This window comes from Kitasatospora sp. NPDC091207 (assembly GCF_044768625.1).
GTDB lineage: Bacteria > Actinomycetota > Actinomycetes > Streptomycetales > Streptomycetaceae > Kitasatospora.
In genome coordinates this window covers 1-56,110 of the sequence record NZ_JBIVVS010000034.1, presented here as the reverse complement: position 1 = coordinate 56,110, position 56,110 = coordinate 1, and the positions used below count along the sequence as shown (strand labels likewise).

The 56,110-nt window shown below is 73.8% G+C and carries 48 protein-coding genes and 3 pseudogenes (1 of these 51 cut by a window edge); 24 read left to right on the top strand and 27 right to left on the bottom strand.

The window, feature by feature from the left end:
* Positions 1-938, top strand: partial view of a SigE family RNA polymerase sigma factor gene (locus ACIQTO_RS34690; protein WP_402396734.1) — the 3' portion only. It extends 46 nt beyond the left edge of the window; only the last 938 of its 984 coding nucleotides appear in the window; the start codon falls outside the window, past its left edge; it ends in the stop codon at positions 936-938.
* Between the two features lie 218 nt (positions 939-1,156).
* Here ACIQTO_RS34690 and ACIQTO_RS34685 read toward each other — a convergent pair whose 3' ends face one another.
* The 4 genes from ACIQTO_RS34685 to deoC form a co-directional block, all read right to left on the bottom strand.
* On the bottom strand, positions 1,157-1,792 hold the full coding sequence (locus ACIQTO_RS34685) for an ATP-binding protein (RefSeq protein ID WP_402396732.1): 636 nt from the start codon (positions 1,790-1,792) through the stop codon (positions 1,157-1,159).
* 408 nt (positions 1,793-2,200) lie between these two features.
* A complete protein-coding gene (locus tag ACIQTO_RS34680; protein WP_402396729.1) occupies positions 2,201-3,103 on the bottom strand; it encodes an aldehyde dehydrogenase family protein in 903 nt (300 codons plus the stop codon).
* On the bottom strand, positions 3,096-4,592 hold the full coding sequence (locus tag ACIQTO_RS34675; RefSeq protein ID WP_402396726.1) for an aldehyde dehydrogenase family protein: 1,497 nt from the start codon (positions 4,590-4,592) through the stop codon (positions 3,096-3,098). The genes ACIQTO_RS34680 and ACIQTO_RS34675 overlap by 8 nt, the downstream gene beginning before the upstream one ends.
* 5 nt (positions 4,593-4,597) lie before the next feature.
* Positions 4,598-5,584 carry a deoxyribose-phosphate aldolase gene (gene deoC / locus ACIQTO_RS34670; RefSeq protein ID WP_402396723.1) on the bottom strand — a complete coding sequence of 329 codons (987 nt, stop codon included), beginning with the start codon at positions 5,582-5,584 and terminating at the stop codon, positions 4,598-4,600.
* A 236-nt stretch (positions 5,585-5,820) separates the two neighbouring features.
* Between deoC and ACIQTO_RS34665 the strand changes: the two genes are divergently transcribed.
* A complete protein-coding gene (locus ACIQTO_RS34665; protein ID WP_402396720.1) occupies positions 5,821-6,498 on the top strand; it encodes a PH domain-containing protein in 678 nt (225 codons plus the stop codon).
* 116 nt (positions 6,499-6,614) lie between these two features.
* Here the strand turns inward: ACIQTO_RS34665 and ACIQTO_RS34660 are convergent, their stop codons facing one another.
* From ACIQTO_RS34660 to ACIQTO_RS34635, 6 genes are all read right to left on the bottom strand, one after another.
* Positions 6,615-8,333 carry a phospho-sugar mutase gene (locus ACIQTO_RS34660; RefSeq protein ID WP_402396717.1) on the bottom strand — a complete coding sequence of 573 codons (1,719 nt, stop codon included), beginning with the start codon at positions 8,331-8,333 and terminating at the stop codon, positions 6,615-6,617.
* Positions 8,334-8,487: 154 nt separating this feature from the next.
* Positions 8,488-9,309 (bottom strand): purine-nucleoside phosphorylase, encoded by an 822-nt coding sequence (locus tag ACIQTO_RS34655; RefSeq protein ID WP_402396714.1) that lies wholly within the window; start codon positions 9,307-9,309, stop codon positions 8,488-8,490.
* 127 nt (positions 9,310-9,436) lie between these two features.
* A complete protein-coding gene (locus ACIQTO_RS34650; protein WP_402396711.1) occupies positions 9,437-10,531 on the bottom strand; it encodes an NlpC/P60 family protein in 1,095 nt (364 codons plus the stop codon).
* A 61-nt stretch (positions 10,532-10,592) separates the two neighbouring features.
* A complete protein-coding gene (locus ACIQTO_RS34645) occupies positions 10,593-11,075 on the bottom strand; it encodes a poly-gamma-glutamate biosynthesis protein PgsC/CapC (protein WP_402396708.1) in 483 nt (160 codons plus the stop codon).
* Entirely contained in the window at positions 11,072-12,646 is a 1,575-nt protein-coding gene (gene pgsB / locus ACIQTO_RS34640) for a poly-gamma-glutamate synthase PgsB (protein WP_402396706.1), read from the bottom strand. Before pgsB ends, ACIQTO_RS34645 begins: the two co-directional genes overlap by 4 nt.
* Before the next feature lie 14 nt (positions 12,647-12,660).
* Positions 12,661-14,916, bottom strand: a complete 2,256-nt coding sequence (locus ACIQTO_RS34635) for a HAMP domain-containing protein (protein WP_402396703.1) — start codon at positions 14,914-14,916, stop codon at positions 12,661-12,663.
* Between the two features lie 230 nt (positions 14,917-15,146).
* Between ACIQTO_RS34635 and ACIQTO_RS34630 the strand changes: the two genes are divergently transcribed.
* Positions 15,147-16,130, top strand: a complete 984-nt coding sequence (locus tag ACIQTO_RS34630; RefSeq protein ID WP_402396700.1) for a hypothetical protein — start codon at positions 15,147-15,149, stop codon at positions 16,128-16,130.
* A gap of 6 nt (positions 16,131-16,136) precedes the next feature.
* On the opposite strand, the gene ACIQTO_RS34625 is transcribed toward ACIQTO_RS34630, so the two are convergent.
* The gene (locus ACIQTO_RS34625) at positions 16,137-16,574 is read right to left on the bottom strand and encodes a gamma-glutamylcyclotransferase (protein ID WP_380579904.1); all 438 of its coding nucleotides are present in this window, start codon (positions 16,572-16,574) and stop codon (positions 16,137-16,139) included.
* A 99-nt stretch (positions 16,575-16,673) separates the two neighbouring features.
* Here ACIQTO_RS34625 and ACIQTO_RS34620 point away from each other — a divergent pair, with 99 nt between their 5' ends.
* Positions 16,674-18,128, top strand: a complete 1,455-nt coding sequence (locus tag ACIQTO_RS34620) for an NAD(P)H-quinone dehydrogenase (RefSeq protein ID WP_402396697.1) — start codon at positions 16,674-16,676, stop codon at positions 18,126-18,128.
* Positions 18,129-18,364: 236 nt separating this feature from the next.
* Positions 18,365-19,327: a DeoR/GlpR family DNA-binding transcription regulator gene (locus ACIQTO_RS34615; protein ID WP_402396809.1), complete on the top strand. Its 963-nt coding sequence runs from the start codon at positions 18,365-18,367 to the stop codon at positions 19,325-19,327.
* Positions 19,328-19,464: 137 nt separating this feature from the next.
* Here ACIQTO_RS34615 and ACIQTO_RS34610 read toward each other — a convergent pair whose 3' ends face one another.
* The 6 genes from ACIQTO_RS34610 to ACIQTO_RS34585 all read right to left on the bottom strand — a co-directional run bounded on the left by ACIQTO_RS34610 (position 19,465) and on the right by ACIQTO_RS34585 (position 25,132).
* A complete protein-coding gene (locus ACIQTO_RS34610) occupies positions 19,465-21,240 on the bottom strand; it encodes an acetyl/propionyl/methylcrotonyl-CoA carboxylase subunit alpha (protein ID WP_402396694.1) in 1,776 nt (591 codons plus the stop codon).
* Between the two features lie 220 nt (positions 21,241-21,460).
* Entirely contained in the window at positions 21,461-22,198 is a 738-nt protein-coding gene (locus ACIQTO_RS34605; protein WP_402396691.1) for a hypothetical protein, read from the bottom strand.
* Between the two features lie 167 nt (positions 22,199-22,365).
* Positions 22,366-22,965, bottom strand: a complete 600-nt coding sequence (locus ACIQTO_RS34600) for a nucleoside triphosphate pyrophosphatase (RefSeq protein ID WP_402396688.1) — start codon at positions 22,963-22,965, stop codon at positions 22,366-22,368.
* 101 nt (positions 22,966-23,066) lie between these two features.
* On the bottom strand, positions 23,067-23,192 hold the full coding sequence (gene mmpB / locus ACIQTO_RS34595) for a morphogenic membrane protein MmpB (RefSeq protein WP_402396686.1): 126 nt from the start codon (positions 23,190-23,192) through the stop codon (positions 23,067-23,069).
* A gap of 112 nt (positions 23,193-23,304) precedes the next feature.
* Positions 23,305-23,526: an acyl-CoA carboxylase epsilon subunit gene (locus ACIQTO_RS34590; RefSeq protein WP_380579892.1), complete on the bottom strand. Its 222-nt coding sequence runs from the start codon at positions 23,524-23,526 to the stop codon at positions 23,305-23,307.
* 25 nt (positions 23,527-23,551) lie between these two features.
* Entirely contained in the window at positions 23,552-25,132 is a 1,581-nt protein-coding gene (locus tag ACIQTO_RS34585) for an acyl-CoA carboxylase subunit beta (RefSeq protein WP_402396682.1), read from the bottom strand.
* A 231-nt stretch (positions 25,133-25,363) separates the two neighbouring features.
* Here ACIQTO_RS34585 and ACIQTO_RS34580 point away from each other — a divergent pair, with 231 nt between their 5' ends.
* The 4 genes and pseudogenes from ACIQTO_RS34580 (at position 25,364) to ACIQTO_RS34565 (ending at position 30,310) form a co-directional block, all read left to right on the top strand.
* The gene (locus ACIQTO_RS34580; protein WP_402396680.1) at positions 25,364-26,257 is read left to right on the top strand and encodes a biotin--[acetyl-CoA-carboxylase] ligase; all 894 of its coding nucleotides are present in this window, start codon (positions 25,364-25,366) and stop codon (positions 26,255-26,257) included.
* A gap of 172 nt (positions 26,258-26,429) precedes the next feature.
* Positions 26,430-27,554 (top strand): adenylate/guanylate cyclase domain-containing protein, encoded by a 1,125-nt coding sequence (locus tag ACIQTO_RS34575; RefSeq protein ID WP_380579886.1) that lies wholly within the window; start codon positions 26,430-26,432, stop codon positions 27,552-27,554.
* Between the two features lie 433 nt (positions 27,555-27,987).
* Positions 27,988-29,124: pseudogene (locus tag ACIQTO_RS34570) on the top strand (diguanylate cyclase domain-containing protein); the annotation flags it as partial.
* Between the two features lie 820 nt (positions 29,125-29,944).
* Entirely contained in the window at positions 29,945-30,310 is a 366-nt protein-coding gene (locus tag ACIQTO_RS34565) for a hypothetical protein (RefSeq protein WP_402396677.1), read from the top strand.
* A gap of 53 nt (positions 30,311-30,363) precedes the next feature.
* Here the strand turns inward: ACIQTO_RS34565 and ACIQTO_RS34560 are convergent, their stop codons facing one another.
* The 3 genes from ACIQTO_RS34560 to ACIQTO_RS34550 form a co-directional block, all read right to left on the bottom strand.
* Complete coding sequence (locus ACIQTO_RS34560) at positions 30,364-30,960, bottom strand: TetR/AcrR family transcriptional regulator (RefSeq protein WP_402396675.1); 597 nt, start codon at positions 30,958-30,960, stop codon at positions 30,364-30,366.
* Positions 30,961-31,210: 250 nt separating this feature from the next.
* Positions 31,211-32,035, bottom strand: a complete 825-nt coding sequence (fdhD, locus tag ACIQTO_RS34555) for a formate dehydrogenase accessory sulfurtransferase FdhD (protein WP_402396672.1) — start codon at positions 32,033-32,035, stop codon at positions 31,211-31,213.
* Positions 32,032-32,331, bottom strand: coding sequence for a hypothetical protein (locus ACIQTO_RS34550; RefSeq protein ID WP_402396669.1), 300 nt, complete (start codon positions 32,329-32,331; stop codon positions 32,032-32,034). The genes fdhD and ACIQTO_RS34550 overlap by 4 nt, the downstream gene beginning before the upstream one ends.
* 29 nt (positions 32,332-32,360) lie before the next feature.
* On the opposite strand from ACIQTO_RS34550, the gene hutH reads away from it, so the two are divergent.
* The gene (gene hutH, locus ACIQTO_RS34545) at positions 32,361-33,944 is read left to right on the top strand and encodes a histidine ammonia-lyase (protein ID WP_402396666.1); all 1,584 of its coding nucleotides are present in this window, start codon (positions 32,361-32,363) and stop codon (positions 33,942-33,944) included.
* A 102-nt stretch (positions 33,945-34,046) separates the two neighbouring features.
* Here hutH and ACIQTO_RS34540 read toward each other — a convergent pair whose 3' ends face one another.
* Positions 34,047-34,472, bottom strand: coding sequence for a hypothetical protein (locus tag ACIQTO_RS34540; protein ID WP_402396663.1), 426 nt, complete (start codon positions 34,470-34,472; stop codon positions 34,047-34,049).
* A 210-nt stretch (positions 34,473-34,682) separates the two neighbouring features.
* Here ACIQTO_RS34540 and ACIQTO_RS34535 point away from each other — a divergent pair, with 210 nt between their 5' ends.
* Positions 34,683-35,552, top strand: a complete 870-nt coding sequence (locus ACIQTO_RS34535; protein WP_402396660.1) for a MurR/RpiR family transcriptional regulator — start codon at positions 34,683-34,685, stop codon at positions 35,550-35,552.
* Positions 35,553-35,621: 69 nt separating this feature from the next.
* Positions 35,622-35,951 carry a hypothetical protein gene (locus tag ACIQTO_RS34530; RefSeq protein WP_402396657.1) on the top strand — a complete coding sequence of 110 codons (330 nt, stop codon included), beginning with the start codon at positions 35,622-35,624 and terminating at the stop codon, positions 35,949-35,951.
* 20 nt (positions 35,952-35,971) lie between these two features.
* Here ACIQTO_RS34530 and ACIQTO_RS34525 read toward each other — a convergent pair whose 3' ends face one another.
* Complete coding sequence (locus ACIQTO_RS34525; RefSeq protein ID WP_402396654.1) at positions 35,972-36,544, bottom strand: Uma2 family endonuclease; 573 nt, start codon at positions 36,542-36,544, stop codon at positions 35,972-35,974.
* Positions 36,545-36,725: 181 nt separating this feature from the next.
* On the opposite strand from ACIQTO_RS34525, the gene hutU reads away from it, so the two are divergent.
* From hutU to hutI, 4 genes are all read left to right on the top strand, one after another.
* The gene (gene hutU / locus ACIQTO_RS34520; RefSeq protein WP_402396651.1) at positions 36,726-38,396 is read left to right on the top strand and encodes a urocanate hydratase; all 1,671 of its coding nucleotides are present in this window, start codon (positions 36,726-36,728) and stop codon (positions 38,394-38,396) included.
* Positions 38,397-38,407: 11 nt separating this feature from the next.
* Positions 38,408-39,592, top strand: a complete 1,185-nt coding sequence (locus ACIQTO_RS34515; RefSeq protein ID WP_402396807.1) for an allantoate amidohydrolase — start codon at positions 38,408-38,410, stop codon at positions 39,590-39,592.
* On the top strand, positions 39,583-40,959 hold the full coding sequence (locus ACIQTO_RS34510; protein ID WP_402396648.1) for a formimidoylglutamate deiminase: 1,377 nt from the start codon (positions 39,583-39,585) through the stop codon (positions 40,957-40,959). The genes ACIQTO_RS34515 and ACIQTO_RS34510 overlap by 10 nt, the downstream gene beginning before the upstream one ends.
* Before the next feature lie 105 nt (positions 40,960-41,064).
* Positions 41,065-42,234 (top strand): imidazolonepropionase, encoded by a 1,170-nt coding sequence (hutI, locus tag ACIQTO_RS34505; RefSeq protein WP_402396646.1) that lies wholly within the window; start codon positions 41,065-41,067, stop codon positions 42,232-42,234.
* 111 nt (positions 42,235-42,345) lie between these two features.
* On the opposite strand, the gene ACIQTO_RS34500 is transcribed toward hutI, so the two are convergent.
* Entirely contained in the window at positions 42,346-44,430 is a 2,085-nt protein-coding gene (locus ACIQTO_RS34500) for a prolyl oligopeptidase family serine peptidase (RefSeq protein ID WP_402396644.1), read from the bottom strand.
* A gap of 138 nt (positions 44,431-44,568) precedes the next feature.
* Positions 44,569-46,077 carry a peptide MFS transporter gene (locus ACIQTO_RS34495; protein WP_402396641.1) on the bottom strand — a complete coding sequence of 503 codons (1,509 nt, stop codon included), beginning with the start codon at positions 46,075-46,077 and terminating at the stop codon, positions 44,569-44,571.
* Positions 46,078-46,405: 328 nt separating this feature from the next.
* Between ACIQTO_RS34495 and ACIQTO_RS34490 the strand changes: the two genes are divergently transcribed.
* Complete coding sequence (locus ACIQTO_RS34490; protein WP_030290974.1) at positions 46,406-47,080, top strand: response regulator transcription factor; 675 nt, start codon at positions 46,406-46,408, stop codon at positions 47,078-47,080.
* A gap of 40 nt (positions 47,081-47,120) precedes the next feature.
* The gene (locus ACIQTO_RS34485; protein WP_402396638.1) at positions 47,121-48,368 is read left to right on the top strand and encodes an ATP-binding protein; all 1,248 of its coding nucleotides are present in this window, start codon (positions 47,121-47,123) and stop codon (positions 48,366-48,368) included.
* Positions 48,369-48,412: 44 nt separating this feature from the next.
* Here the strand turns inward: ACIQTO_RS34485 and ACIQTO_RS34480 are convergent.
* Together ACIQTO_RS34480 and ACIQTO_RS34475 are read right to left on the bottom strand one after the other, a co-directional pair.
* Positions 48,413-48,697: pseudogene (locus ACIQTO_RS34480) on the bottom strand (ester cyclase); the annotation flags it as partial.
* 104 nt (positions 48,698-48,801) lie between these two features.
* The gene (locus ACIQTO_RS34475) at positions 48,802-49,413 is read right to left on the bottom strand and encodes a GtrA family protein (RefSeq protein ID WP_402396635.1); all 612 of its coding nucleotides are present in this window, start codon (positions 49,411-49,413) and stop codon (positions 48,802-48,804) included.
* A 197-nt stretch (positions 49,414-49,610) separates the two neighbouring features.
* Between ACIQTO_RS34475 and ACIQTO_RS34470 the strand changes: the two genes are divergently transcribed.
* From ACIQTO_RS34470 to ACIQTO_RS34455, 4 genes are all read left to right on the top strand, one after another.
* Positions 49,611-50,801: a 5-(carboxyamino)imidazole ribonucleotide synthase gene (locus tag ACIQTO_RS34470; RefSeq protein WP_402396633.1), complete on the top strand. Its 1,191-nt coding sequence runs from the start codon at positions 49,611-49,613 to the stop codon at positions 50,799-50,801.
* Entirely contained in the window at positions 50,798-51,322 is a 525-nt protein-coding gene (gene purE, locus ACIQTO_RS34465; RefSeq protein WP_402396630.1) for a 5-(carboxyamino)imidazole ribonucleotide mutase, read from the top strand. The genes ACIQTO_RS34470 and purE overlap by 4 nt, the downstream gene beginning before the upstream one ends.
* Positions 51,323-51,345: 23 nt before the next feature.
* Positions 51,346-52,572, top strand: coding sequence for a dipeptidase (locus tag ACIQTO_RS34460; RefSeq protein ID WP_402396627.1), 1,227 nt, complete (start codon positions 51,346-51,348; stop codon positions 52,570-52,572).
* Between the two features lie 83 nt (positions 52,573-52,655).
* Positions 52,656-53,078 (top strand): CoA-binding protein, encoded by a 423-nt coding sequence (locus ACIQTO_RS34455; protein WP_402396624.1) that lies wholly within the window; start codon positions 52,656-52,658, stop codon positions 53,076-53,078.
* 56 nt (positions 53,079-53,134) lie between these two features.
* Here the strand turns inward: ACIQTO_RS34455 and ACIQTO_RS34450 are convergent, their stop codons facing one another.
* The gene (locus tag ACIQTO_RS34450) at positions 53,135-54,472 is read right to left on the bottom strand and encodes a UDP-glucose dehydrogenase family protein (RefSeq protein ID WP_402396622.1); all 1,338 of its coding nucleotides are present in this window, start codon (positions 54,470-54,472) and stop codon (positions 53,135-53,137) included.
* A gap of 213 nt (positions 54,473-54,685) precedes the next feature.
* Here ACIQTO_RS34450 and ACIQTO_RS34445 point away from each other — a divergent pair, with 213 nt between their 5' ends.
* Positions 54,686-55,918, top strand: a complete 1,233-nt coding sequence (locus tag ACIQTO_RS34445) for an LCP family protein (protein ID WP_402396620.1) — start codon at positions 54,686-54,688, stop codon at positions 55,916-55,918.
* Positions 55,919-55,992: 74 nt separating this feature from the next.
* A pseudogene (locus tag ACIQTO_RS34440) lies at positions 55,993-56,110 on the top strand (acyl-CoA dehydrogenase); the annotation flags it as partial.

The following is a 56,110-nucleotide window of genomic DNA, read 5'->3' as shown; positions in this document are numbered from 1 at the left end:
CGCGCTCCTCATCGGCCACCCACCGGACCCGGTACGAGGTCAGGACCGACGAGAACTCCGGAGCCGTGATCGTGCGGGGGTGCGCCCACAGCGCCGGTGGAAGTACGGTCGCCCGCCGGGTGAGCGGCGGCGGCAGGCAGGGGGAGCTGTACGGAATCGGCCACCGGGGGACGGTGGTCGACTCCGCCAACACCCTCACGCTGCGGGGGATCCTCCCCGTCCGCGTCGAGGGCAAGGACACCCCGGGGGGGAACGGGGAAATCGGGGGGAGCGGGCTGCGGAAGGTCGACTCGGGGGAGTCGGCCGGCCGCGGGACCGCCGGTGCGACGCTGCTGCGGCTGAACCCCGCGGCGGCCCGCACCACCGAGGCGGCACAGGGAGACGCGCAGGGGGAGCACCCGGCCGTCGCGGAGGACCACACCAAGGAGTTCACCGCGTACGTGCGCGAGCGCCGCGCCTCCCTGTACGCCACGGCGTACCACCTGACCGGTGACCGCTACGAGGCCGAGGACCTGCTGCAGAGCGCGCTCTTCAGCACCTACCGGGCCTGGGGCCGGATCACCGACAAGGCCGCGGTGGGGGGCTACCTCCGCCGCACCATGACCAACCTGCACATCTCCGCCTGGCGGCGCCGCAAGGTCAACGAGTACCCGACCGAGGAGCTGCCGGAGACGGTCGGCGACACCGACGCGATGGGCGGCACCGAGCTGCGCGCCGTGCTCTGGCAGGCGCTGGCGAAGCTGCCGGAGAACCAGCGGACCATGCTGGTGCTGCGCTACTACGAGGGCAAGACCGACCCGGAGATCGCCGACGTGCTCGGCATCAGCGTCGGCACGGTCAAGAGCAGCATCTGGCGCGCGCTGCGCCGGCTGCGTGACGACGAGCACCTGAACAAGTCGGGCGACACCGTCCGGGCGTTCGGCGAGCTGGTCGCCTGAGGAAGGACCCCGAGAGGGGTGGGAACTCCCGTCGGGGGACGGGTGAGGACGGTCAGGGAACTGGCGGCGCCGGCTCGGGGGAGCGGCGCCACCGGGGGAGCCCGGTGGCCGTCCGGGAAGGCGGCGGGCCCGGTGCGGGGGAGACGCACCGGGCCCGCCGTTGTCCTGTTCCAGGCTCTCGGACCGCGCCGGAGCCCGGCCCGTCCGGGGGCCGGGGCTCAGACCGCGGAGAGCTGCCGCCCGGCCGCCGCGCGGATCCGCCGGTCCGCCTCCGGCCCGGTGCAGGGGTGGGCGCCCAGCCCGACCTGCCGGCCGACGATCGAGCGCTCCGCGCGCATCAGCCGCCAGCCGCGGCGGACCAGGACGGGCAGCGACTTGCGGCTCTCCCGGACGTCCCGGCGCAGCCGGCGCCAGGCCGTGGTGAGCGCGCCGTTGCGCAGGCACAGGGCGTCGCCCAGCAGGCCCTCGGCGGCGCAGTCGCCCGCGATCTCGGCGGCGAAGATGCCCTCGGCGATGAACGCGGGCGCGCCGGCCAGGTCCAGCACCCGGGTGGAGACGCGGCCGTTGGCCGGGATCGAGTACACCGGGACCTCGGCGCGGCCGGTCCCGTGGAGGCTGCGGATCGCGGCCACGGCCTGCTCGCGGTGCCAGGCGAGCGGGGAGTCCCAGTCGACCGCGCCGTCGGGCAGCAGCGGCAGGGTGGGGTCGTCCCCGTCCTTGTAGAAGTCGTCGAGCTGCAGCACCGGCAGGCCGCTGCGCTCCGCGAGTGAGGACTTGCCCGATCCGGAGGGCCCGGACAGCAGGACCACTCGGGCGCGGGCTATCGGGGCGGCATTCAGCGGGGAGTCACTCACGGGACACCAGTCTGACGCATCGGGGCCCGATGCCGAAACCGGTCGGATCACATCTTCTGCGGAGACCGGGGCGCGGCGAGGGCGAGCCGCGGCGGCGGCAGGTACCGGCTGTCGACCTGGAGGAAGACCGGCGGCCCGGCGTCGGGCGCCCGGCGGGCGGTGGCGGCCCGGTCTGCGCGGGGGCGGGGCGCGGCCGGGAGCGCCGAAAGGATGGCGCGGCGGCGACGAAGGTCGACGGTCCGCGCCGCCGGAGAAGGCCGGGAAAGTCGACGGACCCGCGCCAGGGGGGGAGAGGCGCGGGTCCGTCCAATGACCGTCCGGGCCCTGGGGGGGTGAGGGCACTGGGGACGGCCAGTCTGTGGAGTTGTTACTCGGCGGGCCCACCGGGCCCACGGGTGACGGGGGAGGTCAGATCCCCATCGGGTGCCAGACCGTCTTCGTCTCCAGGAACGAGAGTAGCCGGTCGGTACCGGGAGCATTGGTCCAGTCCTGGGCGAACGGGTCCAGCTCCGGACGGACCACCCTCTTCAGGGTATCCGCGGCAGCCGCTTCCAGCGCACCCGCCGCGCCGGGACCGTCGGCGGCGATCGCCCCGGTGAGGTCCACCGCGTTGACGTCCTGGTGCGAGGCCAGGGTGGGCGCGATGTCGACGGTCCGGCCCGAGATGATGTTGACCACGCCGCCGGGGACGTCCGAGGTGGCCAGCACCTCGCCCAGCGACAGGGCCGGCAGCGGCGCGTCGGCGGCGGCCGCGACGACCACGGTGTTGCCGGTGGCGATGGCGGGCGCGATCACCGAGACCAGGCCGAGCAGCGAGTGCCCGTAGCCGGCCTGCGGGGCGACGATCCCGACCACACCGGTCGGCTCCGGGGTGGAGAGGTTGAAGAACGGCCCGGCGACCGGGTTGGCGCCGCCCGCGATCTGGGCGACCTTGTCGGTCCAGCCCGCGTACCAGACCCAGCGGTCGATGGCGGCGTCCACCAGGGCGGCGGCCTTCTTCGGGCCGACGCCCTCGGAGAGCGCCACCTCGGCGGCGAACTGCTCACGCCGGCCCTGGAGCATCTCGGCGACGCGGTACAGCACCTGGCCGCGGTTGTACGCGGTGGTGCCGGCCCAGCCCTTGACCGCCGCGCGGGCGGCCAGCACGGCGTCCCGGGCGTCCTTGCGGGTGCCGAGCGGGGCGTTGGCGAGCCACTCGCCGTTGGAGTCGGTCACCTCGTACACCCGCCCGCTCTCGGAGCGCGGGAACTTCCCGCCGACGTACAGCTTGTAGGTCTTGAGGACATCAAGACGGCTCACGACATCAGACATCTCGGGCCTCGACATTCAGGTAGGGCTCCAGACCGTGGCGGCCACCCTCGCGGCCGTAACCCGACTCCTTGTAGCCGCCGAACGGCGAGGTCGGGTCGAACTTGTTGAAGGTGTTGGCCCAGACCACGCCGGCCTTGAGCCGGTTGGCGGTCCAGAGGATGCGCGAGCCCTTCTCCGTCCAGATGCCGGCGGAGAGGCCGTACGGGGTGTTGTTGGCCTTCTCGACCGCCTCGGCGGGGGTGCGGAAGGTCAGCACCGACAGGACCGGCCCGAAGATCTCCTCCTGGGCGATCCGGTGGGCCTGGCTGACGCCGGTGAACAGGGTCGGCTTGAACCAGAAGCCGGTGCCCGGCAGCTCGCACGCGGGCGACCAGCGCTCGGCGCCCTCGGCCTCGCCGGCGTCGGTCAGCGCGGTGATCCGGGCCAGCTGGGCGGCCGAGTTGATGGCGCCGATGTCGGTGTTCTTGTCCAGCGGGTCGCCGACCCGCAGGGTGCCCATCCGACGCTTCAGGGCGTCCAGCAGCTCGTCGTGGATCGACTCCTGGACCAGCAGGCGCGAGCCCGCGCAGCAGACGTGGCCCTGGTTGAAGAAGATGCCGTTGACGATGCCCTCGACCGCCTGGTCGATCGGCGCGTCGTCGAAGACGATGTTCGCGGCCTTGCCGCCGAGCTCCAGCGAGAGCTTCTTGCGGGTGCCGGCGATCTGCTTGGCGATCGCCCGGCCGACCGGGGTGGAGCCGGTGAAGGCGACCTTGTTGACGTCCGGGTGCGAGGTGAGCGCGGCGCCGGTGCGGCCGTCACCGGTGACGATGTTGACGACGCCCTTCGGCAGACCCGCCTGGCGGCAGATCTCGGCGAAGCGCAGCGCGGTCAGCGGGGTGGTCTCGGCCGGCTTCAGCACCACGGTGTTGCCGGTGGCCAGCGCCGGGGCGATCTTCCACGCCAGCATCAGCAGCGGGAAGTTCCACGGGATGACCTGGCCGGCCACGCCCAGCGGGCGCGGGTTCGGGCCGTAGCCGGCGAAGTCCAGCTTGTCGGCCCAGCCCGCGTAGTAGAAGAAGTGCGCGGCGACCAGCGGCAGGTCGACGTCGCGGGTCTCGCGGATCGGCTTGCCGTTGTCGATCGACTCCAGCACGGCCAGCTCGCGGCTGCGCTCCTGGATGATCCGGGCGATCCGGAACAGGTACTTGGCGCGCTCACTGCCCGGCAGCGCCGACCAGTCGGTGAAGGCCTTGCGGGCGGCGGCGACCGCGCGGTCGACGTCCTCGTCGGTGCCCTGGGCGAACTCGGCGAGCACCTGCTCGGTGGCCGGGTTGACCGTCTTCAGGGCCTCGCTGCCGGAGGAGTCGACGAACTCGCCGCCGATGAAGTGGCCGTAGGAGGTGGCGATGTCACCCGCGGCGGCGGGGGACTCGGGCGCCGGGGCGTAGCTGAAGAGGCCGCCGGCCGGCTTGGCCGCGGGCTCCTCGATGTTCTTCTTCTTGGCCATGGTGATCAGTCCACCGTCACGTAGTCGGGGCCGGAGTACCGTCCGGTGGTCAGCTTCTGACGCTGCATCAGCAGATCGTTGAGCAGGCTGGACGCGCCGAAGCGGAACCAGTGCGGGGTCAGCCAGTCGTCGCCGAGGGTCTCGTTGACCATCACCAGGTACTTCATGGCGTCCTTGGTGGTCTTGATGCCACCGGCGGGCTTCACGCCGACCTGGACACCGGTCTGCGCCTTGAAGTCGCGGACGGCCTCCAGCATCAGCAGGGTGACCGGCGGGGTCGCGTTGACGGCGACCTTGCCGGTGGAGGTCTTGATGAAGTCGGCGCCGGCCAGCATCGCCAGCCACGAGACGCGGCGCACGTTGTCGTACGTCTGCAGCTCGCCGGTCTCGAAGATCACCTTGAGGTGGGCGGCGGTGCCGTCGGGGCGCTTGCACGCCTCCTTGACGGCGACGATCTCGTTGAAGACGTCCAGGTAACGGCCGGAGAGGAAGGCGCCCCGGTCGATCACCATGTCGATCTCGTCGGCGCCGGCCGCGACCGCGTCGGCGGTGTCGGCGAGCTTCACCGGGAGCGCGGCGCGCCCGGCGGGGAAGGCGGTGGCGACGGAGGCGACCTGGATGTCGGTGCCCCGCAGGGCGTCCTTCGCGGTGGCGACCATGTCCGGATAGACACAGATGGCGGCGACGCGCGGGGTGGTCGGGTCGGACGGATCCGGGGTCCGGCCCTTGGCGCACAGCGCGCGCACCTTGCCGGCGGTGTCCGCGCCTTCGAGCGTGGTCAGGTCGATCATCGAGATGGCCAGGTCGATGGCGTAGGCCTTCGACGTGGTCTTGATCGAGCGGGTACCGAGGGTGGCGGCACGCGCCTCCAGGCCGACCTGGTCGACGCCGGGCAGGCCGTGCAGGAAGCGGCGGAGCGAGGCTTCGGACGCCGCAACGTCCGCAAGACCGCTGCCCGCAGCGCCGGGGGCATTGGCTGCAAGAGTGGACATAGTCACCACACCAGCATATCTACGCGCGTAGTCAACCGCTAGGCCCCCCACCTTTCGATGCCGGACCGATATCTCGGCCGGGTGGGGACCGGTTCCGGAGGGACCATCGGCGGGTCGGGGGCGGCGCGGGGCGGAGGTGGGGGTGGACTCACCCGGGCGGGGAGGAGAACGGCCGAGGTCGCCACGGTGATCGCCGCCCCTGTAGATCAGGGGGAGCATGGGGCAGAATCGTCGGCATGACCGAATCCGACGGCAAGCCCCACCAGGGCTCGGCCGGCTCCGACGGGGAGCCCGTGTACGCGGACCGCGTGTACCGCTCCATTCCCGGTGTCATCTCCGGTGTGCTGCTGCTGGCCGTGGCCGGGTGGCTGATCGCGGACGCGGCGCTGAACGGGACGGGCAAGACCCCGTACGTGTCGCTGGCCGCGGTACCGGTGTTCGCCTTCCCGGTGATCGCCTACACGCTGCGGCCGGCGGTGCGGGTGAACGACCGGCGGCTGGTGGTGCGCAACCCGCTGCGGACGATCACCGCGCCCTGGGCGTCGGTGGACGCGCTGCGCGCGGGCTACTCGGTGGAGCTGCTGGCCGGGGGCAACAAGTACCAGGTGTGGGCCGTGCCGGTGTCGCTGCGCCAGCGCAAGCGGGCCAACCGGATCCAGCAGCGCGGCGGCCCCGAGCAGCACGCCTCCCGGCTGGGGGCGGCCTTCGGCCGGCCCACCCCGTCGGTGGTCGAGGGCGCGCCGGACCCGAACCGGGCCTGGTCCGACCAGGTGGTCGCGATCCTGCAGGACACGGCGGACCGGAACGCGGGGAACCCCGCCGCGGCTGGCCCGGTGGTGGTGCGGTGGTGCTGGTGGATCATCGCGCCGACCCTGCTGGGTCTGGCCGCGCTGATCGTCGCGATCGCGGTCTGAGGACCTGACGAAGACGACCTGACGAAGACGACCTGACGAAGACGACCTGACGAAGGGGCCCCCGCCGTGGCGGGGGCCCCTTCGGTCGCGCGGGAGGGCCCGGCGCGCCGGGTGGCTCAGCCGTCGATGCCGGCGGCCACGGCCAGGTCGCGCTTGATCGCGCCGAGCAGCTCTGCGGCACGCTCCCGGGCGCCGGCCAGGTCGGCGGCGGAGCCGACCGGCAGGACGACCTCCAGGTAGCACTTCAGCTTGGGCTCGGTGCCGGACGGCCGGACCACGATCCGGGCCGAGCGGACGGCCTCGCCGGCCAGGTAGTAGCGCAGGCCGTCGGTCGGCGGCAGGTCGGCGGAGCCGGCGGTCAGGTCGTCGGCCCGGGTGACGGTGAGGCCGGCCAGCACGGTCGGCGGCTGCTCGCGCAGGCGCCGCATCGCCTCGGCGATCAGCGTGAGGTCCTCCACCCGGACGGAGAGCTGGTCGGTGGCGTGCAGGCCGTGCTCCAGCGCCAGGTCGTCCAGCAGGTCGGCGAGGGTCCGGCCGGACCGCTTGAGGGTGGCGGCGAGCTCGGCGACCAGCAGGGCGGCGGTGATGCCGTCCTTGTCGCGCACGCCCTCCGGGTCGACGCAGTAGCCGAGCGCCTCCTCGAAGCCGTAGCGCAGGCCGTCGGCGCGGGCGATCCACTTGAAGCCGGTCAGCGTCTCGGCGTAGCCCAGCCCGGCGGCCTCGGCGATCCGGCCGAGCAGGGTGGAGGAGACGATGGTGGTGGCGAAGGTGCCGGTGGCCTGCTTGGCGACCAGCGCGGCGCCGAGCAGCGCGCCCACGTCGTCGCCGCGCAGCATCCGCCAGCCGGTGCCGTTGCCGCCGGCGGCGTTGCCGTTGGCCGGGACGGCCACCGCGCAGCGGTCGGCGTCCGGGTCGTTGGCGATCACGATGTCCGGGCCGACCGAGGCGGCGGTGCGGAAGGCGAGGTCCATCGCCCCCGGCTCCTCCGGGTTGGGGAAGGCCACGGTCGGGAAGTCCGGGTCGGGCTCGGCCTGCTCGGCGACCACGGTGGGCGCGGGGAAGCCGGCCCGGCGGAAGGCGGCGACCAGGGTGTCCCGGCCGACGCCGTGCATCGGGGTGTAGACGACGTCCAGGTCGCGCGGGCTGTGCGGGTCCACGGTGGAGACGGCGCGGGTCAGGTACGCGTCCACGAGGTCCTCGCCGAGCACGTCCCAGCCGTCCTCGGCGAGCGGGACCTCGGTGAGCGAGCGGATCGCGTCGATCTCGGCGGCGATCCCGGCGTCGGCGGGCGGGACGATCTGCGAGCCGTCGCCCAGGTAGACCTTGTAGCCGTTGTCCTGCGGCGGGTTGTGGCTGGCGGTGACGGTGACACCGGCGGCCGCGCCCAGGTGGCGGACCGCGAAGGCGAGCACCGGGGTGGGCAGGGCGCGCGGCAGCAGGGCGGCCCGCAGGCCGGCGCCGACCACCACGGCGGCGGTGTCGCGGGCGAAGTCGTACGACTTGTGCCGGGCGTCGTAGCCGATGACGACCAGGTCGCCCAGGTTCTCCTTCTGCACGTACGCCACCAGGCCGGCGGCGGCCCGGATCACCACGGCGCGGTTCATCCGCATCGGGCCCGCGCCCAGCTCGCCGCGCAGGCCGGCGGTACCGAACTGGAGCCGGTTGGAGAACCGCTCGGCCAGGCGCGACCAGGCGAGCTTGCTGTCCGACTCGGCGTCCGGGCCCTCGGCCTCGGCCAGCAGCGCGGCCAGCTCCTCGCGGGTCTGCGGGTCGGGGTCCTCGGCCAGCCAGGTCCGGGCCCGGGCGAGGAGATCGGTGGTGGGTGCCTGCGTCATGGCTGCAGCTCCATCGGGAAGTGCGTCGGTTCGGTCGGCCGGAGGGTTCCGCAAGAAGGGGGCGCGCATGCGGACGGGGCCCGCGGGCGGCTGTGATCCGCTGATCACAGCCGCCCGCGGACCCCGTCGCTCACGATTGTGCGTCAGAGCCGGGTCAGATCCGCTCAAGGACCTTCGCGAGCAGCGTGCCCATGCGCTCGGCGGAGGCCTTGCCGGCCTCCAGCACCTCGGCGTGGTTGAGCGGCTCGCCGGTGATGCCCGCGGCCAGGTTGGTGACCAGCGAGATGCCGAGCACCTCGGCGCCGGCCTCGCGGGCGGCGATGGCCTCCAGCGTGGTGGACATGCCGACCAGCTCGCCACCGATCACCCGGGCCATGTTGACCTCGGCCGGGGTCTCGTAGTGCGGGCCGCGGAACTGCACGTAGACGGCCTCGTCGAGGCTGGAGTCCACCTCGCGGCAGAGGTCGCGCAGCCGCTTGGAGTAGAGGTCCGTCAGGTCGACGAAGTTGGCGCCGACGATCGGGGAGTCCGCGGTCAGGTTGATGTGGTCGCTGATCAGCACCGGCTGGCCGGGGGTCCAGCCCTGGCGCAGACCGCCGCAGCCGTTGGTCAGCACGATGATGCCGCAGCCCGCGGCGGCCGCGGTGCGCACGCCGTGGACCACGGTGGCCACGCCGTGGCCCTCGTAGTAGTGGTTGCGGCCCAGGAAGATCAGGGCGCGCTTGTCACCGATCTTCACCGAGCGGATGGTGCCGGCGTGGCCGGCCACGGCGGGGGCGGGGAAGCCCGGGAGTTCGGTGACCGGGAACTCCGCGACCGTCTCGCCGAGGGCCTCGGCGGCCGGCACCCAGCCGGAGCCCATCACCAGGGCGACGTCGTGGCGCTCGGCGCCGGTCAGCTCGCGCAGGCGCTCGGCGGCGGCCTGGGCGGCGGCGTAGGGGTCGGCGGAGACGACCGACTGAGGAGATGCGTTCACAGGTCCGAGGATAGACGGGAATCGGCTACGCGCGTAGAAAATCCTGGTACGACGTGCCGGATCGTTACCCGGATGGCGTGAAAGTACAGCTCGGGAGCCCGTGTCCGAGCCCCCGGGCGGGAGCAATCTACAGCCGCTTCGCGCTGCGCAGTCCCTTCGCGTACAGGCCGTTGTCGTCCAGGCGGGCGGTGCCGCCCTTGTCGCCGAAGGTCGGACCGTTCGCCTCCTCGCGGCTGGAGATGTAGCGGGGGTGGCCGTCGGTGTCCAGGCCGAGGTAGATGCCGGTGTGGTCGAGCCGGGCGCCGGTGCGCGCGTCGATCTCGAAGAAGACCAGGTCACCGGGTTGCAGCGGGTCGATCGAGGCGGGCCGCAGGGTGGCGTCGGAGCCGGGGGCGGTGGTCAGCGGCAGCACCGGGACCCCGGGGGCGAGCCGGGCCAGGCCGTTGGCGGTGCGCGGCAGACCGGCGCCGGCCACGTCCTTGCTGAGCAGCGGGTAGCCGGAGCGGTAGCCGTAGACCATCCGGACGAACCCGGAGCAGTCGAAGGAGCCGTAGCGGGTCTTGTCGGGCTGCTTGGTGACCTTGTCGGCGAAGGTGTACGCGGTACCGAGGTAGTCGAGGAAGTCGGTCTGCTCCAGCCGCAGGTCGTTGCCGGCCGAGCCGTTGGGGTTGAGCGGGCCGAACGAGGCGTCGCCCCTGACCCGTACGCCCTTGGCGTCCCGGCCCTCCGGCGCGCCCGCCAGGTACTGGACGGCGATCGCCAGCACGTCGTCCCCGGTGGAGCCGAGCGACTGCTGGAACCAGGTGCGGAACCACCCCTCGGTCTCCGCGCCGGCCCGCCAGGTCTGCGGCAGCAGCCGGACCCAGCTGTCGCTGACCAGGGTGGCCGCGGTCGTGCCCGGCTCGGCGAAGGTACGGCTCGGGCCGGCCAGGACGGCGGTCCGGGCGCCGTCGGTCAGGGTGGCGAGCACCCCGCCGCGGGAGTCCCGCACGACCGTGCGGTCCGGGCCGGCCAGCCGCTCGTAGCGGTACCCGGTGGCGGCCGCGGCGGTGCCGGCGGCGGCCGGGCTCGCCGTGGCGGTGGCGGCGATCAGCGGGGCGGTGCCGACGCCCTCGGCGGGCAGCCGGTCGCGGTCCCGCAGCTGCACGGTGAGGTAGCCGCCGGCGGCCAGCAGGGTGACGGCGAGGCCGGTGCTGAGCAGGGACTTCCGGGTGACGGGCATGAGGGGCCTGGCTTCCTGCGGGTGCTGGGGGTCGGGGCGCTACCGGGGACGGGTACCGGGATCAGGTGCCGGGGAGCGCGCCGAGCAGCACGCCGGCGGTGAGCACCACGTAGTTGGCGAGGGTCACCGTGCCGGTAGCCATCAGGGTGGCCGCCCGGGGCTGGCGGACCAGCTGGTAGGCGATCAGGCCGGGGACGATGAAGCCGAGCGTCTGGTTCGCGTACAGGGTGGGCAGCTCGCGCTGGAGCACCAGCATCACGGTGGCCTGGAGCAGGACGCCGATCAGCACCACGGCGGCGAACAGCCGCTTGCCGTAGAGGATCACCAGCTTCTGGACGGCCCGGGTGGCGAGGTAGGTCAGCGCGGTCACCCCGATCACGATGGCCACCCGCTGGAGGTCCTCGACCAGTGTGAGGGCCAGCCAGCCGGGGGTGATCATGCCGCCGGGGGAGAGGTTGGTGGTCAGGTAGCAGACGAGCGAGAAGACCAGGCCGAGCGCGATGCCGATGGCGGCGATCTCGGGGGTGAGCTCGGTGGGGATCACTGCTGGTCTCCGTGGGGGAAGGGGGTGGTCCGGCGGGTGGGGGCGGGGGCGAACCAGGAGTCCGGCAGCGGCTCGGGGACGTACACCGGCTGGGGCGAGGGGGGCTCGGTGGGCACGGGGGCGGTGGGCCAGGGCTGGGTGTGGCCGTGCTGCGGGTAGCCGTGTTCGGCGTAGCCGTGCTGGGCGTAGCCGTGCTGGGCGTAGCCGTGCTGGGCGTATCCGTCGTGCGCGTAGCCGTGCTCGCCGTATCCGTGCTCGGCGTACCCGTGCTGCGCGTACCCGTCCTGCGCGTACCCGTGCTCGCCGTACCCCGGCTCCCCGGACGGGGCCGCCGCCGGCCACGCGTCCGGCATCGTCGTGGGCTCGGGCTCGGGTGCCGCCTCCGGCTCCTCGTCCGGGTCGAGCCGGGCGAGCTCCTCCAGGAACAGCTCGCCCTGGCCGTGGATGTTGCCGATCGCGACCAGCGAGGAGTCCGGTCCGAGCCCGGCCAGCAGGTCCGCGGTGAGCGCCGCCGGGTCGCGCCGGTCGCCGCCGAGGTCGACCACCCGGCCCGGCCAGCCGGCCGGGATGCCGTCCCGGGCGCTCCGGGTGGGGTGGCCGATCAGGAAGACGGTGTCCGGGTCGAGGTCCGGCACGATCTGGCCCATCTGGCCGTTGCGCTCGACCCGGTCCGGGCGGCAGTTGATCACGACGTTGAGCGGGCGGTGGATCGCGCCGAGGCTCTCCAGCTGACGGACGTTCATCAGGGTGGACTCGGGGTCGTTGGCCGCGAAGACGTTGGCGAACCGCAGTCGCCGGCCGTCCCCGGTGCGGTACCGCTCGACGGAGAGCACGCCCGGATCCGGCGGGGCCTGCCACATCCCCCGCAGCGCCGTCTGCCGCTCGATGCCGAGGAGCTCGGCGACGGCGAGGGCGATGGCCACGTTCTCCTTGAAGGTGAACCAGCTGAAGCCGCGCAGCTCCTCGTCGGTGACCGACTCCGGGTCGACCACGATCAGTTCGCAGTCCCGCGCGGCCGCCTCCGCGCGCAGGATGTGCAAGCGGTCCCGCTCGGCGGTGACGCAGACGCCGCCGACCGGCATCGAGCGGGAGAGCGACCGGGCCACGTCGTCCAGCGTCGGGCCCATCTCGGCCAGGTGGTCCTCGCGGACGTTGCAGAGCACGCCGATGGTGGAGCGGATCAGCTTGGTCTGGTTGACCTCCTGGAGCGCCGGCATCACCGCCATGCACTCGATCACCAGGGCGTGCGGGCGGTAGGTCGCGGCCCGGCGGACGATGCCGATCTGCTCCACCACGTTGGCGATGCCGAACTTCCGGTAGACCGGCTCCTCGGTCGCGTCGGGGTGGATGAACCGGGCCGCGGTGCCGGTGGTCTTGGCCACCGTCACCAGGCCGCCGCCGCGCAGCGCGCCCGCGCAGAGCCGGGTGATCGAACTCTTGCCGCGGATGCCGTTGACCAGGACCCGGGTCGGGATCTGCTCCAGCGCGGCGTAGTGCCGGCGCTGTTCGACGATGCCCGCGACCAGCAGGACGGCGCAGCACACCAGCAGCACGAGGTACAGGAAGAGCACGGGGGCGGTCCTTCTCAGCGGGTGGCGGTGGAGGAGGCGGCGGCCGGTCCGGCCGGGGCGCGGCGGGCGGCCTGCTCCAGGTCCTGACGGATCAGCTCCAGGCTGCGGGCGACGGCTCCGACCTCGTCGTGGTGGACGGGGTGGAGCACGGTGCGGCGGTCCCCGGCGGCCAGCGCCTCGGCGCTCGCGGTGAGGCGGCGCAGCGGCAGGCCGACGGCGATGAAGAGCCAGCCGAGGCAGAGCGCGGCGGCGGCGAGGCCGAGCATGCCGGCCAGGACGGCGCGTCGGTCGGCCCGGTTCTGGTCGAGGTGGAGCCAGGCCACCGGGTGGGCGGTGACCACCGACCAGCCGAGCCGGGCGACGGTGCCATTGCCGCCGAGCGGGGCCGCGGCCAGCAGGACGGGGTCGCCGCCGGTGCGGACCACGTCGACGGCGGCCTCCTTCCCGGCGCCGGCCAGGACGGCCCCGGCCCGACCGTCGGGCAGGTCGCCGAAGGAGCTGTAGCCCTCGTTCGCGGCGAGGACGCGCCGGCGGTCGTCGACCAGCCAGACCCGGCCGAGACCGGGCCGGGTCAGCAGTCCGCTCAGGAAGTCGGTCCTGAACTCGCCGACCAGCACTGGCCCCCGGGGTTCGGCGGCCTCCGTACCGTTCGTGCCGTCCTCGCCGTTCCCGTCGTCCTCGCCGGCCGGGGTGGCGGTGAGCGCCGCGCGGGCGGCGATCCGGGGCTCCTTGCCGGACCGGTTGAGCAGCAGGACGCCGCTCGCGCCGAGCGCCTGCGGCCCGGTGCGGTGCGGCGCCTCGCCGGCCCGGGCGAGCACCTCGCCGTCGGCCCCGAGCACGTAGAGCGAGCGGTACCGGTCGTGCTCGGCCAGGGTGGTGCGCAGCAGGGTCTCGGCCTTGCCGACGGAGGCCTCGGCGAGCGCCGGCGCGAGCGAGCGCAGATCGGCGTAGCCCTCGTTGAGGGCCTGCCGGATCCGGTCGGCGGAGGTGTCGGTACGGTCCCGCTGTCCGGCCACCACCTGGGCGGGGACGCGGACCTGCGGGTCGCCGCCGCCGAGCAGCAGCAGCGGTCCGGACCAGGCGAGGACGACCACGGCGCACAGGGCCAGGGGCAGCGCGGTGCCGGGGCGGCGCCGGGCGGGGCGGGCGGCGGCCGGCGGGCGGGCCGGGTCGAGCAGTTGGAGCCGCAGCTCCTCCAGGGCGCGGGTGACGCGCCCGGCCTCGCCGCGCCGGGGGCCGGTGACCGGCCGGTCGAGCTCGCCCCGGGTGAGGCGGCGGGCCTCCAGGAAGAGGCGCAGCAGCGGACGCTGGAGCGTGCGGATCAGGTACCAGGCCAGCAGCAGGGCGAGGGCCAGCAGCGCGCCGGCGGCGGCCAGGCCGAGGGCCGGGTGGCGCAGACTGCCGGGCTTCGCGTCGAGGGCGCTGGTGGAGACGACGGTCAGACCGAGCGCGGTGGCCGGATCGGACCCGTCCGGGGCGGCGACGGCCGCGTAGCCGGCCACCCGGCGGACGCCCTTGCCGTCCGGGCCGCCGGCCAGGCTGCCCGAGACGGCCTTGCCGGGGGCCGGGCGCTCGTGGGCGGCGCGCTCGCGGGCCCCGGCGACCAGCTGCCGGTCCGGCTCGGCGGTCAGCGCGGCGCCGGTGGAGTCCAGGACGGACCCGGCGGCGTCGAGCACCTGGACGGTCTGCTCCTTGCGGGTGGCGACGCCGGGCAGGCGCAGGTTGTCGGAGGCGACCAGCAGGGCGCGGCCGTCGTCCTTCGTGCTGACCAGGGCGAAGGTGAGCAGCCTGGTCCCGGCGGTCGAGGGCATCAGCAGCGGTGCGGGCGCGGTGTCGGTCACCTTGCCGAGGTCGAGGCCGGCCAGCGGGACGGTCTCGCCGCGGGCGGCGAGCAGCCGGCCGGTGTCGGGCCGGACGATCACGGTGCCGCGCCACTTCCGGTAGGCCTGGCCCAGCGCGGTCAGCACGGCGGCCGGCTCGGCGGGCGCGCCGTCGTAGTGGGCGGCGGCCCGGCGCAGGTCGGTGGCGCTCTCGTGCAGTCCGGCGCGCAGGGAGGCGGCGGTGTCCTCGGCGGCGTACTGGTGGGACTCGCGGACGGCCTGCGGGGTGTCGTCCACCCGGAGCCCGCCGACGGCCAGCGCGGTGATCGTGGCGACGGCGAGCAGCAGGACCAGCAGCAGCGCGATCGGCGGGCGGATCCCCCCGAGCAGCGGCATGTCGGCCCGGCGGCGATAGCGGTGCTGTCGCGGCGGGGTGGGTGCCGTGCTCACGGGAGGCCTCGTCATCCGGTTCGGGGGCGGCGGCGCGCTCCACCTCCCCTTGGAGCCCCGCCGGGACCAGGGATGGTCAAGCCCTGGTCAAAACCTGAACAGCCTACGAAGTACTTTTTGGAATCCCGTCTCATTCGGATATCGAACCGGGGAATCTTTGGTCTCGAAAGGTTTCGAGCATGGATTCCATTGGCGGCAGGGTAGGTTCTCGGCTCATGGACACTCGGCCCGTGGAGAGAGCGCGTGTGCGGCGCGCGGTGCTGCTGCCGGGGGCGCTGCTCCTGGTCCTCGCCGCCCTGGCCGTCGTGCTGACGGTCGCGGCGCGCGGCTCCGCCGGGCACCCCGCCGCCGTGCCCGCCGACGGGGCCGGGCCGACCGGTCCGGTACCGGTGGACCTGGCGGCCCGGGTCGACGAGTACACCGCGGACTTCGCCCCGGACGGCCCGTACACCGTCCCGGACCAGGCGCAGCGCCGGGCGGTGGCGGACGGCGTGCTGGCGGCGCTCGACGGCCGGCCCGAGCAGGCCGGGCCGGTGCTGGCGAAGGCCGGCTACCGGATGACCGAGTTCACCGAGGCGGGCAGCGGGCGCCGGGTGGCCGAGATCGCCGAGAGCCCGGGGCGGGCGGCGGACGACCGGGGCTGGGGCCGGGTCTACCTCGACCTCTCGGCGAAGGCCGCCTGGTCGGTGCAGGTGCCGCACCCCGTCTCCGACAGCCGGACCGAGCGGCTCGGGGTGGACGTCTTCCGGGCCGGGCCGGGCGGGGTCCTGGTGCTCGCCGGGGCGCACCGCCGGGCGGGCGCGGACGGCTCCTCGGACGTGGCGCACCGCGCCGACACCGTGTTCGCGGCGGTGGTGGAGGCACTGACGGCGCGCGGACTGCCGGGCCTCCAGCTGCACGGCTTCGACGAGGGCAGCCTGCCGGGGCAGGACGCGGTGGTCTCCGGCGGCGCCGGCCAGGCCGGGGCGGCCGCCGAGCTCACCGCCGGCGGACTCGGGCAGGCCGGGTTCGCGGTCTGCCGGGCCTGGCGGGAGAAGTGCGGGCAGCTGACCGGCACCACCAACGTCGAGGGCCGGTTCGCGGCCGGTCTCGGGGTGCCGTGGATCCACGTCGAGCTGGGTGGCGGGCTGCGCACCGAGCCGCGGTGGCGGACGTCCGTGACGGCCGCGCTGGCCGCCACCACCGCCTCCTGGCGTAGCGGGGCCACGCCGTAGGGCCGGTCAGCAGGGGCGGCGGCGCAGGTCCAGGACGTAGTCGTGCGGCGCGCCGGCGCTCTCCGCGGCGTCCGCGACCAGGCCCAGGTAGCGGGCGGCGGGCAGGCCGCCCTCGTAGTCGTTGAGCACGTACGTCCAGACCGGGATGTCGCCGTCCAGGGTGTGCGCGCGCAGCCTGATCTTGCGGTAGATGCCGAGCTGGACGCCCTCCCAGCGGTCCAGGCCCTCCTCGTCCATCGGCGCGACGTCGTACAGCGAGACGAAGACCTGCTCCTTCTCGTCCTCGACCACGGTGGCCAGCGAGCCCTCCCAGCCGAGCTGCTCGCCGCCGAAGGTGAGGCGCCAGCCGTCCAGCCAACCGGTCCCGCGCAGCGGGGAGTGCGGGGCTCGGCGGGTCATCTGCCGGGCATCGAGGTTGGTGGCATACGCGGCGTAGAGGGGCATGGGGTGCAGCCTAGACCGTCCGCCGGACCGTCCGGGGCGACTGGGCGATCCAACAGGAGCCCCGACCCCGGCGTGGCACCGCGCTCGGCGTACGGGACAATGGTGGACGTGACTCGGATCGTGATCATCGGTGGCGGACCCGGCGGCTACGAGGCGGCGCTCGTCGCCTCCCAGCTCGGCGCGGAGGTGACCGTCGTCGACCGCGACGGTCTGGGCGGATCGGCGGTGCTCACGGACTGCGTGCCGTCGAAGACCCTGATCGCGACCGCGGAGGTGATGACGACCTTCGACAGCTCGTACGAAGAGCTGGGCATCATCGTCGCCGACGACACCCCGCCGCTGGAGCGCCAGGCGCGGGTGGTCGGCGTGGACCTCGGCAAGGTCAACCGACGCGTCAAGCGCCTCGCCATCGCCCAGTCCCACGACATCACCCAGTCGGTGACCCGCGCCGGGGTCACCGTGCTGCGCGGCCGGGGCCGGCTCGGCGGCGGCGGGCAGGCCGTGGACGGCTCCCGCGAGGTGCTGGTGGACGCGCCCGACGGCAGCGTCCAGTCGCTGCGCGCGGACGCGGTGCTGATCGCGACCGGCGCGCACCCGCGCGAGCTGCCGGACGCCCAGCCGGACGGCGAGCGGATCCTGACCTGGACCCAGGTGTACGACCTGGAGGAGCTGCCGCGCGAGCTGATCGTGGTCGGCTCCGGCGTCACCGGCGCCGAGTTCGCCGGCGCGTACCAGGCGCTCGGCTCCAAGGTCACCCTGGTGTCGAGCCGCGACCGGGTGCTGCCGGGCGAGGACCCGGACGCCGCCGAGGTGCTGGAGGAGGTCTTCCGCCGCCGCGGCATGAACGTGATGAGCCGCAGCCGGGCCGAGGGCGCCAAGAGGGTGGGCGACCACGTCGAGGTGACGCTCTCCGACGGCACGGTGATCAAGGGCACGCACTGCCTGATGGCGGTCGGCTCGATCCCCAACACCGCCGGGCTGGGCCTGGAGGAGGCGGGGGTGAAGCTCAACGACTGGGGCCAGATCTCGGTCGACCGGGTCTCCCGCACCAGCGCCCCCGGCGTCTACGCGGCCGGTGACTGCACCGGTGTCTTCATGCTCGCCTCGGTGGCGGCCATGCAGGGCCGGATCGCGATGTACCACGCGCTCGGCGACGCGGTGCAGCCGCTGAACCTGAAGACCGTGGCCTCCAACGTCTTCACCGACCCGGAGATCGCCACCGTCGGCTACACCGCCGCCGACGTGAGTTGCGGCAAGATGGACGCGGTCGAGGTCAAGCTGCCGCTGCGCGGCAACCCGCGGGCCAAGATGCAGGGCATCCGGGACGGTTTCGTGAAGCTGTTCTGCCGCCCGGGCACCGGCATCGTGGTCGGCGGCGTGGTGGTCGCCCCGCGCGCCAGCGAGCTGATCCACCCGATCGCGCTGGCGGTGGACGCCAATCTGACGGTCGAACAGGTGGCCAGCGCCTTCACCGTCTACCCGTCCGTCTCCGGCTCGACCGCCGAGGCCGCCCGCCAGCTGCACATCCGCAAGCGGGCCGGGGGCGAATCCTGAGCGCCTGACGCGCAGTTGAGGGCGGCTGCCGTTCGGCGGCCGCCCTTCGCGCGGGACGGGCCGTCACCCGGACGGCGGGCGCAGTCCCGGGTTGCTGACGGCGCGTATTGTACGGTCACGCGCCGCTCGTGCGTGAGCAATTCCCGCTACTAGCTGCAAACGCCTGAAAGCAGACGGTCACGCAGGTTACCGTCGGTTCTGTGTTTGCAGCAGAACGTCGCCAGTTGATCCTCGAAATGGTGCGCGCCAACGGAGCCGTCTCGCTCCGTGAACTGGCCCGCGTCGTCCAGACCTCCGAAGTGACCGTACGTCGTGACGTACGGGCACTGGAGGCAGAAGGGCTCCTCGACCGCCGGCACGGCGGCGCGGTGCTCCCCGGCGGCTTCAGCCGCGAACCAGGCTATCCGCAGAAGACCCACCTCTCCGCGGCCGAGAAGAGCGCCATCGCCGATCTCGCCGCGGGACTGGTGGAGGAGGGCGACGCCGTGGTGGTCGGCGCCGGGACCACCACCCAGGAGCTGGCCCGCCGGCTGGCCAGAGTCCCCGGGCTGACGGTGGTCACCAACTCCCTGCTGGTGGCCCAGGCGCTGGCCCACGCCAACCGGGTGGAGGTGGTGATGACCGGCGGCACCCTGCGGGGCTCCAACTACGCCCTGGTGGGCAGCGGCGCCGAGCAGTCGCTGCACGGGCTGCGGGTCTCCAAGGCGTTCATCTCCGGCAGTGGACTGACCGCCGAGCGCGGGCTGTCGACCACGAACATGCTCTCCGCGAGCGTGGACCGGGCTCTGGTGCAGTCGGCTGCCGAGGTCATCGTCCTCGCCGACCACACCAAGCTCGGCGCGGACACCATGTTCCAGACCGTCCCGACCGAGACCATCACCCGACTGGTCACCGACGAGCGGGCCGCCGCCGACGACAGCAGCGCGCGCGAGCTGGACGCGCTCGCCGACTGCGGGGTGCAGATCGACCTGGCGCCACTGGGTGCCCCGCCGTCCGGGGACGCCCCCGTGCACGGCACCGGCAGCGGGCCCGTCCACCAGACCCAGCCCGGCCCGCTGGCCCGGCGGACGGCCCCGCCGCCCGGTGGTGCCCCGCTGCCCGGCCAGCGGCGCCCCGGCGCGCACGGCGGCCCCGGTGGGCCGGGCGGCCCGCTGCCGGCCCGGCTCGCCGAGCTGGGGGCCGTCCCGCGCGGGCGCTGAGCCCGGCCCGCGAGCGGTACGCACGCCGCGCCGTGCGTCGGCCCGCGTCCGTGCCGAGCCGCGCCCGTGCCGAGCCGGAAACGGAACCGGTCCGCACACCCCGAGGGGCGTACGGACCGGTCCGGCGGCCGGAGCCGTCAGTCCTTGATCTCGCAGAGCGCGGCGCCACTGCTGACGCTGCCGCCGACCTCGGCCTTGAGGCCGACCACGGTGCCCGCCTTGTGCGCGTTCAGCGGCTGCTCCATCTTCATCGCCTCCAGGACGACGATCAGCTCGCCCTCGGCGACGACCTGGCCCTCCTCGACGGCGACCTTGACGATGGTGCCCTGCATCGGCGAGGCCAGGGTGTCACCGCTGACCGCCGAGCCGGCCTTCTTGGCCCCGACCCGTCGCTTCGCCTTGGCCGCACCGCCGGCGGCGGCCGCCGGGGCCGACGCGACGCCCAGTGAGGACGGCAGCGAGACCTCGATCCGCTTGCCGCCGACCTCGACCACCACGGTCTCCCGGCCCTCGGCCTCCTCGCCCTCACCGGGCGCACCGGCGAACGCGGGGATGGTGTTCTGGAACTCGGTCTCGATCCACCGGGTGAAGACCGTGAACGGCCCGTCGCCGCCGTGCACCTCGGGCGCGAACGCCGGGTCGGTCACGACCACGCGGTGGAACGGGATGGCGGTGGCCATGCCCTCGACCTTGAACTCGGCCAGCGCGCGGGCGGCGCGCTGCAGCGCCTGCTTGCGGGTGGCGCCGGTGACGACCAGCTTGGCGAGCAGCGAGTCCCAGGCGGGGCCGATGACCGAGCCGCTCTCGACGCCCGCGTCCAGCCGCACGCCCGGGCCGGACGGCGGCGCGAACAGCGTCACCGTGCCGGGGGCGGGCAGGAAGCCGCGGCCCGGGTCCTCGCCGTTGATGCGGAACTCGATCGAATGACCCCGCACCTCCGGGTCGTCGTACCCGAGCTCCTCGCCGTCGGCGATCCGGAACATCTCGCGGACCAGGTCGATCCCGGTGACCTCCTCGGAGACCGGGTGCTCCACCTGGAGGCGGGTGTTGACCTCCAGGAAGGAGATCAGCCCGTCCTGGGAGACCAGGAACTCGCAGGTCCCGGCACCGACGTAGCCGGCCTCCTTGAGGATGGCCTTGGACGCCCGGTACAGCTCGGCGTTCTGCTCGGGGGTGAGGAACGGCGCGGGCGCCTCCTCGACCAGCTTCTGGTGCCGGCGCTGCAGCGAGCAGTCACGCGTGGAGACGACCACCACGTTGCCGTGCTGGTCGGCCAGACACTGGGTCTCGACGTGCCGGGGGTTGTCCAGGTAGCGCTCGACGAAGCACTCGCCGCGACCGAAGGCGGCGACCGCCTCGCGGACCGCGGACTCGAACAGCTCCGGGATCTCCTCCAGCGTGCGGGCGACCTTCAGGCCGCGGCCGCCACCACCGAACGCCGCCTTGATGGCGACCGGGAGACCGTGCTCCCGGGCGAAGGCGACGACCTCGTCGGCGCCCGCGACCGGGTCCGGCGTACCGGCGACCAGCGGGGCACCGGCGCGCTGCGCCACGTGCCGGGCGGTGACCTTGTCACCGAGGTCGCGGATGGCCTGCGGCGGCGGGCCGATCCAGGTCAGGCCCGCGTCGAGGACGGCCTGGGCGAAGTCGGCGTTCTCCGACAGGAAGCCGTAGCCGGGGTGGACGGCGTCCGCACCCGAGTCCGCGGCGGCCTTCAGGACCTTCGCGATGTCGAGGTAGCTGGTACCGGGGGTGTCGCCGCCCAGCGCGTAAGCCTCGTCGGCCGCGCGGACGTGCAGCGCATCCCGGTCCGGCTCGGCGTAGACGGCGACGCTGGCGATACCGGCGTCCGAGCAGGCCCGGGCGACGCGGACGGCGATTTCCCCGCGGTTGGCGATGAGCACCTTGCGCACTGTGGCTCCCTTCTTGAACCTGGTCGAGTTTATGGATTTCTGGGCGGTACCGGCGAGTAGCCCCAGGTTGTGAACTATCCCACACGGAGGGTGATGCGTTCGGGGGCCCGATCCGTGACCCCGTCCGGGTCTTCCCAGGTGGCGGCCGGTGCCGTTGCCGGGGGTCGTCCCGTGCGGACGGTGACGGGGCGGCGCGGCGGCTCGGTGGCCTTGGCCACACTCACCCGGCAGGGGCCGTGGAGGCGGTCCTCTCCCGGGCCCGGGCGGTCACGTCGGCGGCCAGTTCCACCACATCGGGCCCGTAGGCCTCCGGGTTGACGACCCTGAGGACCACGGCGAACGTACCGTCCTCACCGTACCGGCGGGCGAGCCGGCGGTGGTTGGCGACGAGGTAGCGGACGCCGGCGTGGTTGGCGACGCCGGTCTGGCCGGAGATCAGGAAGACCGGGCGCCCGCCCTCGGGGGTGGGGAGGCGGGCCAGCAGGGCGAACACCTCGTTGTCCCAGTCGACGGTGAAGGACCGGTCGCCCGCCATGATGACGTTCGCCGGCCCGTCCGACCCGCTGGTGACGGTCACCCCGGGCAGCCCCCAGGCCAGGTGGGCGGCCATCCGCTCGTTGCTGCTGGGGCCGCCGAAGCAGAACTCGGTCTTGGCGCCCAGCCCGCGGTGGACGGCGTCGTGCGCGACCAGCTCGGTCTGCGCGCCGCACTCCTTCACCAGCGCGGCCAGCTCCATCAGCGCGTAGGCGTCGCGCCGGGTGACCGTCCGGGCGTGCGCGCCGACGCCGACGCTGCGGTTCACCACGATCAGGCACTCACCGCCGGCCGGCAGGCCGAAGAACGAGCGGACCCGCTCCAGCCGCCTCCTGCGGCGCAGGTTCTGCGCGAGCCAGCCGAGCGCCGCGCTGATCGCGCTCGCCACCAGCCCCAGCAGCACGTTGAGCAGACTGTCGGTCATCGGCCTGTCCCCTCCCCGTTCGAACGGCGGCGGTCAGCCTAGCGGGCTCCCGGGACGGCCACGGGTCCGGACGGTGGACGGCCCCCGGCGCACCGCGGTCGCGCGACGGTCCGCCGTCCGGCCCGGGAAGTCGCCCCGGGGAGCCGGCTGGGGAGCCGGCCCGCCGGTCAGACCCAGAGGTCGGTGATCCGGACGCCGAGGTCGGCGAGGAGCCCGCGCAGCAGCGGCAGGGAGAGGCCGATGACGTTGCCCGGATCGCCGTCGATGCCCTCGACGAACGGCGCCGAGCGGCCGTCCAGGGTGAACGCGCCGGCCACGTGCAGCGGCTCGCCGGAGGCGATGTAGGCGGCGACCTCGGCGTCGTCCGGGGTGCCGAAGCGGACGGTGGTGGAGGCGGTGGCCGAGGACTGCCGGCCGGTCACGGTGTCGATCACGCAGTGTCCGGTGCGCAGCACCCCGGACCGGCCGCGCATCGCCTGCCAGCGGGCCAGCGCCTCGGTGGCGTCGGCGGGCTTGCCGAGCGCCTGCCCGTCCAGCTCCAGCACCGAGTCGCAGCCGATCACCAGCTCACCGCCGGTCAGTTCGGCGGCGACCGCCTTGGCCTTGGCCTCGGCGAGCACGAGGGCGAGTTCGGCGGGGGTGGCGGCGGTGACCGCGTCCTCGTCGACGCCGCTGACCACCACGCGCGGGTCGAGGCCCGCTTGGCGCAGCAGCCCGAGGCGGGCGGGGGAGGCGGAGGCGAGGACGAGGGTGCGGCGGTCGGTCATGCCCACCAGGGTAGGGGCCGGCCCGGTGCCCGCCCGTCGGCCCGGTGCCCTCCGGCGGCCCGGAGGCCGCGGCCGGCGGGCGGTGGGGCGCGCCCGGGCGGTCAGATCATCAGCAGGACGGCGATCAGCAGGAGGGAGGCCGCGAGCACGTGGCCGGCGCGGCGCAGCTTCTCCTGCGCCCGGCGGGCCTCCGGGGAGGGCTCGTCGCGGGGGTCTGACCAGAGCACCCCTCCAGGGTGCGCCGCGCCGCCGCGGTGACGCCTGAGTACGCGTACTCAGCTTTCGGGGCAATCCGGGCGTGGCCGGGGGCGGGTCGTCGGCCCACCCCCGGCCGGGGGGCTAACCGGCCCAGCCCGAGGCGCGCCAGGCGTTGACGCCGGGGCGCGGGGCGGAGCGCAGCCGGCGGGCGCGGTCGTTCCAGGGGGAGTCCGGGCCGGCGCCGGCGCGGCGGGCGGCCTCGGCGGCGGCCTGCGCGGCGGCGGCCCGGGCTTGGACCACCGCCAGGACGGTGGCCAGCTCCTCGGGGGTCGGCTGCCCGTGCAGCACGTGGATCGGGGCCATGGCTCAATCCTCTCGCGACAGCCGCTTACAGGGGGATGTTTCCGTGCTTCTTCGGCGGCAGCACCTCGCGCTTGCCGCGCAGCGCCCGCAGCCCGCGGACGATGTGCCGGCGGGTGTCGCTCGGCGCGATGACGGCGTCCACGTAGCCGCGCTCGGCGGCCAGGTACGGGTTGAGCAGGGTGTCCTCGTACGAGGCGAGCAGCTCGGCCCGCCTGGCCTCGACGTCCTCCGCGTCCGCCAGCTCGCGCCGGTGCAGGATGTTGACCGCGCCCTGCGCGCCCATCACGGCGATCTGCGCGGTCGGCCAGGCGAGGTTGAGGTCGGCGCCCAGGTGCTTGGAGCCCATCACGTCGTACGCGCCGCCGAAGGCCTTGCGGGTGATCACGGTGATCAGCGGGACGGTGGCCTCGGCGTAGGCGTAGATCAGCTTGGCGCCGCGGCGGATGATGCCGTCCCACTCCTGGCCGGTGCCGGGCAGGAAGCCGGGCACGTCGACGAAGGTCAGCACCGGGATGTTGAAGCTGTCGCAGGTGCGGACGAAGCGCGCGGCCTTCTCGCTGGCGGCGATGTCCAGGCAGCCGGCCAGGTCCATCGGCTGGTTGCCGACGACGCCGACCGGGTGGCCCTCGACCCGGCCGAAGCCGGTGATGATGTTGCCCGCGTACAGCGGCTGGGTCTCCAGGAACTCGCCGTCGTCCAGGATGTGCTCGATCACCGTGTGCATGTCGTACGGCTGGTTGGCCGAGTCCGGGATCAGGGTGTCGAGTTCGAGGTCCTCGTCGGTGACCGAGAGGTCCGCCTCCTCGGGGAAGGACGGCGGGTCGGAGAGGTTGTTGGAGGGCAGGTACGAGAGCAGGCTCTTGACGTACTCGATCGCCTCCTTCTCGTCCGCGGCCAGGTAGTGCGCGTTGCCGGACTTGGCGTTGTGGGTGCGCGCGCCGCCCAGCTCCTCCATGCCGACGTCCTCACCGGTGACGGTCTTGATCACGTCCGGTCCGGTGATGAACATGTGCGAGGTCTGATCGGCCATCACCACGAAGTCGGTGATCGCGGGGGAGTACACCGCGCCGCCCGCGCAGGGGCCCATGATCAGCGAGATCTGCGGGACGACGCCGGAGGCGTGCACGTTGCGGCGGAAGATCTCGCCGTACAGGCCGAGCGAGACGACGCCCTCCTGGATCCGGGCGCCGCCGGAGTCGTTGATGCCGACGACCGGGCAGCCGGTCTTCAGCGCGAAGTCCATCACCTTGACGATCTTCTCGCCGAACACCTCGCCGAGCGAGCCGCCGAAGACGGTGAAGTCCTGGGCGAAGACGGCGACCTGACGGCCGTCGACGGTGCCGTAGCCGGTGACCACGCCGTCGCCGTACGGGCGGTTCTTCTCCTGGCCGAAATTGATCGAACGGTGCCGGGCGAACTCGTCGAACTCCACGAAGGAGCCCTCGTCCATCAGCTCGACGACGCGCTCACGGGCGGTCAGCTTGCCCTTGGCGTGCTGCTTCTCCACGGCCTTGGCGGAGCCGGAGTGCACCGCCTCGTCGATCCTGCGCCGCAGGTCGGCGAGCTTGCCGGCGGTGGTGTGGGGGTCGTACGGGGCCTCGGTCATCGGGTGGGCTCTCCCTGATCCATGGGCCGCGGCCTGTTCGGTGGTACGCGGGTCTGGGCGGGACACGCGTATGAGGGCAGGGCGGCGCAACGAACTACCGTCGAGTAGCGTAGCCAGCGCGCGGGGTTTCCCGTTATGGCCAGCGACACAGTGTGTCAACGCCCGTTCTGCGGGACGATATGGCGGCCTGGGGCCCGGCCGGGGCGCCGGCCAGGGCCTAGTCTCGTGGTCATGACCGACCCCGTCACCCCCCGCCGCAGTGGACTGCGCGGCTTCGGCCACGCCGGGCCGTCGCCCTGGACCGATCTGGACCGGCCGCCGCTGGACGCCGAGGCCCTGCGCCGCGACCTGGTCCTGCCGGGCGGGTTCTGGACCTCGCTGGACGTCGTCACCGAGACCGGCTCCACCAACAGCGACCTCGCCGCCCGCGCCAGGGAGGGCGCGCCGCAGGGCGCCGTGCTGGTCGCCGAGGCGCAGAACGCCGGGCGCGGCCGGCTGGACCGGCAGTGGACGGCGCCGCCCCGCTCCGGCCTCTTCCTCTCCGTCCTGCTTCGCCCGGACGAGGTACCCGTCGAGCGGTACGGCTGGTTGCCGATCCTGGTCGGCGTCGCGGCGGCCGCCACGCTGAGCCGGGTGGCCGAGGTCGAGGTCGGCCTCAAGTGGCCGAACGACCTCCAGGTCGGGATCGACGGCACGGAGCGCAAGCTCGGCGGCATCCTCACCGAGCTGAGCGGCGGCGCGGTGGTGGCCGGCCTCGGCATCAACGTCTCGCTGCGCGCGGGCGAGCTGCCCGTCCCCACCGCCGCCTCGCTGGCCCTGGCCGGCGCCGCGGTGACCGACCGGTCCACCCTGCTGCGCGGGCTGCTGCGCGAGTTCGCCGGTCTCTACACCGAGTGGACCGCTGCGGCCGGCGACCCGCACGCCAGCGGCCTGCTGGCCGCCTACGCGGACCGCTGCACCACCCTCGGCCGGCCGGTCAAGGTCCATCTGCCGGGTGACCGCGAGCTGCTCGGCGAGGCGGTGGCGATCGACGGCGACGGCCGGCTGGTGGTCCGCACGCCCGACGGCACACGGCGGCCGGTGGGCGCGGGAGACGTCGTCCACGTGCGCCCCGAGCCCCGCTGAGCGGCACTCTTCACCTCTCTTTGACCCGGGCGGATGCCCCGGATCGCGGGATTCCGTGCGAACATTCCACCTGGCAGCAGTGTGAGGCGCGCCACTGCCCGAAGGGGTGGCGGGCGCGCGTCCGGACAGGCAGGACACGAGGCAAGTGCGGCAACCGCACGGGGACGGACCGGTGGCAGAGGACGGCGGCAACGGCGGGACGGCGGGCTCCGACGACCAGACGGTCGCGCTCGACCTGGAACGCCTGATCCTGGACGCGCCACGCCGCTACACCCCGTACCAGGCCGCGCGGGCCGCCGACGTCCCGATGGAGCTGGCCACCCGCTTCTGGCGGGCGATGGGGTTCCCGGACATCGGGCAGTCCCGGGCGCTCACCGACGGGGACGTGATCGCCCTGCGCCGGCTCGCCGGTCTGGTGGAGTCGGGCCTGCTCAGCGAGCCGATGGCGATCCAGGTGGCCCGCTCGACCGGGCAGACCACCGCCCGGCTGGCCGGCTGGCAGATGGACACCTTCCTGGAGAACCTCACCCAGTCCGTCGAGCCCGGACTGACCCGCGCCGACGTGGCCTACCCGCTGGTCGAGCTGCTGCTGCCGGAACTGGAGCAGTTCCTGGTGTACGTCTGGCGCCGGCAGCTGGCCGCCGTCACCGGCCGGGTGGTGCAGGCCGCCGAGGACACCGAGATCACCAGCGGCCGGCTGGCCGTCGGCTTCGCGGACCTGGTCGGCTTCACCCGGCTCTCCCGCCGGCTGGAGGAGGAGGAGCTCGGCGAGCTGGTCGAGACCTTCGAGAACACCTGTTCGGACCTGATCGCCGGCCAGGGCGGCCGGGTGATCAAGACCCTCGGTGACGAGATCCTCTACGTCTCCGAGGACCCGGGGACGGCCGCCGAGATCGCGCTCAGCCTGATCGAGGCCCTGGCCGAGGACGACAGCATCCCCGCGCTGCGGGTCGGCATGGCCTTCGGCACCGTCACCTCCCGGATGGGCGACGTCTTCGGCACCACCGTCAACCTCGCCAGCCGGCTCACCTCGATCGCGCCCAAGGACGCGGTGCTGATCGACGGCGAGTTCGCGGCCGCGCTGGAGCAGAACGGCAGCGTCGCCCCGGCCGATGCCGACATGCCTGGGCTGGCCGAGGCCCTGGCGGCCGCCGCGGGGCAGCCCGCCTCCGGGCTCCCGGTGCCGGGGCCGGACGCCGGGCACCGGTTCGGCCTCCAGCCGATGTGGCGCCGCCCGGTGCGCGGGCTGGGGCTGGTCGAACCGTGGCTGCTGTCGCGGCGGCCGCGCGGGGAGTGACCTCGCCGCGGGGCTCGGCCGGCCGTGCGGCGGGACCGGGTTTTCCGGGGTTTCCGCGACGCGCGGAATGCCTGGCGGCGGACGGGGTAGGCGGGTGTTCGGGCGAGGCGGCCGGGTCCGGAGGTCCGGATCGGTCGTGGCGTGGGGCCGTCGTCCGAAAGCCGTACGGCTGAAACCGCTCGGGTCGGGGGGATCCGCGCGGGCAAACGGGGCATAACCGAACGAAACCGCCATAGTCTTGGTGCAAGCGGCTGGACGGGTCCGGTTCTCGGTGGGGTGCGCCACGGGGCCGAGCGGGACCGAGCACAGGGAACGAGGCGAGCCGGTGGGCAGTGAGGCGATCACGACGGACCGCGGCTGTGTGTGCGACCGCGCGGAGTCGCCGGCCGTCCCCGACCCGCGGCTGACCTCCGTGGTGGAGCTCGCCCAGGACATGGCGGGAGCGCTCACCCCGCTGGAGGCCGTCCGGGCCGCCGCCGCCCGGGCCACCGAGGCCCTCGGCGCCACCATGGCGGCCGTCTCGGTCTGGGACCGCGAGTCCGGCCGGCTGCGGGTGCTGGTCAACCACGGGGAGCTGGCGCCGGGCGAGGAGGAGCTGCCGGAGGACGAGTCCTACCCGGTGGCGGACTTCCCCGAGATCGTCACCTATCTGGAAGAGCGCTGGACCACCGGCCGACTGCCCCGCGCCTGGCTGCAGAGCGCCGAGAACGCCGAGCCGCACGCCCGGCACTCGCACCCCACCGCCGGGGCCTACTGCCAGGAGCGCGCCGCCGCGCTGCGCCGGCGGGGCCGGGCCTGCTGCGTGGTCGCCCCGATCGTGCTGCACGGGCAGGCCTGGGGCGAGCTCTACCTGGCCAGGTCCACCGGGACGGCGGAGTTCACCGAGGGCGACGCCGACTACGCCACCCTGCTCGCCGCCCAGATCTCCGCCGGGCTCGCGCAGACCGAGCGCCTCGCCGACCTGCGCAAGCTCGCCTTCTCCGACCCGCTGACCGGCCTGGCCAACCGGCGGGCGGTGGACGCCCGGCTGGAGAGCGCGCTGGAGGCGCACAACCGCGACAGCACGGTCGTCTCGCTGGTGGTCTGCGACGTCAACGGCCTGAAGCGGGTCAACGACCAGCTCGGGCACGAGATGGGCGACCGGCTGCTGGAGCGCTTCGCCCACCAGTTGTCGCTGGCCGCCGCCAAGCTGCCCGGCAGCCTCGCCGCCCGCCTCGGCGGCGACGAGTTCTGCCTGCTGGTGGAGGGCCAGAAAGCGGACGAGGTGGTCGCCGTCGCCGAGGAGCTGTGCGCACGGGCGCTGGCGCTGGCCGAGGGCGAGGGCGTGGCCTGCGGGGTCGCCTCCACCGGGGACTCGATCGGTCCGGTGACCACCCCCGACCGGCTGTTCCGGCTCGCCGACGCCGCCCAGTACCGGGCCAAGGCCGCCCGCGCGGCGCACCCGGTGGTGGCCGGCCGCAGCCACGGCCCCGGCTTCTCGCCGGACCCGACCGTCCTGCTGGCCGACGCCGCCGACCCGCGCCACCGGGCCGACGCCCGGGGGCGCGCCGCCGGCCGGGCCGGCTCCGGCGACCGGCGGCGGTTCCGCGGCGCCGCGCACAGCGCCGACCCGGGGCAGCTGATCACCGCCGTGCTCGCCGCACTGGACCAGCACGGCGTCGCCCGCTCGGTCCACCCCGCCGACACCATCGGCAAGCTGGCCGTCGTCGCGGAGACCGCGGCCCGGCTGCTGGACGCGGTCGGCTGGTGGGTCTCCTACGTGCCGCCGGGCTCGCACCTGGTGCGCACCGCCCAGCACGCCGTGTACCGGATGACCAGCGGGCCGAGCAGTTCACGGGCGGAGACCCAGCGGGCCCAGATCGAGGCCCCGGACGCCGTCTTCGACCTGCGCCACTACCCGATGACCCGGCGGGCCGTGCGCGGCGGGTCCTTCGCGCTGCGCGCGGGCGCGGCCGGGAACGACCCGTCCGAAGAGGCCATGCTGGTGGTCAGCGGCTACCGGGGGATGGTCGCGGCGGGCGGCCAGAACCCGGCGGGCGGCTGGCTGGTGGAGCTGTTCGCCGACGACGCCACGCTGCCGCTCGGTCAGGTCGCCGGCGCGATGCGCGCGCTGGTCGCGGTGGCGCTGGCCGGCCCGGCCTCCCCGCCGCCGGGCTGAGGCCGCCGCGGGCTGAGGCCGCCGCCGGGCCGGGGCCGCGGCCGGAGCGGCCGGCTCCGCGTCAGGGGCCGGGGGCGGCGGGCGGCTTGTGCCGGTTCGGTGACCGCCCTGTTCCGAGCGGGTCGCGGTCCGGTGCGGAGGCTGTCGCAGGGCTGGGCGGCCCGGGGCGGACGTGGGATGGTATCGGCGGTCGGCGGGCCACGGGGGCCGCGCCGGATCGGGGGTCGAACCAATGCGCGCTCGTCTGACGGGCCTTGTCCTCTGCGCCGCCCTGGTGCTGGGCGGTGCCACGCTGGCCGCCGCTCCGGCGGCCTCGGCCGCGCCGCGCGCCGCCGCGGCGAGCACCGTCGCGGTCGGCACCGCCGCCGCGGGGGGTGCCGTCCCGGCGGCCCCGGCGGCCCAGCCGGCCCCGGCCGCGGCCGAGCACCGGGACGGCACCCGGCTGGCCGGGTCCAAGGACAAGTCCAAGTCCAAGAAAAAGAAGAAGGGCTTCTTCGGCAAGCTCATCGGTGTGGTGATCGGCATCGTGGTGGTGCTGGTCGTGATCGCCGTGATCATCGCGGTGATCGTGATGCTCCGCCGCCGCAACCGGCCGTAGTCCCCGCCGGGCCGGGCCCGCGGCCACGGCGGTGCCCGCGGCCGCGGCCCGGGTCACGGGCGCAGGGCGCGCAGGACGGCGTCCACCAGACGGTCCGCGTAGGCGTGGTCGAGCGGACCGAGGTCGTGCAGCCAGCGGTAGTACATCGGGCCGTAGAGCAGCTCGACGGCGAGGTCGAGATCGGCGTCGGCGGCGAGCTGCCCGGCCTCGCGGGCACGGCGCAGCCGCTCCCGGGTGACCTCCAGCAGGGGGTCCAGCAGGCGTTCGCGGTACTCGCGCAGCAGGGCCGGGTCGCGCAGGTACTCGGAGATCAGGCCGCGGCCGGTGGTGCCGAAGCCGGGGTCGGCGAGCTGGTCGGCCGTCGGTCGCAGGACGGCGCGCAGGTCGGCGGCGAGGTCACCGGTGTCGGGCAGGGCCAGGCTGCCGGAGGCGTCCTCGTTGGCGGCCTGGAAGGCGTCGAAGACCACCGCGCCCTTGGACGGCCACCAGCGGTAGATGGTCTGCTTGCCGACGCCGGCCCGGGCGGCGATCGCCTCGATGGTCAGCTTGGCGAACCCCACCTCCGCCACCAGTTCGGCGGCGGCGGTGAGGACGGCCTGGCGGGAGCGCTCGCTGCGGCGGGCGGGATCGGGAGAGCTGCTGCGGGTCATGGGCCCATTCTAGGGACCTGGTGAAACGATACGTCTCGTCTTGACGTGGCCCTGATGCCCCGTCGCCCGGATGGCGCAGGGGCTCAGCCGTTGTGGACCGCGTCCGCGAGCAGCTCGCGCAGCCGGGCCGCGAACGCCCGGGGGTGGGTCAGGTTGCCGTTGTGGCCGCCGGGCAGGCGGGCGGCGGGGGCGGCGGGGCAGGTCTGACGGTGGCCGGGGCGAGTCGGGCCGGCGGGTGCGGGCCGGCCGCTCAGCCGGTGATCCGGTCCGGGCGGGTGTAGACGTTGGCGCGCTCGCCGCGCAGGAAGCCGACCAGGGTCAGGCCCAGCTCCTCGGCGAGGTCCACCGCGAGCGAGGACGGCGCGGAGACGGCCGCCAGCAGGGGGACGCCCGCCAGCGCGGCCTTCTGGGTGAGCTCGAACGAGGCCCGGCCGCTGACCAGCAGCACGTGCCCGGTCAGCGGCAGCCGGCCTTCGCGCAGCGCCCAGCCGACCACCTTGTCCACCGCGTTGTGCCGGCCGACGTCCTCGCGGGCGCAGAGCAGCTCGCCGCTCGCCCCGTCGAACAGGCCGGCCGCGTGCAGGCCGCCGGTCGAGTCGAAGGTCCGCTGGGTGGCCCGCAGCCGGTCCGCCAGCCCGTACAGCAGCGACGGGGGCACGGTCAGCGGGTCCTCCGCGACGGGGTGGCGGACGTGGGTGCGGACGGCGTCCACCGTGTCGCGGCCGCAGAGGCCGCAGGCGCTGGTGGTGAGCAGGTTGCGGTGCGCGGAGAGCGGGAGGGGGCGGGCGCCGCGCAGCGCCGCGTCCACCACGTTGTAGGTGTTCGCGCCCGCCTCGTCCGTCCCGGCGCAGTAGCGCAGGGCCGCGAGGTCCTCCGCCGTGTGCACCAGCCCCTCGCCGACCAGGAAGCCGGCCACCAGGTCGAAGTCCTGGCCGGGGGTGCGCATGGTCACCGTCAGCGGCTCGCCGCCGACCCGGATCTCCAGCGGCTCCTCCGCCGCCAGGGCGTCCGGCCGCGCGCTGCGGTCGTCCCCGTGCAGTCGCACCACCCGCCGCCGTGCCGTCGCCCGCGTCATCGGTCCTCCGCCTCCCTGCCGTCCGTCGACCCCAGCGTGCGGCATCGGGGCGGCGCGGTGGAAATCGCCGGTCCGGCGGGCCGGCGTCCGGGCCGGGATTCGGGCCGTCCGGCTCCCGGTGGCCGGCCGGGCCGCCCGCCCTTCACCTGGATGGCGATGCCGTGCGGCGTCCGGCGGCCGTCGTCGGCGAAGGTGGCGGGGAGGTCCTCGCCGAAGTCGTCGGAGCCGTCGATCTCCTGGACGATGTGGTGGCGGGGAACCCGTCGCGCGGATCGGACGGTTCCGCTGGTTGTCATATCTCCATTCAACTGGTGTGATGATGCATATGGATATGCACAGTGCTGTGGCCCCCGAGGCGTCCCTCGTCCAGGTCGGCAAGGCCGACGTCAGCGCCGAGGACGTGCTGGCCGTCGCCCGGGGCAACGCCCGGGTCGAGATCGGTCCGGACGCGCTCGCCGAGATGGCGGCGGCGCGGGCCCGGATCGAGGCCCTCGCGGCCGAGCCGCGCCCCGTCTACGGTGTCTCCACCGGCTTCGGCGCCCTCGCCGTCCGGCACATCAGCCCCGAGCTCCGCGCCCAGCTGCAGCGCTCGCTGGTGCGCTCGCACGCCGCCGGGATGGGCCCGGCGGTGGAGCGCGAGGTGGTCCGCGCGCTGATGTTCCTGCGGATGAAGACGCTGGCCTCCGGCCGGACCGGCGTGCGCCCGGTGGTCGCGCAGACCATGGCCGCCATCCTCAACGCCGGCATCACCCCGGTGGTCCGCGAGTTCGGCTCGCTCGGCTGTTCCGGCGACCTCGCCCCGCTGTCGCACTGCGCGCTGGTCCTGATGGGCGAAGGCGTGGCGACCGGCCCGGACGGTGTCGAGAAGCCCGGCGGCGAGCTGCTCGCCGCGGCCGGCATCGAGCCGGTCGAGCTGCTGGAGAAGGAGGGCCTGGCCCTCATCAACGGCACCGACGGCATGCTCGGCATGCTGGTGATGGCGATCTCCGACCTGTCGCGCCTGTTCACCACCGCCGACATCACCGCCGCGATGACCCTGGAGGCGCTGCTCGGCACCGACAAGGTGCTCGCCCCCGAGCTGCACGCCCCGATCCGCCCGCACCCCGGCCAGGCGCTGAGCGCCGCCAACATGCTGGCCGTCCTCCAGGGCTCCGGCCTCACCGGCCACCACCAGGACGACGCCCCGCGCGTCCAGGACGCCTACTCGATCCGCTGCGCGCCCCAGGTGGCCGGCGCCGGCCGCGACACCCTGGCCCATGCCGCGCTGGTCGCCTCCCGCGAGTTGGCCGCCTCCGTCGACAACCCGGTGGTGCTGCCGGACGGCCGGGTCGAGTCCAACGGCAACTTCCACGGCGCCCCGGTCGCCTACGTGCTGGACTTCCTCGCCATCGCCGCCGCCGACCTCGGCTCGATCTCCGAGCGCCGCACCGACCGGCTGCTCGACAAGGCCCGTTCGCACGGCCTGCCGGCCTTCCTGGCCGACGACCCGGGCGTGGACTCCGGCCTGATGATCGCCCAGTACACCCAGGCGGCCCTGGTCAGCGAGAACAAGCGGCTCGCGGTGCCGGCCTCGGTCGACTCGATCCCGTCCTCCGCGATGCAGGAGGACCACGTCTCGATGGGCTGGTCGGCCGCCCGCAAGCTGCGTCAGGCCGTCGACAACCTCGGCCGGATCCTGGCCGTCGAGCTGACCGCCGCCGCCCGCGCGCTGGAGATCCGCGCGCAGGCCGACGGTGGCGGCTCGGTGGCGCCGGCCAGCGCCGCCGCGATGGCCGTCGCCCGGGAGGCCGGGGTCGGCGGCGCCGGCCGCGACCGCTTCCTCTCGCCGGACCTGGAGGCCGCCGCCGCGCTGGTCGCCACCGGCGAGCTGGTGCGGGCCGTCGAGAAGGTCACCGGGCCGCTGGCCTGAGGCCTTGGGCCGGGCGTCCGGTCCGAGGCCTCGACCCGGGGCTCGGGGCCGGGCTCCGGACCGGGGCTTCCGGTCCGAGGCGGCCGCCCGGGGCGGGCGGGGTCAGTCCCACTCGCCCCGCGGCGCCTTCGGCCGGCGCTCGTCCCGCCTGTCACCCAGGACGGCGGCGAAGTTGACCCCGGCGATGCCGGCCCAGACCACCACCAGGCTCATGAACCCGCTGAACCCATTGGTGCCGCTGCTGGTCGCGATGGCGGTCAGCGGGATGCCCATGACCAGCGAGGCCAGCGGTAGCTTCGAGCCCGAACGGCCGAAGGGGCGCCGGCGCGGGCGCTCCGCCGGGCCGTAGTCGTCGAGCCGCTCCGCCACCCGGCGCTCCACCCGGGCGTCCAGGCGGGCGTCGAGGCGGGAGTCCAGCCGGGCCAGGAACGAGTCGACGATCTCCGACTCGTACTCCTTGCCCAACTCCTTGCGGGTCTGCAGGGAGGCTTCGAGGTCGCGGCGCAGTTCGTCCTGACGAGGGTCCATGGTGCTCAGCCTGCTGCAGCGGCGGGGCATCGGTCCATCGGTTCGCACCGTCATCAGGGCGGAGTCAGGGGGAAATCAGGGTCACCCCGAGGGGTGACCCGCCCACCGGGACGTCTCATCGGGCGTCCCGGCGTACGAGACGTCTTTGCCAGCGGCAGCGCACTGCTGCACAGTCGTCGTCCGAACAGCTCGCATCCGGAGGTACCGCTGATGACCGCCACCGACGACACCGGCACGGTCGGCCCCTCCGCCCGGCTGCTCCAGCTCTTCGAGGGCCACCGGCTCACCCCCACCCAGCGCCGGATCGCCCACTCGCTCGTCCGGCACGCCACCGAGGCGCCGTTCCTGTCCAGCGTCGAGGTCGCCGAGCTGGCCGGGGTCAGCCAGCCCTCGGTCACCCGGTTCGCGGTGGCGCTCGGCTACGACGGCTACCCGGCGCTGCGCAAGCAGCTGCGCGAACTCGGCGCGGGCGAGCCGGTCGCGCCGGAGTCCCCGGACGACGCGGTGCGCAACGAGCACCAGCAGGCCGTGCTCGCCGAGATCGAGCACCTGCGGCTGCTCGCCGAACTCCTCGCCGACCCCGAGCCGATCATCCGCGCCGCCCGGCTGCTCGCCGCCTCCCGCCCGCTGCCCGTCCTCGGCCTGCGGGCCGCCTCCGCGCAGGCCCGCGGCTTCGCGTACTTCGCGGCCAAGGTGCACCCGGACATCCGGCTGCTCGACGAGGGCGGCAGCATGCTCGCCGACCGCCTGGAACAGGCCGCCGCGGCCGGCGCGACCGCGCTGCTCTGCTTCGCCCTGCCGCGCTACCCGCGCGAACTGATGGACGCCCTGGCGGTGGCCCGCGAGTGCGGGCTGACGGTGCTCACCGTCGCCGACAGCGCCTTCGCGCCGGTCGCCAAGCTCTCCGACCTGATGCTGCCGGCCGCCGTCGGCACCGGCCTGGTCTTCGACACCGCCTGCGCGCCGATGATGCTCGGCCGGGTGCTGCTGCAGACCATGTGTGACGAACTCCCCGGCGCCGAGGCCCGCTTGGAGGCGATCGAGCAGTCGGCGACGGCTCGTGGGCTGTTTTTGGAGTAGGACCGGGTACCCGGCGGGAATCCTGTCAACAGGCCCCGGAGCAGGGCCGACCGGCAGGGGGAGCCTGTGATGCGCGTGATCCACGAGATGAAGTTCGTCGGCCGGCTCGCCTCGGGCGCCGACGAGTGGTCCTGCCCGGCCTGCGGACGCCGCGTCACCCTGCGGCGGCTGCCCGGGCCCGAACTCACCGTCCTCGACCCGGGCGACGAGAGCGTCGTCCACGTCGGCGTCATCGAGCCCGACGCGCGGGCGGACGCCGCCGTCGACGCGTACGGCCTCGGCCCCGTCCAGGAGATCCCCCGCCCGCCGCGCCCGCCGGCCCCGGCCGGTCCGGACGCCGACGACCGCCGCTGGCTCGCCGAGATCGGCATCGACTGGGACGGCGACGCGGCGGCCTGAGGGCGGGACCTGAGGTCGGGTCAGGCCTTCGGTGCGTACAGCGGCAGCTCGTCGGTGCGCAGCTCCGGCGGCAGGGGCGCGGCGAGCGGGACGGGCTCGCCGTACTTGCCGTGGAGCACGCCCTGGTAGGCGCCGTCGCGGGGGTGGGTGTACAGCGTCCAGGTGCCCTTGCGGGGGTCGACCGAGAGCAGCACGGCCACACCGGCGATCGCGTACCACTCGGCCTTCGCGGTGATGCCGCCGGCGTGCTCGGAGCTGGAGATCACCTCCACGGCCAGAGCGACATCCTGCGGGTCGGCCAGCCAGTCGTCGTCCTCCTCCCAGTCGGTGGGAAGGACGACGAGATCGGGTGTGACGTAGTCCTCGTCGTTGTCGGGCATGAGGATCGACGACACCTCGAAGGCGCCCAGCCCACTCGGCAGCTGCGGGTCAAGCTGGATCCTCAGCCGGCGCACGGTCCCCGCGTGCTTGCCGCGGCGAGTGGGAGACATCACCAGGGTTCCTCCGATGATCTGCACGTGGAGGCCGGTGCTGCGTTCGATCTCCTCGGCGGCGTCGTGGAGTCTTCCGGGTCGCACGGTGACGGCCGTCATCGCGTCCTCCGTTCGTCGGCGCTTGGGCCGAGTGGCTGGTGTTCGCCAGGTTCACAGTAGCGCCCGGGGGTCCGTCGGGCGGGGGCTGATCGGATGTGGTCGGGGTCTGGTCGAAGTCTGAATGATTGGATATATTCAGCCGAGTCGAGTTTGAATGAATTCATCCGTAGGGAGCCGGGACATGGTGCAGCAGCAGGCGAGCGGGCCGCGCGAGGTGCGTGCGGCGCGCGGGACGGGGCTGACGGCGCAGGGGTGGCAGCAGGAGGCGGCCCTGCGGATGCTCATGAACAACCTCGATCCGGAGGTGGCCGAGCACCCGTCGAAGCTGGTGGTCTACGGCGGCACCGGCAAGGCCGCGCGGGACTGGCGCTCCTTCGACGCCATGGTGCGCACGCTGGAGACGCTGAAGCAGGACGAGACCATGCTGGTCCAGTCCGGCCGCCCGGTCGGCGTGATGCAGACGCACGAGTGGGCGCCGCGGGTGCTGATCGCCAACTCCAACCTGGTCGGCGACTGGGCCAACTGGGAGGAGTTCCGGCGGCTGGAGAGCCTCGGGCTCACCATGTACGGCCAGATGACCGCCGGGTCGTGGATCTACATCGGGACCCAGGGCATCCTCCAGGGCACCTACGAGACCTTCGCCGCCGTCGCCAACAAGCGGTTCGAGGGCACCCTGGCCGGGACGATCACCCTCACCGCCGGCCTCGGCGGCATGGGCGGCGCCCAGCCGCTGGCCGTGACGATGAACGGCGGCGTGGCGATCTGTATCGACTGCGACCCGTCCCGGATCTCCCGCCGGATCGAGCACCGCTACCTGGACGTCGAGGCCAAGAACCTCGCGCACGCGCTGGAGCTGGCCACCGCCGCCCGCGACAAGAAGCAGCCGCTCTCCATCGGCCTGCTGGGCAACGCCGCCGAGGTGTTCCCGCAGCTGCTCGCGATGGACGCGCCGATCGACATCGTCACCGACCAGACCAGCGCCCACGACCCGCTGAGCTACCTGCCGGTCGGCGTCGCCTTCGACGACATGGCGACGTACGCGGCCGAGAAGCCCGCGGAGTTCACCCAGCGCTCGCGCGAGTCGATGGCCCGGCACGTCGAGGCGATGGTCGGCTTCATGGACGCCGGCGCCGAGGTGTTCGACTACGGCAACTCGATCCGCGGCGAGGCCCAGCTGGCCGGCTACGACCGCGCGTTCGCCTTCCCGGGCTTCGTCCCGGCCTACATTCGACCGCTGTTCTGCGAGGGCAAGGGCCCGTTCCGCTGGGCGGCGCTCTCCGGCGACCCGCAGGACATCGCCAAGACCGACAAGGCCGTGCTCGACCTCTTCCCGGAGAACGAGTCGCTGCACCGCTGGATCAAGATGGCCCAGGAGAAGGTGCACTTCCAGGGCCTGCCGGCGCGGATCTGCTGGCTCGGCTACGGCGAGCGCGACAAGGCCGGCGAGCGGTTCAACGACATGGTCGCCTCCGGCGAGCTGTCCGCGCCGATCGTGATCGGCCGCGACCACCTGGACTGCGGCTCGGTGGCTTCCCCCTACCGGGAGACCGAGGCGATGCTGGACGGCTCCGACGCGATCGCCGACTGGCCGCTGCTCAACGCCATGGTCAACGTCGCCTCCGGCGCGTCCTGGGTCTCCATCCACCACGGCGGCGGCGTCGGCATCGGCCGCTCGATCCACGCGGGCCAGGTCACGGTGGCCGACGGCACCGCGCTGGCGGGCGAGAAGATCCGCCGGGTGCTCACCAACGACCCGGGCATGGGCGTGATCCGTCACGTGGACGCCGGCTACGACCGGGCCGACGAGGTGGCCGCCGAGCGCGGCGTGCGCATCCCGATGGGTGAGCTGTGACCTTCGAAGAGATGTGGGCGGAGCTGCTCCCGGTGGGCCGCTCCGCCTCCTCCGGCGGCTACCGTCGCTTCGCCTGGAACTCCGCCGACGCCGAGTGCCGGTCCTGGTTCGAGGAGCAGGCCCGCGGCCGCGGCCTGAGCTACGAGCTGGACCGCAACGGCAACCAGTGGGCCTGGCTGGGCGACCCGGCCGCCGGGGGCGCGATCGTCACCGGCTCGCACCTGGACTCCGTCCCCGACGGCGGCGCCTTCGACGGCCCGCTCGGCGTGGTCTCCTCCTTCGCCGCACTGGACGAACTCCGCGGCCGGGGAGCGGAGTTCACCAAGCCGCTGGCCATCGTCAACTTCGGGGACGAGGAGGGCGCCCGGTTCGGCGTGGCCTGCATCGGCTCGCGGCTGAGCGCGGGCCTCCTCGGCCGCGACCAGGCGTTCGAGCTGCGCGACGCCGACGGCGTCCGGCTGCCCGACGCGATGGAGCGGGCCGGCTACGACCCGGCCGCGATCGGCGCGGACGACGACCGGCTGGCCCGGATCGGCGCCTTCGTCGAGCTCCACGTCGAGCAGGGCCGTTACCTGGCCGAGGACCAGCCGGTCGGCGTGGCCGGCGCGATCTGGCCGCACGGCCGCTGGCGGTTCGACTTCCACGGGGAGGCGAACCACGCCGGAACCACCCGGATCGAGGACCGCCGCGACCCGATGCTCACCTACGCCAACACCGTACTCGCGGCGCGGAAGAAGGCCAGGACGGCGGGTGCGCTGGCCACCTTCGGCAAGGTCGCGGTCGAGCCCAACGGCACCAACGCGATCGCCTCGCTGGTGCGCGGCTGGCTGGACTCCCGGGCCGGTGACGAGGCGACGCTCACCGCGCTGGTCGAGGAGATCGAGCGGGCGGCGTACGAGCGTGGTGAGCGGGACGGCGTCCGGGTCGAACTGACCCGCGAGTCCTACACCCCGGTGGTGGAGTTCGACGCCCCGCTGCGCGACCGGCTCGCCAAGACGCTCGGCGGCGTGCCGGTCCTGCCCACCGGCGCGGGACACGACGCCGGAATCCTGGCATCGGCGATCCCGACCGCCATGCTGTTCGTACGTAACCCGAGCGGTGTCTCGCACTCCCCGGCCGAGCACGCGCGCACGGCCGACTGCCTGGCCGGCGTGACCGCCCTCGCCGACGTACTGGAGGACCTGGCGTGTCAGTAGGCCGTGCCGGAGGCGCGCAAACGACGACTTTCTGGGCGCAGTACGCCTGGCTGCCGCACGTGAACGGGCCGGTGGTCGAGCGGGACGTGCTGATCGCCACCGGCCCCGGCGGCCGGATCACCGAGGTGCGGCCGGACAGCGGGCCCTGCCCGCCCGGCGCCGTCCGCCTGGCGGGGCTGCTGCTGCCCGGTCAGGCCAACGCCCACTCGCACGCCTTCCACCGGGCGCTGCGCGGCCATGTGCAGGTCGGCTCCGGCACCTTCTGGACCTGGCGCGACACCATGTACCGGTTCGCCGGGGCACTCGACCCGGACAGCTACCTGGAGCTCGCCACCGCCGTCTACGCGGAGATGGCGCTGGCCGGGATCACCGCGGTGGGGGAGTTCCACTACCTGCACCACGCGCCCGGCGGGGTCCGCTACGACGACCCGAACGCGATGGGCGAGGCGCTGATCGAGGCCGCCGCCCGGGCCGGGATCCGGATCACCCTGCTGGACACCTGCTACCTGTCCTCCGGCTTCGGCGCCGAACCGACCAAGCCGCAGCGCCGGTTCAGCGACGGCCACGCCGACGCCTGGGCCGAGCGGGTGGACGCCCTCAAGCCGCGCGAGCACGCCCGGATCGGTGCCGCGATCCACTCGGTGCGGGCGGTGCCGGCCGAGCAGATCGGCACCGTCGCGCAGTGGACGGCGGCCCGCCACGCCCCGCTGCACGTCCACCTCTCCGAGCAGACCGCCGAGAACGACGCCTGCCTCACCGCGCACGGCGTCACCCCGACCAGGCTGCTCGCCGACCACGGCGCGCTCGGCCCGCGCACCTCCGCGGTGCACGCCACCCATCTCACCGAGGAGGACGTCAAGCTCCTCACCGACTCCTCGACCGTCATCTGCATGTGCCCCACCACCGAGCGGGATCTCGCGGACGGCATCGGCCCGGCCCGCCAACTCGCCTCGGCGGGCTGCCCGATCACCCTGGGCAGTGACAGCCACGCCGTCATCGACCCGTTCGAGGAGGCCCGCGCGCTGGAGCTGGACGAGCGGCTGCGGACCCGCACCCGGGGTCACTGGACGGCCAACTCGCTGCTGCGGGCGGGCACCGAGGACGGGCACGCCTCGCTCGGCTGGCCGGAGGCCGGGCGGATCGAGGCCGGCGCCCTGGCCGACTTCACCGTGATCGCCCTGGACTCGGTGCGTACGGCCGGGCCGCCGAGCCGGCTCGGCGCCGAGATCGCGGTGTTCGCCGCCTCGGCCGCCGACGTGCGACACGTGGTGGTCGGCGGGCGGCAGATCGTCAGGGACGGCGCGCACCAGCTGGTGCCGGACGTCCCGGGCGCGCTGCGGTCCTCGATCGCCGCGCTCAGCTGCTGAGTCCCCGTAACTCCCGGGGGCGGGCGGGGGCTGATCCCGCCCGCCCCCGGGTCCAGCCCCGAAAGGCCTGATGTGAGCACCCCGAGCAGCCTGCGGAGCCAGGGCATGCCGAGCACCCTGATCACCGGTATCGGCAGCCTGGTCACCAACGACCCCGCGTACGGGACCGGGCCGCTCGGCCTGCTCGCCGACGCGGCCGTGGTGGTGGATGACGGCACGGTCGCCTGGGTCGGACCGGCGGCCGAGGCGCCCGCCGCGGACGAGCGGTTCGACGCGGCCGGGCGGACGCTGCTGCCCGGGTTCGTCGACTCGCACGCGCACCTGGTGTTCGCCGGGGACCGCACCGCGGAGTTCAACGCCCGGATGTCCGGCCAGTCGTACACCGCGGGCGGGATCCGGACGACGGTGGCCGCCACCCGGGCCGCGAGCGACGCCGAGCTGGACGCCAACCTGGCCCGGTTCGTCCGCGAGGCGCTGCGGCAGGGGACGACCGCGATCGAGTGCAAGTCCGGCTACGGGCTGACCGTCGTCGACGAGGCGCGGGCCCTGCGGATCGCCTCCTCGTACACCCCCGAGACCACCTACCTGGGCGCCCATGTGGTCGCCCCCGAGTACGCCGACGACCCGGCGGGGTACGTGGACCTCGTCACCGGCGACATGCTGGACGCCTGCGCGCCCTACGCGCGCTGGGTGGACGTCTTCTGCGAGAACGGCGCCTTCGACGGGGACCAGGCCCGGGCGATCCTGACCGCCGGGGTCGAGCGCGGCCTCACCCCCCGGGTGCACGCCAACCAGCTCTCCTACGGCCCGGGCGTGCAGCTCGCCGTCGAACTGGGGGCGGCCTCGGCCGACCACTGCACCCACCTCACCGACGAGGACGTGGCGGCGCTGGCCGGCTCGGCGACGGTGGCGACGCTGCTGCCGGGCGCGGAGTTCTCCACCCGCGCCGCCTATCCGGACGCGCGCCGGCTGCTCGACGCGGGCGCCGTCGTCGCGCTCTCCACGGACTGCAACCCGGGCTCCAGCTTCACCAGCTCGATGGCGTTCTGCATCGCGGTCGCGGTGCGGGAGATGGGGATGACGCCGGACGAGGCGCTCTGGGCCGCCACCGCCGGCGGCGCCCGGGCCCTGCGGCGCACCGACGTCGGAACGGTGACGGTCGGCGCCCGGGCCGACCTCCAGCTGCTGGAGGCGCCCTCGCACGTCCACCTGGCGTACCGGCCGGGTGTGCCGCTGACGGCGGCGGTCTGGCGGGCCGGGGTCCGCGAGGTCTGAGCGGCTTCGGGCCGCTCCCCGGTCGCGGCTTCCGGACGGCGCCCGACCGGCACGCCCGCACCCGACCGGCACGCCCGCGCCCCGCACCCGGGGGCGCGGGCGTGCCGCCGCTCAGCCGAGGCCCAGCGAGCGCCTCAGGAAGTCGAGCTGGTGGTGATGGAGGTTCTCCGCCACCGTCTCGTCGGAGGGCGTGTGGGTGGTGCCGCCGAGCGGCAGGACCTCGTGCGGGCGGCCGGCCGCGAGCAGCGCGGCGGACAGCCGCAGGGCGTGGACCGGCAGCACGTTGTCGTCGGCGAGCCCGTGGACCAGCAGCAGCGGGCGCCGCAGCCCCGGCGCGTCGCCGATCAGTGAGCAGGCGTCATAGCGCTCGGGGTGCTCGTCGGGGTGGCCGAGGAACCGTTCCTGCCAGTGGGTGTCGTAGAGCCGCTGGTCGGTGGGGGCGGCTCCGGCGACGGCGGCGTGGAAGACGTCCGGACGCCGCAGGACGGCGAGCGCGGCGAGGTAGCCGCCGTACGACCAGCCCCGGATCGCGACCTTGCCGAGGTCGAGCAGCCCCGGCCGCAGCCGGGCGGTCTCGTGCAGACCCTCGACCTGGTCCGCCAGCGCCGGGGTGGCCTTGTCGGCGAAGACCTCCTTGTCCCAGCGGGGGCCGCGCCCGGGGGTGCCGCGGCCGTCCACGGCCAGCACCGCGAAGCCCTGGTCGGCGAACCACTGGGAGACCAGCGTCCACCAGGCGCCGCCGGTGGTGACCTTCTGCAGCGCCGGCCCGCCGTACGGGTCGAGCAGGACGGGCAGCGGGCCGTCCCCGGGGCGGTGGCCGGTGGGGAGGAAGAGCGCGGCGCGCAGGTCGCGCGGGCCGAGCCGGAGCGGTTCGGAGCGGTCGGTGAGGACGGGCGGCTGCGCGTACGACGTCACCGGGAGGGGCGCCCCGCCCTCGCGCCGCACGGTGGTCCGGCCGGCGGGGGCGCCGGAGGCCCGGGTGGTGAGGACGAGCGTGCCGGCGCGGCGCAGGCCGGTGTGCAGACCCGGTCCGTCGCTGAGCCGGCGGGGGCCGGTGGCCGGGTGGTACAGCCAGAGGTGGGTCTCGGTGGGTTCCCCGGTGGCGGTGAACAGCACCTCGTCGCCGTCCGTCCCGAGCACCGCGCGCAGCTGGAGCCCGGCCGGGGTGACCGGGGTGCCGTCGACGGTGAGGTGCCGGGTGTCACCGCGGTCGGCGGAGTCGACCAGGGCGCCGCCCGCGGTGCGGACCGGGACGCCGGGGACCAGCTCGACCCAGCGCTCGTCCCGCTGCTCGGCCAGCACCGAGGTGGCACCGTCCGGGGCGATCGCCAGGGTGCGGACGGTGCGCTGGTCGCGGCTCTGTACGGCGGCGTACGGCCCGTGGGCGTCCCAGCCGGCGGCGGTCAGGTACTCGTACCCGGCCCGGTCCCAGCGGACCTCGGTCCGGCTGCCGTCCAGGCCGAGCAGCCAGAGCGAGACGTCGGCGTTGGCGGAGCCGGCCAGCGGGTAGCGGATCACCCGCGGCCGCCGCTGCGGCTCGGCCGGGTCGGCGAGGTGGAGCCGGGCGAGCGCACCGGTGTCGACCCGGGCGACGAGCAGCGCGGCGCCGTCCGGGGACCACCAGTGGCCGCGCGTGCGGTACATCGACTCGGCGGCGACGTGATCGGCGATCCCGTACGTCACCTCCTCCTGTTCGGGGGCGGCGAGCTCCCGGTCGTCGCCGCCGTCGGTCCCGACCACCCGCAGGGCGCCGTCGCCGGCGTAGGCGATCCACCGGCCGGTCGGGTCGAGGCGCGGGTCGTACCCGGCGGTGGCGGTGGGGACCGTCCGGACGGTGCCGTCGGAGGTGTCGGCGAGCCGGAGGGCACCGCCGAGGGCGAAGACGGCGAGCCGGCCGGAGGCGTCGGTGGCGTAGGCGGTGATGCCGGTGGTGAGGACCCGGGCCCGCTCGCGGCGGATCCGTTCGGCCTCGGGGAGTTCGCCGCCGGAGTCGTCGAGCGCGGCCGGGTCGACGAGCAGCCGTTCCCGGCCGGTGACGGTGTCGAGCGCCCAGAGGCAGGAGAGCGGGTCGTCGCCCGCGCGGCTGCGCAGGAAGAGCACCGTCCGGCCGTCGGCCGAGACGGCCGGGTGGGCGGGGGCGCCCAGGGTGAAGCGCCGGGTACGGGCGAGCTGGCGGGGGAGCGAGTCGGTCGGCATCCGGTCACCCTGGCACGTCCGGGGCGGCGCCGGGCCGGAAAAGGGGCCGGTAGGGATCTTCCGATCCGTACCGGCCCCTTCGGCCGGGGCGTGCCCGGCGGTGCTTCCGCGCGGTGTGCGGACCGCGTCAGCGGCGCGTCAGTGCACGTCGCCCATCAGCTTCACGACCTTCTTGCGGTACATCGCCAGGCCCACGCCCGCGACGATCGCCATGGCGCCCTGGACCGCGAAGTACCAGGTACTGCCGACGACGTTGTCACCGAGGACGAGCTGGAAGATGGCCGCGACGCAGTCGCCCGCCGTGACGGCGAGGAACCAGACGCCCATCATCTGGCTGGCGTACTTCGCCGGGGCCAGCTTGGTGGTGACGGACAGGCCCACCGGGGAGAGCGTCAGCTCACCGACGGTCTGGATCAGGTAGACCATGGCCAGCCAGAGCGGGGTGACCTTGGTGCCGCCCGCGGCGGCGGCCATCGCCAGCATCATGACGAGGAAGGAGGCGCCGATCATCAGCAGGCCGAACGCGAACTTCATGGTGGTGCTGGGGTTCTTGGCCTTGCGGGACAGGGCCACCCAGAGCCAGGCGAAGACCGGGGCCAGCGCCATGATGTACAGCGGGTTGAGCGACTGGAACCAGGTCGACGGGAAGTCGAAGCCGAACAGCGTGGACGAGGTGTTCTCGTCCGCGAAGATGCTCAGCGTCGAGCCGGACTGGTCGTAGATCATCCAGAACACGGCGGCGGCCACGAAGAACCAGATGTAGCCGCTCATCCGGGACTGCTCGGTCTCGTCGAGGTCCTTGTCGCGCTTCACCTTGGCGAAGACGAAGACCGGGAGCGCGATGCCCGCGACGGACAGCGGCCAGATCGCCCAGTTGATGGTGAAGTGGCCGGTCAGCGCCACGACCCCGTAGAAGACGACGGCGAGAGCCAGCCAGAAGCCGGCCTTCCTGAAGATCACGCGCTTCTCGGCGGCCGAGATCGGCGAGGTCACCACGTCGCTCTTGGCGCTCAGGTGGCGGCTGCCCAGCATGAACTGGATCAGGCCGATCGCCATGCCGATGCCGGCGAGGGCGAAGCCGAGGTGCCAGTTGACGCTCTGGCCGATGGTGCCGATGACCAGCGGGGCGGCGAAGGCACCGAGGTTGATGCCCATGTAGAAGATCGTGAAGCCACCGTCGCGGCGCGGGTCGTTCGGGCCGTCGTACAGGTGGCCGACCATCGTCGAGATGTTGGCCTTCAGCAGGCCGGAGCCGATCGCGATGAGTGCCAGGCCGACGAAGAACGACGCGCTCGCCGGGACGGCCAGCAGGAAGTGGCCGATCATGATGATCGAGCCACCGACCGCGACGGTCTTGCGGGCACCGAGGAAGCGGTCGGCGATCCAGCCGCCCGGGAGGGCCAGCAGGTAGACCATGGCGGTGTACACGCTGTAGACCGCGCTGGCCACGGCCATCTTCATGCCGAGGCCGCCCTCCGTGACGGAGGCGGTCATGTAGAGGACCAGCAGGGCGCGCATGCCGTAGTAGCTGAAGCGCTCCCACATCTCGCTCATGAAGAGAGTGGCGAGTCCACGGGGGTGCCCGAGGAAGGTCTTGCCGCTGGGAGAGGCCGACTGAACGCCGGGCTCCAGGGTCGTAGACGCCATGTGTAGTGGTTCCTTGCCTGACAGCGTCCGCCTAGGGGGGTGCGGCGGACGTGGACCAAACCACTGTACGTGGCGATATTTGGCGGTATCAGCTGACAAAACCCGCCAATAAGGTATGGCGATGGCAAAGTTTGCCGCTGATCTGATCGGCATATCCATGGTAGATCCGGAGATCTTCCTTCGGATGCAAGATCCGCGAGTGGAATATTCGCCGAACGGGCGCCTGTGACACGTCCGTTGAGCGGTGATTGCGCTCCGTATAACGATCACGCTCTGTGAACTACCTCACAGGGCGATCGCCCCCAACCCGGCGGACTACCATCACCACATGACCTGTGTGCTGCTCGCCGAGGACGATCCGGCGATCTCCGAACCGCTCGCCCGGGCCCTGCGACGCGAGGGCTATGAGGTGCTCGTCCGCGAGGACGGTCCGACCGCACTGGCCGCCGGGCTCACCGAGGAGGTCGACCTCGTCGTCCTCGACCTCGGCCTGCCCGAGATGGACGGCCTGGAGGTCTGCCGCCGGCTGCGCGCCGACGGCAAGAGCTGCCCCGTCCTGGTCCTCACGGCCCGCGCCGACGAGGTGGACACCGTGGTCGGCCTGGACGCCGGTGCCGACGACTACGTCACCAAGCCCTTCCGCCTCGCCGAACTGCTCGCCCGCGTCCGGGCCCTGCTCCGGCGCGGCAACGTCGACCAGCTCACCACCGGCGCGCACGGGGTGAAGATCGACATCGAGTCGCACCGCGCCTGGCTCGGCGAGGAGGAGCTGACCCTCTCCGCCAAGGAGTTCGAGCTGCTGCGGGTGCTGGTCCGGGACGCCGGGCGGGTGGTCACCCGCGAGGAGATCATGCGCCAGGTCTGGGACACCACCTGGTGGACCTCCACCAAGACGCTGGACATGCACATCTCCTGGCTGCGCAAGAAGCTCGGCGACGACGCGGCCAACCCCCGCTACATCGCCACCGTGCGCGGCGTGGGCTTCCGCTTCGAGAAGAATTAGCCCCGGCAGCGGGGTACCGACCAGCACGGGGAGCGGCAGCGTGAAACGCCGGATGATCAATTCGCTGCTGGGCGTCGTCCTGGTGGTGGTCGTGGTGTTCTGCGTCCCGCTCGCCCTGGTCGAGAAGCGCACCATCGTGAACTCGGCGCAGGACCGGGTGGACGCGGCCGCCGTCCGGGTGCTCGCCCTGGTGGAGAACCGGCTCGCGGCCAACGAGCCGGTGACCGGTGACAAGTTCGCCAACCAGGTCACCGACGGCCAGTACGTCGAGGTGGACATCCCCGGCAAGCCCGTCGTCTCCAGCGGCGAGCGCCCGGCCGGGACCCACCTGCTGAAGGCCGTCGAGAAGGGCGCCAGCGGCGAGACGGTCACCGTCGAGCAGTCGCGGGCCGCCGTCGACCACGAGATCGCCAACATGCTGCTGCTGCTCGGCGTGGTCGCCCTGCTCGCCGTCCAGGCCGCGGTCGCCCTCGCCGTCTGGCAGGCCAAGCGGCTGGCCCGCCCGCTCACCGACCTCGCCGAGACGGCCGAACGGCTCGGCTCCGGCGACCCGCGCCCGCGCGACCGCCGCTACGGGGTGCCCGAACTCGACCGGGTCGCCGAAGTCCTCGACGTCAGCGCCGAGCGGATCGCCCGGATGCTCACCGCCGAGCGCCGGCTCGCCGCCGACGCCTCGCACCAGCTGCGCACCCCGCTCACCGCGCTCTCCATGCGGCTGGAGGAGATCACCGCGGTCGCCGAGGACCCGGAGACCGTCAAGGAGGAGGCGACCATCGCCCTCCAGCAGGTCGAGCGGCTCACCGACGTCGTCCAGCGGCTGCTCACCACCCAGCGTGACCCGCGCAGCCCCACCGCCGTCGCCTTCGACCTGGACGACGTGGTCAAGCAGCAGGTGGAGGAGTGGGGGCCGTCGCTGCGCGGCACCGGGCGGGTGCTCCAGGTGGAGGGCCTGCGCGGGGTCACCGTGGTCGGCACCCCGGGCACGGTGGCCCAGGTGCTGGCCACCCTGATCGAGAACTCGTTGATGCACGGCGCCGGGCTGATCACCGTCCGGGTGCGGCCCTCCGGGACGTCGGTGGTGGTCGAGGTGCAGGACCAGGGCGCCGGGGTGCCGCCGGAGCTGGGCAACCGGGTCTTCGAGCGCGCGGTCAGCGGCCGCAACTCGACCGGGATCGGCCTGGCCGTGGCCCGGGACCTCGCGGAGGCGGACGGCGGCCGGCTGGAACTGCTCTCGCTGAAGCCGCCGGTGTTCGCCATCTTCCTGGGGCGCAGCCAGCGCGAGGCCTGACCGGGGGGCTCGCAGCGGAGTGGCGCGTGCCCTCAGAACCGGGTGTCGCGGACCACGTCCAGGTTGGTGAAGGTCGGCGGCTCGTCGCAGAGCGCGACCATCTCCCGGAAGATCCGGTCGGTCTCGGGCAGGGCGGAGTTCTTCATCGCGTCCTCGTACGAGGCGAACTCGACGATCTCCACCAGGTGCCGCGGGTCGGACCGGTCGGTGGCGACCGTCGCGTGCCCGACCGTCCGCCGGCCCTCGGTCTGCTCGGCCCAGCTGTCCATCAGCCGGTTGAGGTCGTCCACCTTGTCGGTCTTGCAGTCGATGATCTGGACGAACGCCATGGCGAGCCTCCTGGGATCCCCCCGGACCTCGATCGTTCGCCGGCCGTGCCCGCCCCCGGTCACCACTGTCCTCCCGCGGGTGCGGGCAGGGCAAGGGGAGCGGCCTATTCGGCCTTGGCGTACCGGATCTCCTCGGTGGCCAGCATCAGTTCGGCCTGCGCGACGACCTCGGTGGCCGGTGCGGCGGCGGTGGCCGGCGCGGCCTCGGTGGCCGGTGCGCTCTCGGTGGCCGGCGCGGCCTCGGCGACCGGTGCGCTCTCGGTGGCGGGCTCCGGGAGGGCGGTGAAGACCCACGTCCGGTAGGAGACGAAGCGGAACACCGTGGCCACCGCGAGGCCGGCCACCTTGGCGGCCAGCTGCTCGAAGTGCGAGTCCAGGCCGAGCACGTAGACCGAGAAGCCCAGCACGCCGGTCTCGATCAGCATGCCGGCGCCGCTGAACAGCAGGAACAGCGTGATCTCGCGCTTGCGGGAGGCGGCGTCGCGGTCCCGGTACAGCCAGTAGCGGTAGCCGAGGTAGTTGGTCGCGATGGCCACCAGCGTGGCGGCGATGTTGGAGCGCAGCGAGGCCAGGTGGAACCCGTTGATGCAGATCCAGAAGACGGCGAAGTTGACCACCACACCGCTCAGGCCGACGATGCCGAACTTCACCACCTCGCCCGAGAGATCCTGCAGTCTCTGCGCCAGCGAGGGGTTCGACGCTGCGGTCGTCGCCATACCGGGCTGCCTCCATGTGCCAGCGGACGAGGGGCCCCGGAGCGGATGCGCGGCTGGGCCCTTGAGCCCTGCGTGCACGCACATGATCGGATCACGCGTACCAGGACCTAGCGGTCCAGGCTACCCGGTTCCACCGATCGGCTCAGCCCCCCGGGCTCCTCGCACTTCGGGACGGTGTCCGGTGGCGGAGCGGTTCCATGGCCCCCGACCGGCCCGGATATCCTGGCGGGGTGACTTCCCCGGGCAATGCGAATTTTCCAGTGGTGGGCATGATCGGCGGCGGGCAGTTGGCCCGTATGGCACACCAGGCGGGCATCCCGCTCGGGGTCAGGTTCAAACTCCTCGCCGACACGCCCCAGGACTCCGCCGCGCAGGTGGTTTCCGACACCGTCCTCGGCGACTACCGCGATCTCGACACGCTGCGCCGCTTCGCGGCCGGCTGTGACGTGATCACCTTCGACCACGAGCACGTGCCGACCGAGCACCTGCGGGCCCTGCAGGCCGACGGCGTGGCCGTCCGGCCCGGCCCGGAGGCGCTGGTCAACGCCCAGGACAAGGGCGTGATGCGCGCGAAGCTCGACTCCATCGGGGTGCCCTGCCCCCGGCACCGGCTCGTCGCCGACCCTGCCGACGTGACCGCCTTCGCCGAGGAGGGTGCCGGCTACCCGGTCGTCCTCAAGACCGTCCGCGGCGGCTACGACGGCAAGGGCGTCTGGGTCGTCGAGGACGAGCAGGAGGCGCAGGCGCCGTTCCTGGCCGGCGTCCCCGTGCTGGCCGAGGAGAAGGTCGACTTCGTCCGCGAGCTGGCGGCCAACGTGGTCCGCTCGCCCAGCGGCCAGGCCGTCGCCTACCCGGTGGTGGAGAGCCTCCAGGAGAACGGCGTCTGCGCCGAGGTCACCGCCCCGGCGCCGGACCTCGACCCGGCCCTCTCCGACGAGGCCCAGCAGCTGGCCCTGCGGATCGCCGGCGAGCTGGACATCACCGGCCACCTGGCGGTCGAGCTGTTCCAGACCCGGGACGGCCGGATCCTGGTCAACGAGCTGGCCATGCGCCCGCACAACTCCGGGCACTGGACCCAGGACGGCGCGGTCACCTCGCAGTTCGAGAACCACCTGCGGGCCGTGCTCGACCTGCCGCTCGGCGACCCCCGGCCGCGTGCCAAGTGGACCGTCATGGTCAACGTCCTCGGCGGCGAGTACCCGGACATGTACCACGCCTTCCTGCACTGCATGGCCCGCGACCCGGGCCTGCGGATCCACATGTACGGGAAGGACGTGAAGCCCGGCCGCAAGGTCGGCCACGTCAACGTCTTCGGGGACGACCTCGACGACGTCCGCGAGCGCGCCCGTCACGCGGCCGCCTACCTGCGAGGAACGATCACCGAATGACCCACCCCCTTGTCGGCATCGTGATGGGCTCGGACTCCGACTGGCCGGTCATGGAGGCCGCGGCCCAGGCCCTCGACGAGTTCGAGATCCCCTACGAGGTGGACGTCGTCTCCGCGCACCGGATGCCGCGCGAGATGGTCGCGTACGGCGAGAACGCCCACACGCGCGGGCTGAAGGCGATCATCGCGGGCGCCGGCGGCGCCGCCCACCTGCCGGGCATGCTGGCCTCGGTCACCCCGCTGCCGGTCATCGGCGTGCCGGTGCCGCTGCGCTACCTGGACGGCATGGACAGCCTGCTGTCGATCGTCCAGATGCCGGCCGGTGTGCCGGTGGCCACCGTCTCGGTGGCGGGCGCGCGCAACGCGGGCCTGCTGGCGGTGCGGATGCTGGCCGCGTTCGACCCGGAGCTGACCGAGAAGATGACGGACTTCCAGGCCGAGCTGAACAGCCAGGCCACCGAGAAGGGCAAGAAGCTGCGGGCCAAGGTGGCGGGTTCCGCCTCCTTCGGCTTTGGAAAGTAGTCATATCGGATACAACAGCTCGTATGACCTCTGAGCTGTTGGACTCCGCAGACCAGCCCGACCAGGCCGCCCTGCTGGACCGTGCCCGTGCCGTCCTCCGCGACACCCCCGTGGTGGACGGCCACAACGACCTCCCCTGGGCGATGCGCGAGCAGGTCGGGTACGACCTCGACGCGCTCGACCTGGCCGCCGACCAGAGCTCCCGTCTGCACACCGACCTCGCCCGCCTCGCCGCGGGCGGGGTCGGCGCACAGTTCTGGTCGGTCTACGTCCCCTCGCGGCTGGCCGGCGATCACGCCGTCAGCGCCACCCTGGAGCAGGTCGACTTCGTCCGGGCGCTGGCCGGGCGCTTCCCCGACCGGCTCCGGCTCGCCTTCACCGCCCAGGACATCGAGACCGCCCGGGCCGAGGGCCGGATCGCCTCCCTGATGGGCGCCGAGGGCGGCCACTCCATCGACTGCTCGCTCGCCACCCTGCGCGCCCTGTACGAGCTCGGCGTCCGGTACATGACGCTCACCCACAACGACAACACCCCGTGGGCCGACTCCGCCACCGACAAGCCGGCGGCCCAGGGCCTGACCCGGTTCGGCGAGGAGGTCGTCCGGGAGATGAACCGGCTCGGCATGCTGGTCGACCTCTCGCACGTCTCCGCCGACACCATGCGCGACGCGCTGCGGGTCAGTGAGGCGCCGGTGCTCTTCTCGCACTCCTCCGCGCGCGCCGTCTGCGACCACCCGCGCAACGTCCCGGACGACGTGCTCGGCCGGCTGGCGGCCAACGGCGGGGTCGCGATGGCCACCTTCGTGCCCAAGTTCATCCTGCCCGCCGCCATCGAGTGGACCGCCGCCGCCGACGAGAACATGCGCGCGCACGGCTTCGACCACCTGGACACCACCCCGGCCGCGATGGCCTGCCAGCGGGCCTTCGAGGAGGCCTCCCCGCGCCCGGTCGCCACCCCGGCCACCGTCGCCGACCACCTCGACCACATGCGCGAGGTGGCCGGCATCGACCACATCGGGATCGGCGGCGACTTCGACGGCACCGCCTTCCTCCCGGCCGGGCTGGACGACGTGGCCGGCTACCCCAACCTGATCGCCGAACTGCTGGGCCGCGGCTGGTCGCGGACCGACCTCGGGAAGCTCACCTGGCACAACGCGGTGCGCGTGCTGCGCGACGCCGAAGCCGTCGCGCGCGATCTGCGGACCACCCGCCGCCCGTCCATCGCGACCATCGCGCGGCTCGACGGCTGAGCCCCGCGCCGGCCCGTCCCGGGAATGGCCGGGCGGCCGGAGGCGCTGCCAGTGACGAGTCCGCGGCTGCGAGGAGGCAGGGCATGTACGGCGACCCGGAGACGGTCCGCAAGATCCTTACCGAGCTGGGCGACACCTGGGCCGTCGTCGGGCTCTCGTCCAACCGGCTGCGCGCCGCCCACGGCGTGGCCGAGGTGCTGCAGCGCTACGGCAAGCGGATCGTCCCCGTGCACCCGAAGGCCGAGACGGTCCACGGGGAGAAGGGGTACGCGTCCCTGGCGGACATCCCGTTCGAGGTCGACGTGGTCGACGCCTTCGTCCGGTCCGACCTCGCCGGCGCGGTGGCCGACGAGGCCGTGGCCATCGGCGCGAAGGCCGTCTGGTTCCAGCTCGGCGTGGTGGACGAGGCCGCGTACGGGCGGGCCCGCGCGGCCGGTCTCGCGATGGTGATGGACAAGTGCCCCGCCATCGAGATCCCGCGGCTGGGTCCGACGGACCGGGCCTAGCGCGAACGGGGCCCGCCGGTCGTCCGACGACCGGCGGGCCCCGGCGCGTCCCGGGGTCAGCTCGGGCGGCCGAGCGCCCGGTACGTCCAGCCGGCCGCGCGCCAGGCGGCGGCGTCCAGGGCGTTGCGGCCGTCCAGCAGCCGGCGTTCGGCGACCACCGCGCCCAGCTCGGCCGGGTCCAGGTCGCGGAACTCCTGCCACTCGGTCAGGTGCAGCACCACGTGCGCGCCCTCGGCGGCCTCCAGCGGGGACTCGGCGTAGGCCAGGCCCGGGAACATCTTGCGGGCGTTGTCCATCGCCTTCGGGTCGTACACCGTGACCTGCGCGCCCTGGAGCTGGATCTGGGCCGCGACGTTGAGCGCGGGGGAGTCCCGGATGTCGTCCGAGTTCGGCTTGAAGGCGGCGCCCAGGACGGCGACCCGGCGGCCGAGGAAGCCGCCGCCGCACTGCTCGCGGGCCAGCTCGACCATCCGGGAGCGGCGGCGCATGTTGATCGAGTCGACCTCGCGCAGGAAGGTCAGCGCCTGGTCGGCGCCCAACTCCCCGGCCCGGGCCATGAAGGCGCGGATGTCCTTGGGCAGGCAGCCGCCGCCGAAGCCGATGCCGGCGTTGAGGAACTTGCGGCCGATCCGCTCGTCGTAGCCGAGCGCGGTGGAGAGCAGGGTGACATCGGCGCCGGCGGCCTCGCAGACCTCGGACATCGCGTTGATGAACGAGATCTTGGTGGCCAGGAAGGAGTTGGCGGCGGCCTTGACCAGCTCGGCGGTGGCGAAGTCGGTGACCACGAACGGCACCCCGGCCGCGATCGGTTCGGCGTACACCTCGCGCAGCACCTGCTCGGCGTGCTCGCTGCGGGAGCCGACCACGATCCGGTCCGGCCGCAGGGTGTCCTGGACGGCGAAGCCCTCGCGCAGGAACTCCGGGTTCCAGGCGAGCTCGGCGCCCTCACCGGCCGGTGCCAGCGCGGCCAGCCGCTCGGCCAGCCGGTTCGCCGAGCCGACCGGGACGGTGGACTTGCCGACCACCAGCACCGGGCGGGTCAGATACGGGGCGAGCCCGTCGATCGCGGCGTCCACGTAGGACATGTCGGCGGCGAACTCGCCCTTGCGCTGCGGGGTGTTGACGCAGACGAAGTGGACGTCGCCGAACTCCGCGGCCTCCTGGACGGAGGTGGTGAAGCGCAGCCGGCCGGTCGAACCCTCGTGACCCGCCACATGCTTGAGCAGCAGCTCGGACAGGCCCGGCTCGTACATCGGGACCCGGCCGGCGCTCAGCGTGGCGATCTTCTCCGGGTCGATGTCCAGACCCAGCACCTCGAAGCCGAACTCCGCCATGGCGGCGGCATGCGTGGCGCCGAGATAGCCGGTGCCGATCACGGAGATGCGGAGGGTCACTGGTTCCCCTTTGCGGAATCTCGACCTGGACTGCCGTGGGACGGGCAGGACCTGCGAGGACCGATGCTATCCGCCCGTACCGGCCCGGCCCAGGCCGTCCCGTCCGGGGCGATCTTTCGAGAGCGGGGGTGCGGGCGCAGGCCCCGGGCGTGCGCGGGGCGCGATCCGGCGGAACCCCTACGCGGGTGCTGTGACCGGCGGCACAATGCGCGCATGGATCCGAAGCCCGAGAGCACGGACGAACCGCCCCGCGCGGACGAACCGCCCCGCGCGGACGAACCGCCCCGCGCGGACGAACCGCCCCGCGCGGACGAACCGCCCCGCGCGGACGACGGGACCCCGGTGCCGGGGCTCAGCCTCTTCGAGCCGCGCGAGGGCGCGGAGACCGCCGGTCCGGAGGCCGGGCCCGAACCGCCCGCCCGCCGCCGCCGCACCCGCCGCGTCCTGCTCTGGACGCTCTCCGCCCTGCTGGTGCTGGCCCTCGGCGCGGGCGGCGCCCTGTTCTGGACGGTCGAGCACTACGCCTCCTCCGTCACCCGGATCCCGGACGCCTTTCCGACCGCGCCGCAGTCCGCCCAGCCCGCGCCCGTCCCGGGGAGCGGGCTCAACCTGCTGCTGGTCGGCCTGGACGCCCGCTCGGACGTCCCGACCACCGGCAGCGGGGCCAAGGGTCCGGTCTGGCAGGAGGGCGCGGCCCGCAGCGACACCATGATGCTGCTGCACCTGGCGGACGACCGCCGGAGCGCCTCGCTGGTCTCGCTGGCCCGCGACACCTGGGTGGACGTTCCCGGTCACGGCCGGGCCAAGCTGAACGCCGCGTACTCCTGGGGCGGCCCGGCACTGATGACCGAGACCGTGCAGAACCTCACCGGTATCCGGATCGACCACCTCGCCGTGGTCGACTGGAACGGCTTCCGCGCCCTGACCGACGCCGTCGGCGGGGTGGACATCACCGTCCCGCGCACCATCGAGGCCGTCGGCGAGGCCCGGGCCTGGGAGGCGGGCACCCATCACATGGACGGCGCGCAGGCGCTGCTGTACGTCCGTGAGCGCTACGGCCTGCCCGGCGGGGACCTCGACCGCACCAAGCGGCAGCAGAACTTCCTGCGCGCGCTGATGCTCCGGATCATGGACTCCGGCACCCTGACCAGCCCGTCCCGCCTCGGCGGGCTGCTGCGGTCGGTCGGTGAGGTGGTCAGCGTGGACGACCGGCTCTCCAACACCGACCTCTTCCAGCTCGCCTGGGGCCTGCGCTCGTTGCGCGCCGACGACGTCCGCTTCATGAACGCGCCGTTCGGCGGCTTCGACACCCGGGACGGCCAGAGCGTCGTCCTGCTGGACGAGCAGCCGGCCGCGCAGCTCTGGGAGGCGATGCGCAACGACCGGATGCCGCGGTACTTCCAGGAGCACCGGGCCGGCGACACCCTGGGGGCCGACGTCGACTGAACCTAGGCAGCCGCAGGTCGGAGCCCTAGGATCTACTTAACGGTAACTAACAACTGAGCGGCGAGGCAGGCATCATGGCGGGCAGCGCAGGGGCGGCGGACTTCGATCTCTTCCGGATCTCCGAGGAGCACGGGATGCTGCGTGAGGCGGTGCGTTCGCTGGCCGAGGCGAAGATCGCTCCGTTCGCGGCGG

Bases quoted from the DNA above. Each gene is read 5' to 3' on its own strand.
- ACIQTO_RS34590 (WP_380579892.1), bottom strand. From the start codon at position 23,526: ATGGCCCCGATCCACGTGCTGCACGGGCAGCCGACCCCCGAGGAGCTG.
- ACIQTO_RS34660 (WP_402396717.1), bottom strand. From the start codon at position 8,333: ATGACGCAGGCACCCACCACCGATCTCCTCGCCCGGGCCCGGACCTGG.
- ACIQTO_RS34470 (WP_402396633.1), top strand. From the start codon at position 49,611: ATGGCCCCCGACCGGCCCGGATATCCTGGCGGGGTGACTTCCCCGGGC.
- hutH (WP_402396666.1), top strand. From the start codon at position 32,361: ATGGATATGCACAGTGCTGTGGCCCCCGAGGCGTCCCTCGTCCAGGTC.
- ACIQTO_RS34445 (WP_402396620.1), top strand. From the start codon at position 54,686: ATGGATCCGAAGCCCGAGAGCACGGACGAACCGCCCCGCGCGGACGAA.
- ACIQTO_RS34515 (WP_402396807.1), top strand. From the start codon at position 38,408: ATGTGGGCGGAGCTGCTCCCGGTGGGCCGCTCCGCCTCCTCCGGCGGC.
- ACIQTO_RS34500 (WP_402396644.1), bottom strand. From the start codon at position 44,430: ATGCCGACCGACTCGCTCCCCCGCCAGCTCGCCCGTACCCGGCGCTTC.
- ACIQTO_RS34490 (WP_030290974.1), top strand. From the start codon at position 46,406: ATGACCTGTGTGCTGCTCGCCGAGGACGATCCGGCGATCTCCGAACCG.
- ACIQTO_RS34580 (WP_402396680.1), top strand. From the start codon at position 25,364: ATGACCGACCCCGTCACCCCCCGCCGCAGTGGACTGCGCGGCTTCGGC.
- ACIQTO_RS34535 (WP_402396660.1), top strand. From the start codon at position 34,683: ATGACCGCCACCGACGACACCGGCACGGTCGGCCCCTCCGCCCGGCTG.
- ACIQTO_RS34495 (WP_402396641.1), bottom strand. From the start codon at position 46,077: ATGGCGTCTACGACCCTGGAGCCCGGCGTTCAGTCGGCCTCTCCCAGC.
- purE (WP_402396630.1), top strand. From the start codon at position 50,798: ATGACCCACCCCCTTGTCGGCATCGTGATGGGCTCGGACTCCGACTGG.
- ACIQTO_RS34600 (WP_402396688.1), bottom strand. From the start codon at position 22,965: ATGACCGACCGCCGCACCCTCGTCCTCGCCTCCGCCTCCCCCGCCCGC.
- fdhD (WP_402396672.1), bottom strand. From the start codon at position 32,035: ATGACGCGGGCGACGGCACGGCGGCGGGTGGTGCGACTGCACGGGGAC.
- ACIQTO_RS34615 (WP_402396809.1), top strand. From the start codon at position 18,365: ATGGTGCGCGCCAACGGAGCCGTCTCGCTCCGTGAACTGGCCCGCGTC.
- ACIQTO_RS34530 (WP_402396657.1), top strand. From the start codon at position 35,622: ATGCGCGTGATCCACGAGATGAAGTTCGTCGGCCGGCTCGCCTCGGGC.
- deoC (WP_402396723.1), bottom strand. From the start codon at position 5,584: ATGTCCACTCTTGCAGCCAATGCCCCCGGCGCTGCGGGCAGCGGTCTT.
- ACIQTO_RS34680 (WP_402396729.1), bottom strand. From the start codon at position 3,103: ATGTCTGATGTCGTGAGCCGTCTTGATGTCCTCAAGACCTACAAGCTG.
- hutI (WP_402396646.1), top strand. From the start codon at position 41,065: ATGCCGAGCACCCTGATCACCGGTATCGGCAGCCTGGTCACCAACGAC.
- hutU (WP_402396651.1), top strand. From the start codon at position 36,726: ATGGTGCAGCAGCAGGCGAGCGGGCCGCGCGAGGTGCGTGCGGCGCGC.
- ACIQTO_RS34585 (WP_402396682.1), bottom strand. From the start codon at position 25,132: ATGACCGAGGCCCCGTACGACCCCCACACCACCGCCGGCAAGCTCGCC.
- ACIQTO_RS34665 (WP_402396720.1), top strand. From the start codon at position 5,821: ATGACCGAATCCGACGGCAAGCCCCACCAGGGCTCGGCCGGCTCCGAC.
- ACIQTO_RS34525 (WP_402396654.1), bottom strand. From the start codon at position 36,544: ATGACGGCCGTCACCGTGCGACCCGGAAGACTCCACGACGCCGCCGAG.
- ACIQTO_RS34455 (WP_402396624.1), top strand. From the start codon at position 52,656: ATGTACGGCGACCCGGAGACGGTCCGCAAGATCCTTACCGAGCTGGGC.
- ACIQTO_RS34565 (WP_402396677.1), top strand. From the start codon at position 29,945: ATGCGCGCTCGTCTGACGGGCCTTGTCCTCTGCGCCGCCCTGGTGCTG.
- ACIQTO_RS34605 (WP_402396691.1), bottom strand. From the start codon at position 22,198: ATGACCGACAGTCTGCTCAACGTGCTGCTGGGGCTGGTGGCGAGCGCG.
- ACIQTO_RS34475 (WP_402396635.1), bottom strand. From the start codon at position 49,413: ATGGCGACGACCGCAGCGTCGAACCCCTCGCTGGCGCAGAGACTGCAG.
- ACIQTO_RS34550 (WP_402396669.1), bottom strand. From the start codon at position 32,331: ATGACAACCAGCGGAACCGTCCGATCCGCGCGACGGGTTCCCCGCCAC.
- ACIQTO_RS34560 (WP_402396675.1), bottom strand. From the start codon at position 30,960: ATGACCCGCAGCAGCTCTCCCGATCCCGCCCGCCGCAGCGAGCGCTCC.
- ACIQTO_RS34625 (WP_380579904.1), bottom strand. From the start codon at position 16,574: ATGCCCCTCTACGCCGCGTATGCCACCAACCTCGATGCCCGGCAGATG.
- ACIQTO_RS34460 (WP_402396627.1), top strand. From the start codon at position 51,346: ATGACCTCTGAGCTGTTGGACTCCGCAGACCAGCCCGACCAGGCCGCC.
- ACIQTO_RS34675 (WP_402396726.1), bottom strand. From the start codon at position 4,592: ATGGCCAAGAAGAAGAACATCGAGGAGCCCGCGGCCAAGCCGGCCGGC.
- ACIQTO_RS34650 (WP_402396711.1), bottom strand. From the start codon at position 10,531: ATGCCCGTCACCCGGAAGTCCCTGCTCAGCACCGGCCTCGCCGTCACC.
- ACIQTO_RS34540 (WP_402396663.1), bottom strand. From the start codon at position 34,472: ATGGACCCTCGTCAGGACGAACTGCGCCGCGACCTCGAAGCCTCCCTG.
- ACIQTO_RS34620 (WP_402396697.1), top strand. From the start codon at position 16,674: ATGGTGGACGTGACTCGGATCGTGATCATCGGTGGCGGACCCGGCGGC.